The organism is Pseudoalteromonas sp. Of7M-16 (assembly GCF_022347805.1).
GTDB lineage: Bacteria > Pseudomonadota > Gammaproteobacteria > Enterobacterales > Alteromonadaceae > Pseudoalteromonas > Pseudoalteromonas luteoviolacea_F.
In genome coordinates this window covers 1-57,671 of record NZ_JAKRFY010000013.1, presented here as the reverse complement: position 1 = coordinate 57,671, position 57,671 = coordinate 1, and the positions used below count along the sequence as shown (strand labels likewise).

Annotated in this window: 41 protein-coding genes (1 of these 41 running past the window's edge); 20 read left to right on the top strand and 21 right to left on the bottom strand. The window is 40.3% G+C overall.

Annotated features, from left to right (window positions below; all coding sequences use genetic code 11):
* A protein-coding gene (locus MHN81_RS14460; RefSeq protein WP_239426046.1) for a GH92 family glycosyl hydrolase crosses the window boundary here: on the bottom strand, nucleotides 1–744 show its 5' portion. 1,779 nt of this gene lie to the left of the window's left edge; 744 of the gene's 2,523 nt are visible here — the first part of the coding sequence; its start codon is at nucleotides 742–744; the stop codon falls past the left edge of the window.
* A 599-nt stretch (nucleotides 745–1,343) separates the two neighbouring features.
* Here MHN81_RS14460 and MHN81_RS14455 point away from each other — a divergent pair.
* The 5 genes from MHN81_RS14455 to MHN81_RS14435 all read left to right on the top strand — a co-directional run bounded on the left by MHN81_RS14455 (nucleotide 1,344) and on the right by MHN81_RS14435 (nucleotide 7,668).
* Entirely contained in the window at nucleotides 1,344–1,910 is a 567-nt protein-coding gene (locus MHN81_RS14455; protein WP_023399167.1) for a hypothetical protein, read from the top strand.
* A gap of 306 nt (nucleotides 1,911–2,216) precedes the next feature.
* Nucleotides 2,217–2,891: a response regulator transcription factor gene (locus MHN81_RS14450; RefSeq protein WP_239426045.1), complete on the top strand. Its 675-nt coding sequence runs from the start codon at nucleotides 2,217–2,219 to the stop codon at nucleotides 2,889–2,891.
* A complete protein-coding gene (locus MHN81_RS14445; protein WP_239426044.1) occupies nucleotides 2,884–4,266 on the top strand; it encodes a HAMP domain-containing sensor histidine kinase in 1,383 nt (460 codons plus the stop codon). Before MHN81_RS14450 ends, MHN81_RS14445 begins: the two co-directional genes overlap by 8 nt.
* Nucleotides 4,267–4,375: 109 nt before the next feature.
* The gene (locus MHN81_RS14440; protein WP_239426043.1) at nucleotides 4,376–6,301 is read left to right on the top strand and encodes a DUF1800 family protein; all 1,926 of its coding nucleotides are present in this window, start codon (nucleotides 4,376–4,378) and stop codon (nucleotides 6,299–6,301) included.
* Between the two features lie 11 nt (nucleotides 6,302–6,312).
* Nucleotides 6,313–7,668: a DUF1501 domain-containing protein gene (locus MHN81_RS14435; RefSeq protein ID WP_023399171.1), complete on the top strand. Its 1,356-nt coding sequence runs from the start codon at nucleotides 6,313–6,315 to the stop codon at nucleotides 7,666–7,668.
* Between the two features lie 527 nt (nucleotides 7,669–8,195).
* Here MHN81_RS14435 and MHN81_RS14430 read toward each other — a convergent pair.
* Nucleotides 8,196–8,951 (bottom strand): VWA domain-containing protein, encoded by a 756-nt coding sequence (locus tag MHN81_RS14430; RefSeq protein ID WP_239426042.1) that lies wholly within the window; start codon nucleotides 8,949–8,951, stop codon nucleotides 8,196–8,198.
* Nucleotides 8,952–9,302: 351 nt separating this feature from the next.
* Here MHN81_RS14430 and MHN81_RS14425 point away from each other — a divergent pair, with 351 nt between their 5' ends.
* Nucleotides 9,303–11,291 carry a methyl-accepting chemotaxis protein gene (locus tag MHN81_RS14425; protein ID WP_023399173.1) on the top strand — a complete coding sequence of 663 codons (1,989 nt, stop codon included), beginning with the start codon at nucleotides 9,303–9,305 and terminating at the stop codon, nucleotides 11,289–11,291.
* 178 nt (nucleotides 11,292–11,469) lie between these two features.
* A complete protein-coding gene (locus MHN81_RS14420) occupies nucleotides 11,470–12,126 on the top strand; it encodes a DUF1826 domain-containing protein (protein ID WP_239426041.1) in 657 nt (218 codons plus the stop codon).
* Nucleotides 12,127–12,189: 63 nt separating this feature from the next.
* Here the strand turns inward: MHN81_RS14420 and MHN81_RS14415 are convergent, their stop codons facing one another.
* Nucleotides 12,190–13,179, bottom strand: coding sequence for a hypothetical protein (locus MHN81_RS14415; protein WP_239426040.1), 990 nt, complete (start codon nucleotides 13,177–13,179; stop codon nucleotides 12,190–12,192).
* Between the two features lie 542 nt (nucleotides 13,180–13,721).
* On the opposite strand from MHN81_RS14415, the gene MHN81_RS14410 reads away from it, so the two are divergent.
* Nucleotides 13,722–16,319, top strand: a complete 2,598-nt coding sequence (locus tag MHN81_RS14410) for an ExeM/NucH family extracellular endonuclease (RefSeq protein WP_239426039.1) — start codon at nucleotides 13,722–13,724, stop codon at nucleotides 16,317–16,319.
* A gap of 26 nt (nucleotides 16,320–16,345) precedes the next feature.
* On the opposite strand, the gene MHN81_RS14405 is transcribed toward MHN81_RS14410, so the two are convergent.
* Both MHN81_RS14405 and MHN81_RS14400 read right to left on the bottom strand, forming a co-directional pair.
* Nucleotides 16,346–17,875, bottom strand: a complete 1,530-nt coding sequence (locus MHN81_RS14405; protein ID WP_023399177.1) for a cytochrome c peroxidase — start codon at nucleotides 17,873–17,875, stop codon at nucleotides 16,346–16,348.
* Nucleotides 17,876–17,955: 80 nt separating this feature from the next.
* Complete coding sequence (locus MHN81_RS14400) at nucleotides 17,956–18,564, bottom strand: winged helix DNA-binding protein (protein ID WP_023399178.1); 609 nt, start codon at nucleotides 18,562–18,564, stop codon at nucleotides 17,956–17,958.
* A 65-nt stretch (nucleotides 18,565–18,629) separates the two neighbouring features.
* On the opposite strand from MHN81_RS14400, the gene MHN81_RS14395 reads away from it, so the two are divergent.
* The 4 genes from MHN81_RS14395 (at nucleotide 18,630) to MHN81_RS14380 (ending at nucleotide 22,507) form a co-directional block, all read left to right on the top strand.
* Nucleotides 18,630–19,223, top strand: a complete 594-nt coding sequence (locus tag MHN81_RS14395; RefSeq protein ID WP_023399179.1) for a carboxymuconolactone decarboxylase family protein — start codon at nucleotides 18,630–18,632, stop codon at nucleotides 19,221–19,223.
* A gap of 381 nt (nucleotides 19,224–19,604) precedes the next feature.
* Nucleotides 19,605–20,150: a MarR family transcriptional regulator gene (locus tag MHN81_RS14390; RefSeq protein WP_023399180.1), complete on the top strand. Its 546-nt coding sequence runs from the start codon at nucleotides 19,605–19,607 to the stop codon at nucleotides 20,148–20,150.
* A 16-nt stretch (nucleotides 20,151–20,166) separates the two neighbouring features.
* The gene (locus tag MHN81_RS14385) at nucleotides 20,167–21,513 is read left to right on the top strand and encodes a cytochrome ubiquinol oxidase subunit I (RefSeq protein ID WP_063383298.1); all 1,347 of its coding nucleotides are present in this window, start codon (nucleotides 20,167–20,169) and stop codon (nucleotides 21,511–21,513) included.
* Nucleotides 21,506–22,507 carry a cytochrome d ubiquinol oxidase subunit II gene (locus MHN81_RS14380; protein ID WP_023399183.1) on the top strand — a complete coding sequence of 334 codons (1,002 nt, stop codon included), beginning with the start codon at nucleotides 21,506–21,508 and terminating at the stop codon, nucleotides 22,505–22,507. Before MHN81_RS14385 ends, MHN81_RS14380 begins: the two co-directional genes overlap by 8 nt.
* 59 nt (nucleotides 22,508–22,566) lie before the next feature.
* Here MHN81_RS14380 and MHN81_RS14375 read toward each other — a convergent pair whose 3' ends face one another.
* The gene (locus MHN81_RS14375) at nucleotides 22,567–23,595 is read right to left on the bottom strand and encodes a lytic murein transglycosylase (RefSeq protein WP_036976022.1); all 1,029 of its coding nucleotides are present in this window, start codon (nucleotides 23,593–23,595) and stop codon (nucleotides 22,567–22,569) included.
* Nucleotides 23,576–23,857, bottom strand: a complete 282-nt coding sequence (locus tag MHN81_RS14370) for a YcgL domain-containing protein (protein ID WP_023399185.1) — start codon at nucleotides 23,855–23,857, stop codon at nucleotides 23,576–23,578. The genes MHN81_RS14375 and MHN81_RS14370 overlap by 20 nt, the downstream gene beginning before the upstream one ends.
* 146 nt (nucleotides 23,858–24,003) lie before the next feature.
* On the opposite strand from MHN81_RS14370, the gene minC reads away from it, so the two are divergent.
* The 5 genes from minC (at nucleotide 24,004) to MHN81_RS14345 (ending at nucleotide 29,177) form a co-directional block, all read left to right on the top strand.
* The gene (minC, locus tag MHN81_RS14365; RefSeq protein WP_239426038.1) at nucleotides 24,004–24,705 is read left to right on the top strand and encodes a septum site-determining protein MinC; all 702 of its coding nucleotides are present in this window, start codon (nucleotides 24,004–24,006) and stop codon (nucleotides 24,703–24,705) included.
* A gap of 5 nt (nucleotides 24,706–24,710) precedes the next feature.
* A complete protein-coding gene (minD, locus tag MHN81_RS14360; RefSeq protein ID WP_023399187.1) occupies nucleotides 24,711–25,520 on the top strand; it encodes a septum site-determining protein MinD in 810 nt (269 codons plus the stop codon).
* 1 nt (nucleotide 25,521) lies between these two features.
* A complete protein-coding gene (gene minE, locus MHN81_RS14355) occupies nucleotides 25,522–25,785 on the top strand; it encodes a cell division topological specificity factor MinE (RefSeq protein ID WP_023399188.1) in 264 nt (87 codons plus the stop codon).
* Nucleotides 25,786–26,883: 1,098 nt separating this feature from the next.
* Nucleotides 26,884–27,360, top strand: coding sequence for a PLAT/LH2 domain-containing protein (locus MHN81_RS14350; RefSeq protein ID WP_172642407.1), 477 nt, complete (start codon nucleotides 26,884–26,886; stop codon nucleotides 27,358–27,360).
* 173 nt (nucleotides 27,361–27,533) lie between these two features.
* Nucleotides 27,534–29,177 carry a hypothetical protein gene (locus tag MHN81_RS14345; RefSeq protein ID WP_239426037.1) on the top strand — a complete coding sequence of 548 codons (1,644 nt, stop codon included), beginning with the start codon at nucleotides 27,534–27,536 and terminating at the stop codon, nucleotides 29,175–29,177.
* A 142-nt stretch (nucleotides 29,178–29,319) separates the two neighbouring features.
* On the opposite strand, the gene MHN81_RS14340 is transcribed toward MHN81_RS14345, so the two are convergent.
* From MHN81_RS14340 to MHN81_RS14320, 5 genes are all read right to left on the bottom strand, one after another.
* Entirely contained in the window at nucleotides 29,320–30,222 is a 903-nt protein-coding gene (locus tag MHN81_RS14340; RefSeq protein WP_239426036.1) for a hypothetical protein, read from the bottom strand.
* A complete protein-coding gene (locus MHN81_RS14335; protein WP_239426035.1) occupies nucleotides 30,222–34,436 on the bottom strand; it encodes a DUF637 domain-containing protein in 4,215 nt (1,404 codons plus the stop codon). The genes MHN81_RS14340 and MHN81_RS14335 overlap by 1 nt, the downstream gene beginning before the upstream one ends.
* The gene (locus MHN81_RS14330; RefSeq protein WP_239426034.1) at nucleotides 34,433–37,498 is read right to left on the bottom strand and encodes a hypothetical protein; all 3,066 of its coding nucleotides are present in this window, start codon (nucleotides 37,496–37,498) and stop codon (nucleotides 34,433–34,435) included. The genes MHN81_RS14335 and MHN81_RS14330 overlap by 4 nt, the downstream gene beginning before the upstream one ends.
* 1,141 nt (nucleotides 37,499–38,639) lie before the next feature.
* Entirely contained in the window at nucleotides 38,640–39,143 is a 504-nt protein-coding gene (locus MHN81_RS14325) for a YcgN family cysteine cluster protein (RefSeq protein ID WP_239426033.1), read from the bottom strand.
* A gap of 81 nt (nucleotides 39,144–39,224) precedes the next feature.
* On the bottom strand, nucleotides 39,225–41,198 hold the full coding sequence (locus MHN81_RS14320; protein WP_239426032.1) for an ATP-binding protein: 1,974 nt from the start codon (nucleotides 41,196–41,198) through the stop codon (nucleotides 39,225–39,227).
* A gap of 332 nt (nucleotides 41,199–41,530) precedes the next feature.
* Between MHN81_RS14320 and MHN81_RS14315 the strand changes: the two genes are divergently transcribed.
* Nucleotides 41,531–42,670 (top strand): Na/Pi symporter, encoded by a 1,140-nt coding sequence (locus MHN81_RS14315; protein ID WP_023399196.1) that lies wholly within the window; start codon nucleotides 41,531–41,533, stop codon nucleotides 42,668–42,670.
* Nucleotides 42,671–42,788: 118 nt separating this feature from the next.
* Nucleotides 42,789–43,283 (top strand): hypothetical protein, encoded by a 495-nt coding sequence (locus tag MHN81_RS14310; protein ID WP_239426031.1) that lies wholly within the window; start codon nucleotides 42,789–42,791, stop codon nucleotides 43,281–43,283.
* Here MHN81_RS14310 and MHN81_RS14305 read toward each other — a convergent pair.
* The 9 genes from MHN81_RS14305 to MHN81_RS14265 form a co-directional block, all read right to left on the bottom strand.
* Nucleotides 43,272–44,459, bottom strand: coding sequence for an anhydro-N-acetylmuramic acid kinase (locus tag MHN81_RS14305; RefSeq protein WP_239426030.1), 1,188 nt, complete (start codon nucleotides 44,457–44,459; stop codon nucleotides 43,272–43,274). The two genes, MHN81_RS14310 and MHN81_RS14305, sit on opposite strands and share 12 nt — an antisense overlap.
* Nucleotides 44,460–44,461: 2 nt before the next feature.
* Nucleotides 44,462–44,875, bottom strand: coding sequence for a hypothetical protein (locus tag MHN81_RS14300; protein ID WP_023399199.1), 414 nt, complete (start codon nucleotides 44,873–44,875; stop codon nucleotides 44,462–44,464).
* A gap of 9 nt (nucleotides 44,876–44,884) precedes the next feature.
* A complete protein-coding gene (locus tag MHN81_RS14295; RefSeq protein ID WP_023399200.1) occupies nucleotides 44,885–45,643 on the bottom strand; it encodes a transporter substrate-binding domain-containing protein in 759 nt (252 codons plus the stop codon).
* Between the two features lie 149 nt (nucleotides 45,644–45,792).
* Nucleotides 45,793–48,252, bottom strand: a complete 2,460-nt coding sequence (locus tag MHN81_RS14290; RefSeq protein ID WP_239426029.1) for a glycosyl hydrolase family 18 protein — start codon at nucleotides 48,250–48,252, stop codon at nucleotides 45,793–45,795.
* 68 nt (nucleotides 48,253–48,320) lie between these two features.
* Nucleotides 48,321–49,754, bottom strand: coding sequence for a lytic polysaccharide monooxygenase (locus MHN81_RS14285; protein ID WP_239426028.1), 1,434 nt, complete (start codon nucleotides 49,752–49,754; stop codon nucleotides 48,321–48,323).
* Nucleotides 49,755–49,834: 80 nt separating this feature from the next.
* Nucleotides 49,835–52,963, bottom strand: a complete 3,129-nt coding sequence (locus tag MHN81_RS14280) for a glycosyl hydrolase family 18 protein (RefSeq protein ID WP_239426027.1) — start codon at nucleotides 52,961–52,963, stop codon at nucleotides 49,835–49,837.
* Nucleotides 52,964–53,462: 499 nt separating this feature from the next.
* Nucleotides 53,463–54,413: an ATP-binding protein gene (locus MHN81_RS14275; RefSeq protein WP_239426026.1), complete on the bottom strand. Its 951-nt coding sequence runs from the start codon at nucleotides 54,411–54,413 to the stop codon at nucleotides 53,463–53,465.
* A gap of 2 nt (nucleotides 54,414–54,415) precedes the next feature.
* Entirely contained in the window at nucleotides 54,416–54,955 is a 540-nt protein-coding gene (locus MHN81_RS14270; protein ID WP_023399205.1) for a heme NO-binding domain-containing protein, read from the bottom strand.
* Nucleotides 54,952–56,019: a response regulator gene (locus MHN81_RS14265; RefSeq protein ID WP_023399206.1), complete on the bottom strand. Its 1,068-nt coding sequence runs from the start codon at nucleotides 56,017–56,019 to the stop codon at nucleotides 54,952–54,954. Before MHN81_RS14265 ends, MHN81_RS14270 begins: the two co-directional genes overlap by 4 nt.
* A gap of 95 nt (nucleotides 56,020–56,114) precedes the next feature.
* Here MHN81_RS14265 and MHN81_RS14260 point away from each other — a divergent pair, with 95 nt between their 5' ends.
* Nucleotides 56,115–57,416: an HD domain-containing phosphohydrolase gene (locus MHN81_RS14260; RefSeq protein ID WP_023399207.1), complete on the top strand. Its 1,302-nt coding sequence runs from the start codon at nucleotides 56,115–56,117 to the stop codon at nucleotides 57,414–57,416.
* Nucleotides 57,417–57,671: the final 255 nt, after the last annotated feature.

Sequence of the window (57,671 nt, the reverse complement as noted above, 5' to 3'; positions counted from 1 at the left end):
ACCCGAAGTCACATAACCGGTAATTTCACCTCTCTGTGGGTCTACTTTCGCAAATGCGTCACCACTACCAAGTTGGGAATAGGATGTTCTAAATAGCAGTTTTGCGTTATCAGAGTGCTCAAACGTAAAATTTGCAATACCTGTGCGTGTGGTCGATGTGAGCTCTACGTTTACCCCATTGTCTAAACCAACTTGATAATAGCCAGGTATTGCGGTCTCGTTGTCGTGGCTAAAGGCTGCGCTGTAATATCCGTTTATCGGATCAGTAGCAGGTGAAAAAGTAATATCTTTCGTAAAAGGCATAACGGGTATATCACCTGATGCGCCAAGACAACCTGTTCCAGATAGACGAGTAAACGAAAAGCCTTTTACTCGGCTTGCTTGATAGTTGTATCCACCAGGCGATACCGGTACCCGTTTCTTTTCTTCAAGAATCTTTTTTGAAATGCCTTCAGATTCAGCCATTAAGTCTTCTGTATAAGCGTGTTCAGGGCCAAAATTAAACATACCAAATGGGAGTACAGCACCCGGTGTGACATTGCCTGCTTGACGATGATTAAATGGCCCCTTTGTACCTATTAACGGATTGACGTAACTGACGACATCAGAAACGTAATTGGCTTCGGGTGTACCTTGTATCTTAGGTTTGATCGCTTTTTCATTTGGCTTTTCACTACAGCCAATTAAAAAAGCGGAAGTGAATGACAAAACTGCCAAATTTTTAGCTGTTATTTTAAGGTTCATTACAAACTCTCTTTTAGAACGTTCCAATTTCGAAGTCGAAAATTGTGAAAATTTCTTTATACCATGCCACTAATTACACTGTTTGTACAATTTTAATGCGTATATTTAAAAGATTTAAGTGAGAAATTAACAAATTTTAAAATCGGAGCAAGCCTTGCCGGCTATTGAGTTGGGGAATTAGCCAATTACATCAAGTGCTCGTGGACAGGGAAAATGACCGAGGTCTACCGCTTTGTGCGATTTATACTCTACATGCTTAACGGTCTGCCCGGGCTATTATAGAGCTTATGCGTCTTTTTAACTGAGATTTACGATATCCCTTCAGCATATTTTCAACAAGCACTGCGTCTGCTTAATCTGCAATAATATAGTGAAAATGCAATACTTATTTTATAAAGTTTTATGCTGAAATTATTTATGAGTAAATTTATTTTCTTTGTTTGTCCCTATAAATTATTTCCTAAATTAGTGAGCTTTATCTTGTTACTTACATAAGTTTACATATGAGAACAAATGGGAACAGTAAGTTTTAATGGTGTTTTTTAATATTTTAAATGTTCTTTCTTGGGATAATTAAAATATAAATAAGGAAAATATAAATGAATGCTATTATAAAAATATCAACTATCTCTGCCCTTAGCGTGTTATTGTTAGGTTGCGGCGCCAATGCCTCTGAACACGGTGAACCAGACAAACCTGTTGCTACGAATCCATTGGTTGACCCCAATGTGGGTAGTGGAATCAAAAACAAAAGTGACCCTACTATGGTTACTTTGAGCTCAGGTGAACTCCCAGCAAATGGAATTGCAGGGAGTAAAAAACTTTATGTAATTCAAGATGAAATTGAATTTGTTGAAACCTGGTATAACTATTCGAATGAAGAATTACCCGATATTGACTTTGACAAGCGTTCAATCGTTTTATGGGAAAGAGGTGCGATAAACCTTAACCATTGTACTTCGTTGCCTAGGGTAACAGGGGTATCATTTGAACAGTTTGATGAGCGACTATCACTAACTTCAATTGATCTTACTAAAGTGTGTGATAGCGCGGAAATCTATTGTCCTTCCGAGTATATCGAAGGAAGCCCTTATAAACTGATTTCAATTCCAAAAACTCAAGAGTCTTTAGTTCAAGAAAACCTCACAGTTATTAAATGCGAATGATTTTTATCAATGGAGTCAAAATATAGTGGCTTCTTGAGGTAGTAAAAGCACCTGCGAGTATTTTAACCGTAGGTGCAATTTTCATTAGAGCTCAAGAGTAATATGATCAGGCTTTAATATAAACTGCATTTCAAAATACTAATTTGTGAGAACAATGCCGATTGGTTATGGTTTAACCAATACAATGAAACCAGCATCGGGTAAGGGTAATCTCAAGCAAGCTGTGACTTTAGTCATACAAATTTGTATCTTCGTTTTAGCAAAGATTGAGTTAAACTTAACTAAAATCAGCAATAGAACCAATTTATGAATGTACTGATCGTTGAAGATGATATGGATACCGCTTCGTTTATAAAAAAGGGATTGGTGCAGCAAGGTGAATCTGTTCAGCACGTCGCGTCTGCCAGTGAAGGTATGATAGTTGCGTCCTCTTCAGAATTTGATGTAATAATATTTGATCGCCTACTCCCTAATATGGATGGTCTAGATGCCGTTAAAGTCTTAAGAGCAAGTATTATTACTACGCCGATTATTATGTTGACGGCTTTGGGTGATACCGCTGATAGGGTCGCAGGACTAGATGCTGGAGCAGACGACTATTTAGTTAAACCATTTGATTTTTCAGAACTGTACGCGAGGCTTAAAGCACTCACTAGGCGAAAACCCATCTCACAATCTACTATGTCTCTTTCTTTGGGGGGTCTCGTCGTTGAAAGAACCAGCCGAAAAGTCACCCGAGATGGTCAGGTTATTGACCTAAATACAAAAGAATATCAGATTCTTGAATTTCTAATGCAGAGCCCTGGCCAATTGGTTACCAAAACGATGCTCCTTGAAAAGGTCTGGGGTTTCAATTTTGATCCTAAAACCAGCTTGGTCCAAACTCACGTAAGTAGGTTAAGAAATAAGGTCGACAAACCTTTCAACATCGAATTGATCAAGACGGTTCGAGGCTGCGGTTATATTATATCTAATGATTAAGTATATTAAAGATCCCGAACTTGTTTTCAAAGCAATTAAAATGAGCGCTGTTGCAACGATATTAGTTGTGTGTGCAATTTCTATCGTTTCGTTAATCGTGTTATCAGCAATAGATGCTAACCAGCAGACTGAATTAACTGAATACCTAGATGAAGTTAAGTTACGATACGAAGAAGATGGAATTGATAGCATTTTGGAAGAACTTGATTTGGAACCCCAAACTTTGTGGGATCGCAAAGAAAGTTTCGAAAGATTAAATGAGCACGATGCAATTTTTGCTTTGTTTATTGACGATGAATTGATACTTGGAACTGAACTGACGCTACCTGCTTCGCCTGACGTGCGTTGGCAGACACTGGACTTTGGTTCGAATCAAAGTTTCAAGCTACTGACGCTGACTATTCAATTAGATGAACAGCAACTCTTAAGCATTGCTCAACCAGTCAGTTACGAACATGAGTTTACATCCTCAGTTTTGGCGCGGTTTGGAATCATATTGTCATGTATTTTGGCGTTAAGCTGTTTTATATATTTCCTTATTGCTGGTGGAAATAGCAAGAAGGCCACACAGCAAATCGTTGCAAGACTATCTGAAATTGGGCAATCCCCAGATACAGTGCGTCTTAGCGTCGATAGTAAAATAGAGCTTCACAAAGATATAGTACACGCAACTAACGAAATGTTAGACCAAATAACTTTTTTACATGGCAGAGCAAAGACAATGTCTGTGGGGATCGCTCATGATTTAAAAACGCCATTGTCGCGAGTGGCAAATCGCCTGCAATGCATGCGACAAGATTTAGGAGACAACAACGCAATTGATGCGCACATTACTCGCGCAAGTGAGGATCTTAATGCTGTAATCACTACATTCAACAACTTAGTGCGACTTAATAGCATTGAGTCGGGAAAGCATAAGAATAACTTTATTCAAATTAACCTCTCAGAATTGATAACTGATCTCGCGCTTAGCTATCAACCTGTTTTTGAAGACAGCGGACGAGTACTCGAGTTATCTGCAGTCGATAATGTGTATTGCTTTGGCGATAGTGATTTATTGAACCAATTGATTTGCAACTTGTTTGAAAACGCTTTGGAATACAGTCATTCGACTGCAAATGTTTGGATTAGATTGCAAAGTCATACAGGTAGCGCATTGTTGCAAGTTGGCGATGATGGCCCCGGTATAAGTTTGCAAGACCAGCCGCATATTTTTGAGCGCTTTTATCGAGCGGACGTAAGTAGGTCAAAACCCGGCAATGGCCTAGGCTTGAGTATTGTCAAAGCAATTTGTGATGTGCATGACGCCCAGTTATGTTTATTGCCAGATCAAACAGGTGCCGTGTTCAATATTGAAGTGCCAATTTCAAACTAAATATTGCGATTCATACAATTTTGTATGATGAATGTATGTAAGGTGTAAAACACAAAAACCTAATTTAGCTGTAAACTAATAGTGTCTGATCTATGTTTAAGGCTAAATTATGCACATAAAAAAATATATACAAAGTATTGTATTAGCTTTATTTGTTGGCTTGATGTCCGGGTGTGGAAGCGGTGGCAGTGAGCAAAATAACGCATCTCAAAGCCAAGAGAATACAACCAATCAACCCAGCAGCAATACGCAAGATAATAACAATTCTATCAATAATGGGGGTGAAACGAACAACAGCGGTGATAGCAATACGGACAGCGGCAACAATAGCGATGAAGATGAAAACTCGGCAAATGAGGATGAAAACGAGCAAGAACCTTCAGGCGACGACACAACGTTTTCTTCTAAAATTGAAGTGTCCCGCTTTATTCAGCAAGCTACATTTGGTGTTCAGCCAAATCAATTAAACGAGTTAGAGAACACCAGCGCATCGGAGTGGTTTGTCAATCAATTGACTTTGCCTGCTAGCTTGGTTTTACCTGGGGTCGAAGCGGCAGCCCCAGCGGATCCAGAGGATGAGTTTAGCTTATTCTACATTGAACAAACTAGCTTTTCATTTTGGAGAAACGCGATTAGTGGAGAGGATCAGCTCAGGCAACGAATTGCATTTGCACTTTCAGAGATCTTAGTGGTTTCAAATGGAGGGGGTGAAGTACTGACTGATATACCAGAAGCGGTGGCTTTTTATCAAGATATTCTCATCACAAATGCATTTGGTAATTACAGAACGATTCTAGAACAAGTCACCTACTCTCCTGCTATGGGCCATTATTTAACATACATGGGCAGTGAAAAAGGTGATGCGAAGACCGGTAGGATGCCGGACGAAAATTATGCGCGAGAGTTATTGCAGTTGTTTACACTAGGCGTTGTGGCATTAAACAATGATGGTACAGAGAAGTTAAACGAAAGCGGAGAAAAAGTTGAGCTGTATAACAACACTGATATTACTGGATTGGCAAGAGTATTCACCGGCCTCAATTTGGACGAAGAAGATCCAGATGCCCCACTTGGCAAAAGATTTAGTATGCCCATGGCGGTATTTTCGGAGTCTCATTCAGAGAAAGAAAAATCGTTTTTAGAGCTAACTATTCCAGAAGGCACAGACGCAAAAACGTCAATTACCCAAGCTCTAGATCATATTTTTGCGCATCCAAACTTAGCACCATTTGTGACAAAGCAGCTCATACAGAGATTGGTAACGTCTAATCCAAGCTCTGATTATGTTGGGCGAGTTGTAACCGCCTTTGAGTCTGGGCTGTTTACGCTACCTGACGGTCAGCAGGTAGGTGCCCAGCAGCGAGGTGACCTGACAGCAACCGTGGCAGCTATTCTATTTGATCAAGAAGCGCGAACGCTATCGACACAAACAGGAGGGAAAATACGTGAGCCAATTTTGCGATTTACACAGTGGGCCCGCGCATTTGATGCAAAAAATGTAAACCCTCAATTTGTGAGCATCCTGTGGGAAACCGGTGCCAGTTCAGCGCTTGGCCAACACCCCTATCGCGCTCCTAGCGTATTCAATTATTTTCGTCCAGGTTACAAATCTCCCGGTAGTGTAAGTGCAGCACAAGGGCTCGTGGCTCCAGAATTACAAATTACCAACGCAAGTTCAATTCCTGGGTATGTAAATTTTATGACCTTCTTTATCACTGGGCAGCAACAGGACGCGGATCTTGAGGAGCTTAAAAATGAGTTAGAGGAGTTGGGAATTGAAGCTGATATTGCGCAAGCGCTGGAAAGCTTTGAACCAGACTACGCACCCTTACTCGCCATTGCTGATGAACCGAGCACGTTAGTTGATTATTTGGACTTGATATTGAGTGCACAACAGCTCAGTGAGCAGAGCCGAAAAAATATCTCAGATGTTTTAGCTACCGTTGAAGCTGATGAGGATGATGGCCTTTTACCTCGTGTACAACTTGGCATTTTAATGGTGATGTCATCACCTGATTACTTGGTACAAAAATAGGAGAATGGGCAATGAATAGACGTAATTTTATAAAATCAGCCAGTGCTGGAGTTGTTGCTTCTTCTATTTTAAATATGGGAAAAGTCTTAGCGAATACACAAGTTAATGATAGTGGAGAGTATAAAGCGCTTGTATGTGTCTTTTTGTACGGCGGAATGGATAATCACGACACAATCATTCCTTTTGATGGCGACAGTTACAACAAATGGGCACAAATAAGAGCGCCATTACTTAACCTATATACGACGAAGCGCGATTTGGGGAGCGTATTGCCAATTAATACTCCTTCTCGATTTGCCGGTCGCCAATTTGCGCTACCGCCAGAAATGCCAAATATCGCTAGCTTGTTTCAGCAAGGCAAGCTGTCAGTTGTAGGTAACGTCGGGCCTTTATTGGAAAATGTAACGGCAACGAGTATTCGCCAAGAAACAGCAAAACTGCCATCAAGATTGTTTTCCCATAATGATCAGCAAAGTACTTGGATGTCAGGCAAAGCTGAAGGTGCGCAGTTTGGTTGGGCCGGTCGATTAAATGATGCCTTAATTAACCAAGGAACCGTGCAAACGAACACATTTTCAGCAATCACAACATCCAGTGCAGAGCTACTTGTTACTGGCACAAATACAACTCCTTACCACGTTAATGATGGTCGTGCTGCAACCATAGATGCACTTGATTTTTTTGAAGGTAATGAGCAAGTGCAAGCGCATTTTAGTGCAATGGGAGAGCAGACTACTAACTATTTACAGCAAGATCTTGCTGCAAAAATTAATCAGTCTTTCGAAGCAAACCAGATGTTCAACCAAGCGATTTCTGGGCAGTCTGTTAACGTAGGTGAGTTTCCAAAATCGAGGTTAGGCAGGCAGTTGGAGTCTGTTGCTCGTACGCTGGCGGTAAGAGATCAGTTAAGTGCAAAGAGGCAAATCTTTGTGGTGACAATGGGTGGCTTTGATACGCACTCCGGCCAAGCTCAAAGTTTACCAAAGTTACAAAGTGCTTTGGATACGGCTTTGGCTGCTTTTAACGCGTCGATGGAAAGTATGGGGTTGAGCAATAATGTGACCTTATTCACTGCGTCAGACTTTGGAAGAACTTTGGCGATTAATGGTGACGGCACTGATCACGGTTGGGGGGCTCATCACTTTATAATGGGCGGCGCGATTAATGGAGGCACGATATTTGGCGACATTCCACAAGCGGAATTTGGTCATGAGCTAGACGCGGGCAGTGGTAGGTTGATCCCGACGATGGCCGTTGATCAATATGCCGCTTCGTTGGGCGCTTGGTTAGGGCTATCTGAAACCGAACTGGGACAAGTATTTCCGAATCTGTCGAAATTCTCTGACCGTCCTGCCCTATTCGTCTAAGGCTGATATTCTTGGTATTAAGCGGGTAAGTTGTTAGGAAGAGCTAAGCCCTCTTCCTAGACTTACTATACTTAAAACTGTGTGTTGAAATGGTCCAAGGCAATGGTTTTGACTTATAGTGGAAGTGTATTCCTGATTCTTATTATACTGTTAATTTGTTTGTGTTTTTTATACGGAAATCGTTATAAAGAGAAACTCAAAAAACGTAAAAGCAAGACTGACGAAGATAGAACTAATTAAGCCTCTCTCAGAATCTTACTTTCGTTACTTGAATGGGCTCTGTGCTCTACTAAGATACCCCATAGGAAATCAGGTAATCCCATTCTTGGTTAAATATTTGAGCATTAACTGCATTGGATCAGCAGGACTAAGCTAGGTTTAGATTTGCTATTCGGTGTGGTTATTATCGGGGCTGTGTTTTAGTTTTTGGTTATATAAAGTTATCTGGTTTCAGTCAATAACGCTTTTCCCTAGAAAAAGTTGAGAAAAGCGTTAGCTAGAAACAGAAATTGCAATAATGAAGCTGTTTACCATTCACCTGGATCGCCACCATCACTATCACTGACTTCTTCTACTGTCCCGCCTGTTTGTGCTGCCAACTGTTTGAGAAAATCAAAAGTGGGTACATTTGTAGTATAAGTATTAGGCGACATAGCATAAGCAGGTAGGTCGTTTGCAATGGCTGCATTTAGTTTGTCTGACATTGCTATGCTCTGTACTGTGCCTGTGTATATGGTCGCGTTAAATTGCACTTGTGGCAGTTCCATTAAGTACTTAGCAGTCACATTGGCTTGCCAATTGGCACCTCCGCAATGTGTGACAGGACTTGCGTTTTCGTCGCCATCACTTGAACCATAGACGCGAAGTAATGCACCTCTACTGGCTTCTACTGAAAAGTTGGTGCGTAATTCATCGGCACCATCACACATGGCTTCGGCAAGTGCAGTAGCGCCGCGACATCCCTCTCCATCAAGCTGTTGTAGAGCCATAAACGCACCTGTGAAGTCTACAAACCCATTGGTAATGGATTGGATTTGGCCGCCACTACTAAAGGTTTTAACATTCAACTTGTGGCCATTTATCGAGCTATCTAAAAAGAACTTAGTTGCTTTACTAATGGCTTGTTGTTTTGAGTAGGCACATCGAGATTGTTTGTCTGGTCGCAATGTCATCATAGAACCGCTTCTATCCAAAAACAAAATGCCATAAGACTCTGGTGCGCTTAGTGTAGAAAATGACACTGTAGTCAATGCGCCTAGTAGAATGCTTGCTAAAGTTTTCATATTTAAACTCCATATCCGTATAAGGTGTCGCCACAGTACTTTGTGGCTATCAGTGATCAGCTCTAAATAGACTTCTCTAATTCCAAACTGAGATTCAGCTTGGTCTGTGCTGATGATTGAAGCCTAGTGCGCTTGAGAATGGTTACTATTACACCCTGTTACAGCAACTTAGATAATCGGTACTTACGGTACAATGAGACAAACCTATTCTGTCGATATTTCGCTACAAGTGATTATTTACGTGAAGAAACTTATGACGAACTAGTTATTTTGACTATCTTTTATCTTAAGGAAAGATTTGTAGCCATCCGCTTGAGATTGGCAATTAGGTATACGCCTCGGAGAAATTGAATGAATTTGCTAAAACGCTTATCCATTTTACAACTGACGATTATTAGTTCTCTCGCACTTGTTATTTTCATCTTTATCCTACTATTCAAAATTGCATCGCAATACTGGCAAGACTACAACTCGACATTGCAGGACATAGAATATATTAAGCTTCTAGATGCTATTGAGAAAGTCGCACATCACCATGCTGTGGAACGCGGGCTGTCCGCGGGCTATTTAGGAAGTCCGACAGCAGACAAAAGACAACTCGTATCAGCGCAGAGGATAAAGGCTGATAATGCTGTGAAAGTAGTCAGAGATTTATATTCGGGACAATTCAAAGAAGATGAAAAAGTACAAAAATGGCTGCCATTCTTATTTAGAGAACTCCAAGGGAAATCCGCTGTCAGGCGCGAAGTGGACAACTTGAATAGTAAAAGTGCTTTTAAATATTATAGCCATCTGAATCAAGTAGCTATTGATACAGCTATCCGAATGCAAGCCTACATCAGCAATCGAGATTTAGCATCAAAGCTATCAATTGCATTTTTATTGGCAAAAAGTAAAGAGCGCAAAGGTCAGATCAGAGGGAAGATAAATGGGGTTTTGGCCAAAAAACAAGTTAGCTCAAAGCTGAGAGGTGAGCTCACATACTATCAAACACAACTTGGCGTGTTAAAAGAGCAGCTCGAAGCGATATTAGAAGGAGAGCAACTTGCGAAATACAATCAAGCGATGTCTGATACAACGGCGAAGGAGCTAGATAAAGTAATAAATTACCTATTAACAGAAGACAACCCAGATTTTAATACGCTTTTATCAAGCAATGAATGGTTCCCCAAAGCGACCAATCAGATTGTTGCAGTTAAAAAAATCTTAGATGGTCAGTGGGTTAAAACATTAAATCACAGCTCTTTGGTGAAAAGCGATTTGCTTAACCAAAGTATGTTTATTGGAATAGCTTTTATTTTAGCCATGAGCATAATTGCTGTGATCAACATGCACTTAGTGTCATCTTTAAAACATGAGTTAAATCACTTAACGGGTATTTTGGAAAAAGTTGCTAAAGAAGGTGATTTGACTTTGGATGTACGACTGAAAACCAGTGATGAATTGGGTCAAATATCTGAGTCTATTCACAATACCGTTTATGCTTTTAAAGACTTACTTGTTGGTTTATCCAAGTCTATAAAAGTTGGTACAGAGTTAGGTGTCGAAATGGACAAGGCGGCAAGTCATGTCAACGAAGAAGCGCAGCGAACTCAAAGTATGGCATCTAGCATAGCAACAGCAATAGAAGAAATGGCGGCAACCAGTGAAGAAATAGCTCGCTCAGCTTCAGACACTTTGGCTGCCAGCGATCAGCTTAACAACGAGTCTCAAAAACTGTTAGAAGACAACCAAAGAAATTTAGATGCAATGAACAGCCTGTCTGATCACATGGATACGGTCAACGAAATGGCAGCAAATATGGAAAAGCAAGTATCAGAAATAAACACGATATTGGACTCAATTCGCAGTGTTGCAGATCAAACAAATTTACTCGCTTTAAATGCCGCCATTGAAGCCGCTAGGGCCGGTGAACATGGCCGCGGATTCGCAGTTGTAGCAGACGAAGTACGTGGACTTGCAAACAACAGTAAAGAATCATCAGAACAGATTTCATCACTGTTGAGTAACTTAAATGAAATTAGCCAGAGCGTTGTCAATGCAATAAAAGAAAACACTCAACTAGCCAGCGAAATTATGAGTGAAATAGAAGAAACTCGACTCGTCTCCATGCAAGTGAGCGAACACAGTAATCACGTTGAACAGTTGACAACATCTGTTGCGACGGCGGCTCAACAGCAATCTACCGTGGCACAGGATATATCGACTAACACATCAGCTGTGCTTGATGCTGCAACTGACGAATTAGAGACGTCGATAGCCTTGAAAAAACTTTTTGAAGATATGAAGTTGAACAGTGATACCTTACAAAGAACCATGGATAACTTTAAGATTGACTGATGGTTCTTGGTGTTGGTTTAGCCTATTGAATTTGTCGTGGGGTCCTGACTGCGGCCCCCCTTTGAAGTATGATTGTTGATTGATATCAATTCGTATTCGCAATAAATTGCTGCAATCACTTCAATTCAGTCGTCGAAAGTGATAGTGTTGATACATTATCACATAACAATTGAGATTTATGAGCGTTAATTCTGAAGTTTGTGCTCAAACACAAAGCACAAAATATCTTATTGATGAGTCTGCTAGCGTCCTTTCAGAGATTTATGATCCAAACACCGCCTTAGCTTGTTATTGCACACCCTCTACTTGGGCTAAAAGCCGTGCAGCGGTTCATTATGTTAAAAAATCGCCAGATCACCCTTTTCAGTATCAAGGTGCAATTAATGAAGAACTGTCAGAGCAAGTTAAAAACCTGTTTGTTGATACAGCGCACGGTGATTTATTGATTGAACATATTGAATTAATGCTCCGCATGTTTGATGCCTTACTTGAGCCAAAAGAAATTGGTTTGAGGATCCTCCCTTGCACTTATGCAATGAGTCCGGCTTTTCATTCTCAAAACGGCATCGTGAGAATGCTCTCCACGTTAGGAGGGAGTGGAGAAAGATGGTTGGAGCATGGCTTTGTCGAATACTACCCTCTTGAAAAAGGTCAATTCACGCCAGCAGTTAAAGAGCCAAAAGACTGCAATGTAAATACATTATGTGATGGCGATATTGCGTTGGTAAAAGGTAAAAATTGGCTAGATCAAGAACACAATGCGGTTGTTTGCTCTTCTCCTCTATTTGACAATGACACTGCGAAACTTTGTGTCTATATAGATTACCTAAGTTAAAGTTATGGCGCCTGATTTATAATAAGAAAGAGAAGTTAGCCTTCTCTTTCTAGGCAGGCATAACTATTTTGCCTGACCTGTCCAGCTCCATCCTGGGTAGAACTTGCCGTTCACATTCGCATTGTTACCAATGATAATTGAATAGGGTTTGTCTACAGCCTTCCAGTTATATGCTGTTGAGTGTTCAAGTTCAAATACAACATTTCCCCATATTCCGTAAGGCCCAGCAATGGTCGACTCTTTGTAAGCTGCAAAGTGGGTTTGCCCTCCCATCATGATTTCGCCTACTCTACTTTTGTTGTTGATTTCCGCAGCACCTTTGCTCCAAACCATAAGTAAATTTATATTACTTTGATTGTCAGCTAAGAAATATCCATTTCCTGCGACCTGAACAGAACTAAAGTGATTTTTATCGTTCGATTTTGCTGAAGACGTGTCGAAAACTCTAAGCTCGATTTGGTCTGTCGCTTTTGTAAACTCGGCGTATGAGCTGCCGTAAACACCAACGGAATTTCCTGAGAAACTTTCAAAATACGCTGTACTATTGTCAGTGACCAAAAATTGTTGGAATGAGTCTTCGCTTGCTGATTTGGCATTAGTGGTAACGTGTTTCAGTTGCCCAACACTGTTGGCTTTAAGTTCAACCGCAGGCATATCATTTGGTACATCGATATTGATGTTCGAAAGTACAACCGAACCAGACTGAACCAACACCGCACTCTGTTGTACGTGCTCCTGATCTTGCTTAACTCGTATTGAGCCTGTTCTTCCAGCGTCATTGATAATTTCGAATCGACTATTCTTAATTTCAATTGGACCTGCGCATTCTCCTGAAACCACGAATTTCACTGTTTGCGCGAGGTAATTGAATGAAACAGCTCTTTGCAGTGCTTCTGGGTGGGCTTGGCAATCAAGATTGAGAGTGATGTTGGCCACTAATTCTTGTTGAGTATTTGTGTCAATAATGCCCTGTTCCTTGTGCGCATTTGCCGGCGCCGCGATCATCATTGGTAGTGATAGTAAGGCGAGTTTCATCAGATTTTTCGTTTCCATTAAATCTTCCTTTTTAGAAATTTCTTTACATGTTGTGATCTAATTAGCTGAGAGTAACTAATTGTTACTGAAAGAGCCTTTGTCATTACTGCCTTCTAAGCGTTGAAATTAAATACGCTGAGCCTCTCAAGACAATCTCGCTATTTCAGAGTTAGTCAATTTAATTGACTTTTAGACAGTAACTTAGTTTTGCGCTGGTGGTCAAAAAAACACCACGTAAAATGGAGTTCATATTGTTATAAGATATCAATAATTATTTTGTTCATTTGAAACGCGCTTGAATATTGTTTCTGTACCCACGGTCATAAGAATGAGATACTTCATTTGATGGACCTATAATGGGGTATTGCGGTTGATTTAAATTTATTAGACTAAAACTAAATAGTTAGAGCTGTGAAAATCCAACACTTTCCGATGTTCAAAAATAAATTAAAATTCAATAAAAAAGATACAAAAATATTACAATTGAAATATTTTTCATATAGAGTTACATCCCTTATTACTAAATAATTCATTAAAAACCAAAGTAAATGGAAATAACTATGTTCAAAAAATCTCTACTAGCTTCGGCAGTCGCGTGTTTAATGGCACCCGCTTATGCTGAGATCATGATTTCTGAATATGTCGAAGGAAGCAGTTATAACAAAGCAATCGAACTCTACAACAGCGGTGATTCAGAAGTTGATTTGAGTAGCTATCGCCTTGAGTTTTATTTTAACGGTAAGTCTACAGCGGGAACCAGCATTGCGCTTGAAGGCACATTGTTACCAAAAGCTACACACGTCGTAGTGCATGCTAGAGCGACAGAAGAGCTTAGACTCAAGGCGCAACAACAAAAAGACGGCAGTTGGTATAACGGTGATGATGCCGTTGTATTGTCAAATAGTAATGGCGCAGTAGATAGTATCGGACAAGTAGGCTTCGACCCCGGATCTGCTTGGACTGAGCAAGGCGTTTCCACAAAAGATAAGTCACTGGTACGCATTAGCACTGTTGTAACTGGGGATTCGGTTGTAGATGATGTTTTTTTACCATCTACAGAGTGGGAAGCGCTAGCAAAAGACGACTTTTCAAATATTGGCCTTCACAACGCCACAGATCCAACTGAGCCACCAGCACTCGTTTGTAATGAAAACAATGTTTTAATTCACGCAGTTCAAGGCGAATCTTTTGAAAGCCCTTTAGTTGGTCAACAAGTTGAAATTCAAGGGGTAGTAACAGCGTCTTTTGTCGAAGATGGGCAATTAAAAGGGTTTTTCATCCAAGAAGAAGCTTTTGAGCAGGATAACAACCCCCTGACTTCTGAAGGGATATTTGTTTCATATCAAGATGCGTCAATTGTAGAAGGGCAAGTCATTAAATTATCCGGTAGTGTCAGAGAGTCATACGGACAAACTCAAATTTCAAATGTGAGTAGCGCGATATCTTGTGGTACAGATTCGGTGGTGAGTGTAGACATTAGCTTGCCAGTAGAGTCAGGTTTGGAAGCGTATGAAGGTATGCTCGTGAACATAACCAACGATCTGTTTGTAAATGACACCTACGGCTTAAAGCGCTACGGAGAATTAAAGCTTGGCTCTGAGCGTTTGTATCAAGGTACTCAAGTGGCACTGCCTGGGGAAGCGGCCAATGCTATCGAGCGCCTGAATGTGAGCAAAGAAATTACTTTGGATGATGGCTCGACAGCGCAAAACCCGGAAGTTATACCTTACCCGACCCCTGAGCTGGATGCATACAATACGATTAGACTGGGTGATAAGGTGAGCGGCGTTGAAGGTGTAATTGGATATGGTTTTTCTCAATATCGAATTCATCCAATCACAGCGCCAAACTTCATCCAAGAAAATCCTCGTACCGATTCTCCTCAAGTAACACAAAAAGGTAACTTAAGAATTGCGAGTATGAATGTGCTGAACTTTTTCAATGGTGATGGCCTAGGCGGCGGCTTCCCAACATCACGTGGTGCAGACTCCTTCGAAGAGTTGCAACGCCAAAAAGCCAAGCTTATGACTGCATTGGTGACATTAGATGCAGATGTCATCGGGCTGTTAGAAGTTGAAAACGATGGTTTTAGTGAAAACAGCGCGATCGCTGAGTTGGCGAGCTCATTAAGCGAAGCAGACCCACAAAATACCTATGGCTACGTTAACTTTGGTGCTGATTCTGTAGGTACTGATGCAATAATGTCAGGGATAATCTATCGCAGTAATAAAGTAAAAGAAGTCGGTGTGCCCGCTTTCACAGATGCTGTTCCTTTTGATTACGGTAATCGTCCACCAGTGATGCAGAGCTTCGAGGACTTATCTACCACCGATGTATTTAACGTGGTAGTTGCTCACCTGCGCTCTAAAGGCAGTTGTAGTCGAGCAGAAGGTCTAGATCAGGATCAGAACGATGGACAAGGCTGTTGGAACCAAGCACGTGTAAATGCTGTCAACGAGTTACATGCTTGGTTAGCTGGTACACCAACTACCATTCAAGACGATGACACTGTGATATTGGGGGACTTTAATGCTTACAATATGGAAGACCCAATCAGACAGATGAGTGCAAATGGTTACTCAAATCTAAGGGATATTTTAAACGGGGACGTGAAGAGCTACTCTTACGTATTTAAAGGGCGCTTAGGCAGCCTAGATCATGCGTTTGCAAGTGATTCTATGACTGCAAAAGTTGTGGCTATCTCAGATTGGCACATTAATGCAGACGAGCCTGTTGCATTAGACTACAACGTAGAATACAAGTCAGACAAACATCAACAATCGCTATACGCCGACCATGCTTATCGTTCATCTGATCACGACCCGATTGTAATCGAGGTAAATACACAAGATCCTTATCCGGTAATAGAAGGCAAAATCGACAATATTTACGGCTGGTTTTGGTGGCAGCGAACTGTTGTTGAAGTGCCTGAAGGATATAGTAATTTAGAAGTCAGCATTGAGGGTAATGGAGAGGCAGACCTATATTTAAGACATGGCCAAAAACCGAAATTTTATAAGTTTGATTGCCGTCCATATTTATGGGGAAGTAACGAATCCTGTCAAATACAAAATGCGCAAGTGGGAACTTGGCATATTGGCCTCAGAGGCTTCTTGCCCTATCACAATGTAACTTTGAAATATAAAATTACCAAGTAATAAAAAAGGTGGCGTTGCCACCTTTTTTATGTACGTCCTAATAGTATGTTTTGGACCTTGAGCCTTAGATTATCTGGATCAGGTGTTCTTGGGCTTGGCTCAAACTTTCTGATACAACGCGGGTCTTTAGCGCACTTATCGGTGAGTGCTTTTAAAAATGCAACGAGATCAGCTTGTTGTCCCGTGTTCAATGGTGGAGCTACAAATGGCGACAATTGCAATAGATTTAATGCGGTTTGGCTATTTTCCAGCGCATTTTCATTGAGTGACTGGCAATGTTGGTCCTGAGTGAATTGTCGCAGGCTACAAGCACCACCTTTTTCAAAAAAGTCATTAATTGCATTTTGTGGATCTACATAATGTGCAACAACTTCTTCGAGAGTTTCGTAAGCGCCTGAATGTCCATACGGGGCTGTTAACTCGACATTTAGCAAGCCTGGTACTCTAAACGCAAACATATTCCTCTGCTCAGAATCAATTAAGAACCGCCCTTGATCTGAATTGTGCTCGTTTAAACCAATACCATACTGCGGAAATGCGAGGTTAAAAAAGCCATCATTGGTAAATCGAGTGCCACCATGGCAATTTACGCACCCTGCACCTCCATCACTGATTTGCGTAAAAAATAGTGATGCGCCGCGTTTTTGCGCTTGGGTCATCGCATTTTGGTTGCCGCGCAAATAGTCATGCCATGGGGAATTAACTAGGTTTATAGATGCTTGATATTGTCCAAGTGCCAACGCAATGCTGTCGAATGTAATTAAAGACTGCGAAGTGTCATTACTATTAAATGCCTTTTTGAACTCTCTGATCCATTCATTCTTGTCGAGATCGTTTGCCTGTTCGCCATAGTTACCTATACGTTGGGCGAGGTGTTCTCTAACTGATTGATTATCTAGTGCATTTGGAAATGCCTGACCGCGCATCTCCTCTCTGGATGTCACAGGAAAGCGTGATAGAGCTCCGACAAGGTCATTACCTACTCGCTCGTCAATATTACCAAAACCGGAGTCTGGTGTTGTTATTCCTGAAACCTCGTTTCCAGAGGTATCCGTCGTGGTTATACGTTGCACTCGCCCATCCCAAAATAAACTCGAATTAGCGAGTCCAACATTGAAAATAGTCGGCGAGTTTCTCGGAATATTGATCGTATCTGAGGTTAATCTAAGTGGGCCGATGATATCTGGATTGATGGCGTTGGTACCAATCGGTAACGACAGTCCATCAGCTCCACCGAGTCTCGGGTGGTGACAACTGGCGCATGCCACAGTCTTCTCAGCACCGAGCGCCTTGCTGAAGAAAAGCTTCATACCGAGTTGCGGCAATGGCTCTGATATATGCGGCAGCGCAGATAGATCAGGAATTGTCGAGCTTAGGTTTTGGTCAGCTACTATCTCCTGTAGTTGAATATCAACCGCCGTCTGAATTTGAACAAACGGCTTCCCATGTCCTTTTTTCGGTCTATGAGGTTCGTTGCTGGGTTTTGCTTGCAAATGAACACTGGATACGCTTAAAAATATTAACGCACCCAGGCTTATTCGGTTTTTATGTTTCATATTTTAGCCCCTTGATGATGTAATAACTAGCTTGTTCATCAAATGTGCAAAAAGTATGTTACCGAAACAGATTTATGTTGTTACGTATCTTTTTTGGTTGTGCGACTGTGCCATCGTACAATTTCTTTGTGGTCACGAGTTACTGAACCACCGAGAGATTCGCAATGTTGTACCTCTTTAGCGAGCACTGCTTCGGCATTAATCTCCAACTTCTGTAGCAGTTGTCTTAGCGTACTTTGCTCATCAGACGTTAACGTTTCGAGCAATTTTTCTTCTCGGTTTTGTAGATGATCTGTGACCTTTGCGTATATGGACTGCCCTTCTTCTGAAAGCTCGACAGGTTTACTGCGGGTTTGCTCTTGCCCTTGTACATATTGAGCCAGCCCCTTTTTAATCAGCGCTGCGATAGCCCGTGTTGTTGAATAAGGATCCAACCTCGTTTGGTATGCGATGTCTGATGCGGTTATTGGACTATATGAGCCGATATTAACCAGTATGCGCAGTTCCCTCGTATCCAAATCTGTCAGACTACGAATTATCGGATCTCTGGATATAGAAAGTAGGTTACTGACGACAGCAACTTGAAACGGGATATGGTTTTCTAGAGACAGTATTTGTCTATTGTCGCCTTGCGCGAAGCTTTCCAATCTGTTTTTTAATGCATTTTTATATGAAATATCACTAGACAACTAGTTTCTCCAGGAGTATGTTATGTTGCATATGCAACAAAAAATAAATTTAACAGGAGCTGATTATGCCTTTAGTTACCCCTTTATCTCAAGACCACGATCAGGAAGTAACTGAACTTGCGAAATTCTTTAATGAAACACTAGGCTTTTGCCCTAATAGTGTACTCACGATGCAAATTCGACCTGCAATTGCACGCGCATTCATTAACTTAAATAAAGCAGTCATGGAAAACCATGGGCGCGTGACATCTGAGCTTAAAAGGCTAGTTGGTTATATTACAAGTGCAAATACGGGTTGCCGCTATTGTGAAGCGCATACAATTTTGGCTGCACAGCGATATGGCGGAACAGACTCTAGATTGGCTCAAATTTGGCAATTTAGAGAGTCAGACGTATTTACAGATGGTGAAAAGGCAGCATTTGAGTTTGCACTGGCGGCCTCAAGTGTACCTAACGCTGTTGATGAACCTATTCAAACAGAACTGAGAAAATACTGGGACGATGGCGAAATTGTCGAGCTACTTGGTGTGATATCTCTATTTGGCTACCTTAATCGTTGGAACGACTCTATGGGTACTACATTAGAGTCAGGAGCAATTGATGCTGGCGAGACTTTATTAAAACAAAACAACTGGGAAGTTGGAAAACATCAGTCTTAAACCTACCTTTACATCTCAACTACCAAAGGCTTTTTCATATGATCAAGCCTTTTTATTTTCAAACTGCATAGTGCATTCATCGCCGTCGTAGAGCAATGTCAAAGGGTAACCATTTGGAGGCTATAACAAATTGGCTACTAAATGCGCAAATCAAGTGCCGAAGTTTCATTATTTATCGAAACTTTTAAAAGATTTTCATCAGGCAATATACAAATACGTGAAAAGCGACTAGATTACAGTCTGGCTTTAGGTACTAACTCGATTATCCAAGTTTATTGCATAAACTATTTGTGAAGTTTCAGAAAAAAATGAAACTTCAGTTGATCTGAGTCAATTACCTCTGTATATTTAACTTTCAATAATTACTGAACGTTTAGAATTATGAATTTATCACCAAAAATCGAAAACTTCGTGCTCCATTGCGGTGAAATGGGCAGTCGTTGGGGATTTAACAGAACCATTGGGCAAATGGTGGGGTTACTCGTTATCAATGAGCACCCGCTAACTGCGAATCAAATCGCAGAAGCCTTAAAGATTTCCCGAGGCAATGTCAGTATGGGGATCAAAGAGTTGCAATCATGGCAGCTAGTAAAAGTTCAACATATCCCCGGCGATAGAAAAGAATATTATGCGCCGAACGGTACAATATGGGACCTTGCTAACAAAGTGTTCGAAGAACGACGTAAGCGAGAAATAGACCCTACTCTGACGTTATTACGCGACCAAATACTTGATACAGCTAATACGCCAGAGGAAAAGTACGCTCAGGAGCAAATGCAATCCATCCATGACCTGTTAGAAACAGTAACAAAATGGTCGGCGGAATTGCAGAGGTTGACACCTGAACAATTGCAATCATTGATGAAACTTGGTTCATCGGTAAGTAAGGTGATCGACCTCAAGGACAAGTTATTGAAAAAGTCGTAAATAACAGAGGTGTGTCATGCTTGATACCTTATTGCTGTCGCGAATTCAGTTCGCGACAAATATAAGCTTCCATATACTTTTCCCGACCATATCCATAGCGCTCGCTTGGTTTTTGGTTTTTTTTAAAGTCAGATATGTTCAAACAAACCAGCCCGTTTGGCTCCGGGCTTATCGGTTTTGGGTGAAAATATTCGCGCTAACCTTTGCACTTGGTGTGGTAAGTGGTATCACCATGTCGTTCCAATTTGGCACTAACTGGCCTGGTTTTATGGAACGAATAGGCAATATTGCTGGCCCCTTGTTGGGATATGAAGTTCTGACTGCTTTCTTTATGGAAGCGACATTTCTGGGAGTTATGCTATTTGGTATGAAGCGTGTCAGCCCTGCTGTTCATACGTTTTCAACTATTGTAGTTGCTATTGGCACTTCAATATCTGCATTTTGGATTCTCTCTTTAAACAGCTGGATGCAAACACCAGTTGGTTATGAAATTATTGATGGTGTATTTTACCCAAAAGATTGGTTTGCCATCATTTTTAATCCGTCTTTTGGTTACCGTTTATCCCATATGTTACTTGCGTCCGGGATCACAGCGTCGTTTTTGGTTGCTGGAATAAGCGCTTATCGTCTACTGAAAGATGACCATAAACATGCACCAAAGTTAACCTTAAAAGTTGCTCTAACGGTCGCTGTTATTTTAACTCCGTTACAGGCGTTTGTAGGAGATCTTCACGGATTAAACACATTTGAACACCAGCCTCAAAAAGTCGCCGCAATGGAAGGTGTTTGGGAGACCGAAAAAGGCGCTCCACTTCTATTGTTCGCAATTCCCGATGAAGAGGCTCGAGCAAATCACTTCGAACTTGCTATTCCAAACCTCGCAAGTTTAATACTGACTCATGAATTGGATGGCGAAATTAAAGGCTTGAATGAGTTTAAAGGCGAGCACCCGCCCGTTAAGCCCGTTTTTTATGGTTTTAGAGTCATGGTTGGACTAGGTCTGCTAATGATCTTGATTTCAGTTGTAGCCAGATTTACCTTGTTTAAAACCGGAGAACTGCCTCGTTGGCAACTAAAAGCATTGGTTGTAATGACGTTTTCTGGTTGGATTGCAACACTCGCAGGTTGGTATGTTACCGAAATAGGCCGACAGCCATATATGGTCCAAGGTTTAGTAAAAATAGAAGAGTTGGTGACACAAGTTCCGTCAGAGCATGTGTTATATACCCTTATTGGTTATATTTGTATTTATGCACTATTACTCGCAGCCTACATCAAGACCTTATTTTATACTGCCGATAAGTCCGTTGAGGTCGAGGAATACGAGCTCAATCCACCAATGCGAGGAGAGCAACATGCTTAGTACAGAGTTTTTGGCGCAGTTTTATGGTGCCTTAATGGCATTGGCGATTTTGGTGTATGCAATACTCGACGGTTACGACCTCGGAGTTGGTATTTTGCTACCGCCTGATAACAAAGAACAAGCAGACACCATGATTGCATCAATTGGCCCTTTTTGGGATGCAAATGAAACATGGTTAGTTTTAGCTGTAGGCTTGGCATTAATTGCCTTCCCGTTGGCTCACTCAGTTATTTTGCAAGCGCTGTATCTACCGGTTGCACTTATGCTGCTAGGTTTGATCTTAAGAGGCGTTGCTTTTGACTTTAGGGCAAAAGCAAAAACAAAGTATCAGGATGCATGGGACATTAGTTTTAAGCTTGGGAGCGTCATAACGGCATTTTCGCAAGGGTTTATGCTTGGGTTATACGTGATGTCTTTTGATTCAAGCCTCGAAAGCTATGCGTTTGCAATACTTAGTGGTATTGGTGTTGTCTCGGCATATGGTTTAATTGGCTCTGCGTGGCTAGTAATGAAAACCACAGATAGTTTGCAAGCAAAAGCGGTTGCATGGTGTAGAAAATTCAATTTGGTTGCGTTACTAGGGGTGGTAGCTGTTTCAATTATAAATCCCCTTATCAATGACTTTGTTGCAGATAAATGGTTTGGCGATGAGCTATCGACGTTACTATTGCCAGTACCTTTTGCTTGTATTGCGCTATTTATCTATCAAGATAGGTTGTTGGCAAACTACAAAATGCAACAATCGATTGGTAGCAGTTGGAAACCATTCGCGATCACAACTTTAATATTTCTGCTGTGCTTTTTTGGCCTGTTATATAGTTTTTACCCCTACGTGGTTCCAAATCAATTGACAATTTATGAATCGTTAGCGGACGCTTCTGCTTTGACATTCATGATGTATGGTGTGGTGCTTGTGGTTCCAGCAATCATCGGCTACACAATTTTTTCTTACAGGGTGTTTTGGGGAAAAACAGAGGCACTTTCTTATTATTAATGTCGCTATATCAGCCCAGCTAAAAAGCAGCTTTCAAAGCTGCTTTTTTTCGAATAAATTTAAATCTTAGGATAGCCAATTCTATCGGAGAGGTATCCAACGCTTGTTACGAAGTAGTAGCTTCTGTTCCAATTCATTAATGCTTTGTAATTGTCATAGGCTAAATACATTCTGCCATTTATATCATCGGGCATAACAAGAGCTGCACTAATATTCACGTTGGGTAAGTCTGTACCATCTGTGCGTCTGATCCCAAGTGATTGCCAATCGGATAAAGAGCGTTCAGAGTTCTTGAAAAACTCTAGCCATTGGCTGTGATTTCGGGTGCCACGTTGTAGCACATAGTTTTCAGAAAACCCTTCAGGTAACTTGACTTGACGGCCCCAAGTCAAATTATTATTCCATCCAACACTCTTTAGGTAATTTGCAATAGAGGCAAAGGCATCTTCTTTAGTTGTCCAAATGTCCTTGCGGCCATCTTTGTTGTAGTCAACAGCGTAGGAGTTGAATGAGGTTGGCATAAATTGGGTTTGACCCATTGCCCCTGCCCATGAACCTTTAAACTTATCTAAGCCAATGTGACCATCGCGTAAAATGTCTAGCGCGGCCCAAAGTTGGCGTTTATATAGAGCTTCACGCCTACCGTCAAATGCGAGGGTGACAAGTGAACTTATAACTGGATATCCGCCTTGAACTCGCCCAAAACTACTTTCAAGGCCCCAAAGAGCGATAATAAAGCGCCCTTGCACACCAAAATCTCTTTCAATTTGATCTAGGAGTTGTTTGTTTTCTTTGTACAGCTTTCTTGCACGTTTGATTTTCCAATCAGGAACGCGTTTTGGCAAATATGTTTCAAGTGTCTCGACAATTTCTGGTTGGGTTTTGTCAGCTTTAATTACTTTCTTTTTGAATTTAGCTGTTGCAAACGCTGATTCTACTAAAGATTGTTCATAACCTTTTGCAATGGCTTCTGATTTTAGTTTTTGTACGTATTTATCAAAATCAGCTTCTGTGGTTGCACTCACAGAAGCCGAAAAACACAGAGATGTAAGTATTACTTTGAAAGTCTTAGTCACTCTTTGCTCCATTTCGTTTTTTAAATTCGTCTAGAAGGTTTTCTTCAGGTGGTGGAATTTGTAAGTAAAACCCTTGTTCAGTTAATTGTTCCTTAACAAGGCTCAAATCTGCAACACCAAGTTTTTCTCTTTTAGCAAGATCAACTAACATTACAAATAATGGGGTGCCAAAAGTGGTCATTAAAGGCTCTGGAACTTTGCTGAAATCGTCTCTTTTTTCAATAAAAAGGTAGGTGTCGGCTTTTTTACTACTTTTGTATACTGCACTTAGCATTATAACCCTATAAATTCTTGCTTATCTTAGAGCAGCACTATACCATGACATATACAATAATTGGAAAGTTTTGCTGCTCTCAAACGTACACAGTACGGGGTCAAAATAAGATTTAATAAAGAGTACGCAGTTATATTTGAGCGCTTATGTCTACACAATCTTTTGAACTTAAGGGGAACCTTTTCACTTTGTCGGTGTTACAACTTTTGAACGCTGACCTGAGTGTTGTAAAAGCACAGTTAAGTGAAAAAATTTCTCAAGCGCCTAAGTTTTTCAAAGGTGCACCTATTGTCATTAATCTAGCAGAAGTTCAAAGTGAACCTTTGGTACTCTCAGATTTAAAGTCTATCTTAAGTGAGTTGTCACTTAACCCAGTTGGAATTTGCAACGGCAGCGAGGAACAGAACGAAACGGCTAAGTCTATTGGTATGTCAGTTCTAAACTACACTAAAGATGTTGCGCCACCCGTTGCATCTAGCGCAAAAACAGAAGTCGTCGAAAAGCATGTCTATGTGCCGGCACAAGTTGTCAACGGTACGGTTAGGTCTGGTCAACAAATATATGCAAAAGATCGAGACTTAATCATCATCGGTGCAGTGAGTCACGGCGCTGAAGTCATTGCAGATGGGAATATTCATATCTATGGAACATTGCGCGGACGCGCTATTGCTGGAGCGCAAGGCAATGATTCGGCGAGTATTTACTGTCAAAAATTGGAAGCTGAACTAGTATCTGTAAATGGCAGTTACTGGATAAGCGATTCTCTGCAAGGAGAATTTTGGGGTAATCCATGTCAGATAACCCAAACAAACGAATCTTTAGAATTAACAGCATTGGTCAAAGGATAAATCTAATGGCAAAAATTATTGTCGTAACTTCCGGTAAAGGTGGCGTAGGTAAAACTACATCGAGTGCAGCAATTGGTACGGGGCTAGCACTGAAAGGCTATAAAACAGCCATCATCGATTTTGATATTGGCCTACGTAACCTCGATTTAATAATGGGTTGTGAGCGACGCGTTGTTTATGATTTTGTAAATGTAATCAACGGCGAAGCAAACTTAAACCAAGCGCTTATCAAAGATAAGCGCGTAGAAAAACTTTTCATTCTTCCTGCATCTCAAACTCGTGACAAGGACGCTTTGACTCGTGAAGGAGTTGAAAAAGTCCTAGAAGAACTAAAAGAAGAATTTGACTTTATCATTTGTGACTCCCCTGCTGGTATTGAAGCGGGTGCGATGATGGCGTTATATTTTGCAGATGAAGCAATCGTCACGACAAACCCTGAAGTCTCATCAGTAAGAGATTCAGACAGGATACTTGGTATATTACAAAGTAAGTCCAAGCGCGCAGAACAAGGTGAACAGCCAGTAAAAGAACACCTTTTATTGACTCGTTATAATCCGGAGCGAGTATCTACTGGTGAAATGTTGTCAGTGGAAGATGTTCAAGAAATATTGGCGATTGACTTACTTGGTGTAATTCCTGAGTCTAAATCAGTGTTAAATGCGTCTAACTCAGGACAACCAGTCATTTTAGACAGTGAATCTGATGCGGGCCAAGCATACAGCGATGCAATTGAAAGGCTGCTAGGTGAAATTATCGACTTTAGATTCCTTAATGTCGAAAAGAAAGGTTTACTGAAAAGAATATTCGGAGGTTAATTTGTCTCTATTAGATTATTTCCGTTCAGAGAAAAAGAACAGCGCTTCGCTAGCCAAAGAGCGGTTGCAGATAATTGTTGCACACGAGCGTTCTAAGCGCGGCACCCCTGATTACCTGCCACAGTTAAAACAGGATATTCTAGAGGTGATCAGTAAGTACGTTAAAGTGGATTCAGATGCAGTGAACGTTCAGTTTGAACAAAATGAAGACGATCTAGCTGTATTGGAATTAAACGTTACATTGCCAGAAGATGAGAGCAAGTAACTTAAGCCTTTTAACTAAGGTAGCTGGTTAAAGCAATCTTGCTTCTATAAGCGAATTTTAAGACCTGAATTCTGTTGAACTGTATTCAGGTCTTTTTATATTTACTATTTTTTGACACTGTCCGTGAAAATCCTAGGTTTTCATATTAGAACAAGCAGTGTATTAACCCCATTGTAATAAGCGACTATCTCATCTTTAGAAGCCCAGTATCGGCTTATCCTATGCTTCAAAAGTTTAATTTTTTAGCACTTTTTTTAAGAACTTAACCCCATTGCGTTTGATATGAATGCACTTCCTATTGTTGTTCATCGTGTATTATTTGTCGTCAGTTTTCTATAAAAACTCACCTATAGCTGAATTGAAAATAGCGTGTCTGATAACAGACTTAAAATTTAAGGTGATTTTTCTTTCTTAATTATAATCGCAAGGTCGTTCTTTAATGCTTCACTAAGTTTTTGAACGTGTAATCGCCCCCTTTTTTGAATAATAATTATAGATTTTAATCGGCTGGCATTTTACGTTCGTTTCAAAATACGTAATGTTGTTGATTCTCCATCCTGAATGACATCATCAGCTAACATGCTCTAGAGCCTAATGTGCGCCCTTTACATTAGGCCATTATGGGTTTTGTTGTAAAAGTTGAAGCTGCACATGAGTACTATTGAAGACGGTTGTAATTGATTTAAATTAAGGTTTTTCTAAAATAAAAATTTTAGTTAAAAATATATATTCCTACCTATTGGAATAAATGTGACTTAATTTTTATCTTTGTATTTAATTTAAATCATTAAATCATAGGTTTGCTCTACCTCTTTGTATTTAGCTTTACTTGTTTGTTCACCAAATTAAAATTGTTTTGATTTTTAATCAGTTTTCACTGGTTGCTTTGCTTGTCATATTTCTTTAATGTGTTTTTAATCACTTTTAGGTGGTTGGTTTTTATTTTAAATAATAAGGAAATTTAAAATGGTAAAACACATTGTTACATCAATTATACTTGCTGGATTATTTTCAACTACTAGTTCTTTTGCAAATGAGCAGGAAGAGCTTTTCCAGGGCACTAAAATCTCAGAGAGCATATCTTCATTTGAAGAAAGTATGTTAAGAAACGGAGTTATAGACGAAGAGGCTTACATCCAAGAATACGTATTGAAATTCGGTAATGGTGACGACGGGAAAGCATACGAAAGAGCGTCTTTCTGTCAGGGAAGAGAAGCTGAATATATCGTAAATGTTTATACTTCAGATATTTATAGAGCTGGTACAGACTCAAGAATACACATGCAAATAAACTGGGGCGCAGGCGCAAGCTCTAATTGGGCTCGTTTAGATGTTTCTGGAAGAGATGATTTTGAACAAGGCGCGGTAAATGATTTTTATGTCTTTCTCAGAAACAATGGCTCATTGGCTAATACTGCGCTGACAATAAAAAGCGATGGTTCTGGAGACAAGCATGGTTGGCACCTTGATAGAGTTACCATAGAAGATACGTGTACCGGTGAAGTAGCAACTGCTCGGTTTAATAGATGGATCTCTAAGTCTGTAGGATTAATCTCTACACGAAGAATGCGTTAAAAAAAGAAAGTACTAAAAACATGAATAACAGTTTGGTTATATAACAAGCTGTTATTCATTATTATAAAGTTTATTAGAATGAAACTTTCTTATCCCTTTTAGCTGTTATCTATTGGTATAAAATTTGTGATGTATTAAAATCATTTTTTAAACAAAAAATAAGATGTAAAATAATGGTAATAAACCAAACTGAATTTAAATTGCGCTTCATCAATATCCCGCTTTTTTTACTTTTTGTATTTTCTCTAGTATTTGGCTTTCGAGCTGTGGCGTCTAGCTTTGCTGCAATACCAGATCTAGCAACTACTCCACTTGGAAACAAGGTCGCCGTGTCTTGTCATAACTGTTATAACGGGCCGTGGAACCAGATTTATAATTTGGGGCAGGCAAATTCAAAAATTAATAAAGCATTAAGTAATGGTGCCAATTTAATTGAGCTTGATCTTGCATACAATACAAATAACTCTCCAAACATATGCGTTAGCCACGAAGGTGTTGAAGCCAATTTATGCAAGAGCCCACAGCCAAGTTTGGAAGGAATTTTAAGCAATTCGACACTAAAACGGTCTAAGGCGTCTTTATTTATTGAGATCACTAGGATCACAGCCGAAGACGAGCAAAACTTTACGACCGAATTTTTAGATACTCTGCTTAAATACCCTGAATATGCAGCTTCTCATCGCCCTATTTACTTTCGAGCATTTCAAAACAAGCTAGGTTATTTGACAAAAATTCAAAATGAACTAAACAACAACCACCGCTACGCGTCTATTCGAAACCATGTGCGTTTTTCAGTTCTATACATTGATAGAAACTGGGGAGGTGCAGGTTCAATTAAAGCACTGCAACAACAGATTAAAAAACAAATCGCTGACAATAATTTTCATATTGCAGAGTTTAATTTTCAAATGAAAGACCTATTGAGTGCAACTCGTTACTCAAAATCACTAGGATTGGATGTCGGTATTTTTACGATTCCGCAGCGCTTTGGTGATGCTATGACGGCTGCGCTTAGAAACGAAGTTGACCAAATTACCACTGAATATCGAGTTGATCTTACTCGAGACGTGATAGAAGAGAAAAACCAAATCGCATACTTGAATGCCGCAGACTGCCAATCTCAATCGGATAGTCAGGTGTCTTATTCTTACAATTATCTTGGCGGAAAGAATACAGTAAATGAATTAGTCAATATACCCGCTACGTCAAGCAGTTATGGTACGCCTGCGCTATGGTTTGACTCATCAGGTGAAGATAGATTTTCATGCTCACTCGACTTCAGAAGTAACCAGGGCTTATCATCTCGTGCTTTGTCACTTGGGAATAGGAGTAATGCGTTCGGTGAAGGGTTTTTAGTCACAGCGAATGTTAACTTTGATAAATTGAACACTCTGCCTGAGGGTACTATGGCGATTGTAAATAAAGCACAATCTGGTGGGTTTGCTTTAGAGTTGGCCAAACAAGGAAGCCAAGTAAAAGTAAGATTTGGTGTTCACATTAATGGCGCTTATCGATATAAAAGCTACGATGTAAACAATACAGGTATCCGAGGTGCCAATTCTGAGCTTAACTTAACCGATGCGTACTTTTTAGTAGGCGCTTACGATGGAAATGGTGGTGTTTATTTATGGATAGATAATCAGCAATCTGGACACATTACTAGCTATAACGGCACCGTAACGAGACATAATGAAGATATTCTGATTGGTGCAGATCCAGAGCCTTCTGCGGCAAAAGATGCGCGCTTTTTCTTTGATGGGTTGATTCAACAAGTGTCTGTCTTAGTTTGGGACGATCACAATACAGGCACTAATTAGTGTTTAAAAAGAGTCCAAAATATCATAGCAGCATTTAGGTTCTAGCTTGAGTCAATGCAAAATACTAGGCCCTACCATTTTGGTAGGGCCTAAGAATTGAAAAGAGCACGTGTACTTTCACGGTCCCTAACTTTTCATGTTATTAACACTTCAAGTTAGCATCAGGAAAGTACTGTTCTTTAAATTCGATAAGTTCTGCTTCAGTAATATCAATTAGATTGTATGCTACAAGCTCTTTTACCTTTGGTACTTTGTGCTGTGATAGCGTGTTAAGGCAATCTCTAGTCATATCAGAAATTTTAAATTCATCAATTGACCATTCACTTAACTGTTTGCAAATTTGCCCAAAATCTTCCGGGGGAACATTGAAAAGCTCAATACTAAGCGGTCCAGTCCCCATGTATTGCTCTAAACTAGGAAGATCTGCAAGACTAAACAGTTCATCATTATCATACCCGCATGCATCAAAAAGCTGGTAACCGTTCTTATAGATATTTAATGTGCTAATTGTATTATCAGGACCCGCAAAATACACATTAATCGCACCGCTGTCGTCGATGCTGGATAGCTGTTCAACAGCGGATATGCGGTATGAACTTAACTTATCTGGGGAGTTCCAAGAATAAGTGTGTTGTATATTACCTTTGCTAATAACTAAATCAGAATATGCGTTCGAGTCGCTAAAGTGTTGACAACACCCCTCCTCGGCTTTGCCATCAACATAACACTCAATATCACTGATTAGACTATTAGGCCCAGGTACAAAAACATAACCTGTATAGGGTTTACCCTGAAACTCTAAAACTCGATAGCTCTCCCAATATTCATCCAATAAATCATCAAGTATCCCCATGGACGGCGACTGTTGATATGGAAACTGGTGTTCTTCACTTGTTTCCCCTTCGGTATATGATTGAAAGCGAGTAACAACTCCCTTTTCGGAAAATAGTGCAATGCCCGAAAAGGGCACTCCACTATAATAAACGCGGTTGTCTTTAAGCAATAGAGCCTCAGACAACACGACCATAGGCGCATAATATGGCACTAGGGTGCCCCTTCTGTACTAGTTCTTCCTGTAAGTATTCTAAACCTATCAAGAATTCCAGTACAGTTTTGGCAAGCGTGAAACGATGTACCTGCGCCATCACCTTTTAATCGAACCGTGGCAATCCTAAATTGACTGGGGCTGACATGTGGATATTTGTGCAGTATAGCGTTTGCAGCTCTAACCTCAGCGTGCAGTGCAGGCGCAGCTGCGTGTGTTGATGAGATTAATGTTCCATGCTCTTGTGCATTTTTTAAATATCGCTTTATTTCAGCTTCCATAATTGGATGCAAGGGTTCGACGTCCGATTTATAGAACTGGTTTTTAATGTGATTTAAGTATTTCTCATGATCTGTAATAACCAAGGTTTGAGGTTTCGAACCATATTCAATACCGTTTTCTGGTTTCACTATTTTATTTAGCTTTGAAGGTTTTCCTGTGAAATTAAAGAAGGTCTTAGTCGTAGTATCTATTGACAAGCCGGGTACAAAAGCTTGGGCTATCGCTGTTCTATTTTTAACCTCAGGTGTATTGCCGTCACCATGCTTAAGTAAATATTCAGCTTCGTCAATTAGTTGTCGAACAAAGTTCTTCTCATCATTTTGCATGATCTTCCGAGCAAGATCTTCCCTAGTTGTGCGCTTTAGTGCGTTTTTAAGAGCAGCAGATCCAAGTTTAGCCAATAGTGGAGCAGAGGCGAAATTCTCCAAAGCTTCAAATAGAGGTAAGTGTTCAACATATCTATTCCAGCGATTCTGGAATATCTCTCTAATAGCTTCAATACCTTTAACACCATGCAAATTTGCGGCGTCAATCGTTAACTTCATTTCGACGAACGCATTCACAGCACCAGAAGTAGCCGCCATCTGACCGAACTCTTTCCAGTTAAAATGTATTATCTGACTATCGAGGTTATTTAAAGAGTTTGTAACGGACATACCATACTCTTCTACAAGTTCGGCCTGTTGTACAGGGGTACCTTTAGAAAGGAGTTCCATAACAGCAATATCATGCAGAAGTGCAGCCTCAGCCCCTGAAATTTCAGTATTAGCCAGCGTGCTATTATTAAATGCAGAAGGAAGTTTAACGCCATCCTTAAGCAAGTCACCAACCGTATAAGTTTCTAAAAATGCAGCTTGCAGTAGTTCGTATTCTTCTAGAGCGCCAAGGAGTACAACCGCCCTTCTATGCTCGAGGCTCATTGTTCTAAAAGTAGAACCTTGAGAAATAGCTTGTCCGTTGCTAGCAGCAGAGTTAATCGCACTAGCTGTGCCTTTTGCAACAAATGCAGAAAGTCCGGCGATTAGCCTAGTTATATCTGCACTCTGGGCTTGTAGTGTATTAAGTTCAGATATTGCCTCACGAAGTCGCGTCCAATTATAGAGCTCTGTTGGGCTGATTTTATTGTTTTCAAAGTAGTACTTGATTTCTTCTGCGGACATACCGGTCGCATCGACGCCGACATGCTTTTGCAACCAAGCAGCTACATCTTCACCTTCTTTAGTGAGCTTATCTACTTGTGGATCATATTGACTCGCGACAAATTTAGCCGCGACTGAACCAGAAGCGCCAGCAGCACAATCTTGCGATTTACTACCTGAAGTCGACTGAACTGAGGCTAAAAGACAACCCGTAGCAGCATGTGCAATATACTTCATTGCTTCATTGAAACTACTTTTCTCAATATTTTGCGTAATCCCCTTACCAACTTCATTTATAGCTTGAAGTTTGAGTGAATTAACGAACGCATTGCCTAAAGTATCAAGAGATTTTCCACTTATGAGCGTCTCAACCCCTGCTCTAACGGCTGAAGACACAACAACTTGAGCGGCTTGATTACCTATAGAAATCAATTCATCGGCGTTGGCTATAGCAGCGTCTGGCAAAATTTTATCAAAGAATTTAATGCCCTCTAGTTCTTGCAGAAGACCCGCAGTTACCATAGAGATAGCCAAAGATCGAAGGTTATCACTTTCGGTGATGGATTTGATAGCGCCATCTATCCCTTCACCGTTGGCGATACTCGTCGCAGCTTGAGTCGCAAGTGTTGCTGCGCCCGCTGAAAGTGCTGCGGCAGAAAAAGTGCCTTGGCCAACAGCCTGTGCAATGGCTCCTTCCGCTCCAATCCAGTTTGCGCCAGCAGGACCCATTGCAACCGATACCGCGATAGCAATAATCGCCATTGCAGCCGGACTTAAGTTGCTTGTTTTTTCGTGTTTGTGGACTTTCTCAAGTTTCGTATAAACCACATCAAGCAAGCTGTTGCACTGTTTAAAGTCGGGATCTGCTTCTATTGCCGCATAGGCATATTCAGAGAAACCGTCTGGTGTGATCGCCGAAGCCTGGGGAGGACAAGCGTATTTCGGATCATTGTATATATCAGCCATCCAAGAGAGGCTCTTGGTAGAGCTTAACCCATTTACGACATCGGTAATCGACTCGCCCTGGTATTGACCTAATTCTAAGGTAAGTCCAGCAGTGGCATTAACACGTACTCCGCCGATGATGTCATTGTATATAGCTGTATCAACAGTATCTTGCTTAGTTTCTGTCTTTATTTTCCAGAAACCTTTTTTCACTTTGTTGTAGAAGTAATGATCTTGCTGTTTCGCTAGAAGTAAATGCACTTTTCCGTTGTGAGCATCTATTTCAGCGCCTTGAGTTGACGTGATTTTGGTAGCTTTTAATGTGATGTCACCATATTCAGAACTGATTACGATACCCTTGCCTGCGTCTAACACAGAGCGGATTGCAATTGTCTCGAATTCTTGTTCAGTCTCAGTGGTTTTACCCCACTTCCTGTCCATGGTGCCAGAGTATTCGTCAAATTCATTGAGAATGTATATACCGTTGTCAGACAGAATTTCGATTACACCTTTATCTGCATGCAACTCAGAAGCAATTATTTCGATAATACCGGATGCATATAGACTAATATTATCTTTTGCAGTCAAAATAGACTGAATATAGTTAGTGCCGTCTTTTGTCTTGTGGCCACCTCTAATCTTAAAGCTCGCTGCGTTTTGTAGTTTGACTGCACCGATCAAGATATTACCGTCAGCTGAAAGTGTAATACTCCCACCATTGGCATTCGCAGTTGCGCCAGCAAACTCCATGTCGCCGTACGTTTTAATTGAAATGCTGCCACCAGCATTTATAGAGGCGATAGAGCCTAAATAGTCTGAGTAACCATGCACCGTTTTAAACCTATGTACAAAGGTCTTTTGGACATAATTGCCCGCGACTATGTCGACGTTCCGTTCAGAGTTTATCTGTCCATAGTTGTATAAAGTTCCTGTCGCTACACCTTGAACTTTACCTGAAGCATCAGGCAAAAAGCTCACACCCGCATAAATACGCGACGCGGAATTGTCGATGCTGATGCTTGATTTAGAGCCGATGACCAAGTCGTTGATAGTGGTAAATACAGTATCGCGCTGTAATTTAATATCGGCATTGGTGATCTGAGCTGATTTGAAAGTTGCATTAGATTTTCTAAACTCTACAGTATGTTGGCCGTCAGTATCACGGTCTTCTACGGTAGCTTTTTGTAGGTGAACAACTGGCACTAATACGTATTCACCTCCTATTGAGCGACGTTCTGGCCAGATAAAGTCGGCCTTCATCGTATCGGCGATACCCTCGGGCAACGTATCGCCAAACTGGTATTTGAAAGTACTCTTACTGGCAACAGTTTTTGCGTTAGCATATAACTGGCTGATTTGAGCCTGTTCGCTGGTAAACGTAGTTTTGTAATAAGTACGTCCTATCAGACGCTTGATTTGCGAACCGATAAGTTTGCGCTGAACAAAGCTATCGCCAACGAGTTTTTTTAGTGGATAGATGGTCCTTTCTTGAGGAACAAAAATAGTGATATCGCCAGCTATCGGGATCCAATCAATAGCGATTTCACTAGGTACACGATGCAAGTAGCTTGACTGTAATACAGAGTGAAACTCTTCTATTGTCTGGTTTGCGTAATTCCCTGGTGGTTTTGGAATATACTTCGAGCGTTCATACAAATATGTTTGTATCGCAGAGCGAGCAAACAATTGCTCAGCAGATAATTCCTGCTGAAAGAGTCCATTTGATGCACTTGTCATCGCCGCAGCAACACTAGGAATAGTAAGCTGCAACATCATAAATAAAGTTAAAACGTAGCTAGTGGCTCTGTGCCATAAAGAACGCTTCATTGTATCCATAGGCGCATTCATTTTAAATTGCCTCCTTGTTCATTACTACCTAACGAAGCAGATGACTGGATTGGTAGTGTGTGAATAGAGCAGCCTTCACACGGTGGTGGCTCAATTGGACCTCCGCCGCCTCCGCCACCGTTGCCGCCACCGACGTAATCAACAGTTTTGGTCTTGTTCGCACTGTAACTTCCGCAGAGCTTATTGCCATTGTATTGCGTACAAGCACGTACTCTATATCGGATTGTACCGTCACCGCGTTTTGAGAAAGTTCGGTTTAGGCCTGTGGAGGTTGCACTGCCAAGTGACGAATCAATTTCATAAGTAGTATTTGGAACCAATACTGGCGACCAGCTGAAGGTAACTGCCCCCGTGTTTTGGTTGTAGCCAATGTCTCTTATAACTGGTGTTTTTGGCTTAGCGTTTTTAAATGTAGAGTAAAGCACTGTTTTAGAGTGGAGGTGACTTGGGTTATAGCTAACAACGTCTGTCACAAATTGAGTGCGCGCTAAATCGTGAAAGAAACGGTTATAGTAACGGAAAGTGATTTCAATATTACCGCTGCTATTTTGAGCTATATCGTATCGGCTATTTGGAAATGAATTGCCCCAGTACCCATTAACTGTTCTTAAATCTGGTTCACTTGGATTGTGATAAAATCTCTGTTGTACAGAACCCGCGCCATTGAAATTACCTTGATATATGGCGATCATTTCTTTAATTTGTGCGTCGGTCTGTTCTGTTCCCGGTACGATCCCATCTTTCGCAGCCTCTGCTGCTATATTTGTGACCCCCGCTGAGTGGTCAGATGGAAAACAGCGCTTATCATAGAAATCTTCTCCATCTAATAACAAGCGGCATTTATAGATAGTGATGACCAAAATGTCGCCGTGATCATATTTGTCTACACGACTGTTGTAGAAGAACATTTTGCCGAATTTAGTGGTTAATAAGTTTCCAGCGTTAACAAAAGCGTCCTGCTCTTTCTTTGTGTATGCTTCAATATAGTCGTCGATACTTTTTTGTAAGAAATCTTCCACTTTAACTTGAGTTTCAACTAATATTTCTGAGCTCAACCCGTCAACATCATCTAAGAAAGAGGTGAATGTAGTTTGTGTGTAGTTGTCTTGGTAATTATCATTGCCACAACCTGTGACAATACATTTTACAGAAGTACCTGCATTGGTTTCTGAAGAAGCCACAATTGCTATTGACGCAAAATTAGTGTTATAGAAATTTGAGCGGCCATGAATTTGCATAAAGCTCATTAAGTTATTAAACACAGTTGATGACGTGCTAGTTAAAGGTGAATAATCAAATCTGCCAAAGCTATATAGAATAGCCATAGGAGATAACGCGTCTACGTGAGTTTCTAACTCGGTCCCATGTGTAATGTGTTTTTCTTCAGTACTATTTTGTTCTTTGCGAGCAAAAATATAACCCTTAGTGTCTACTCTATATCGCTCGTTCTGCATTACAGGGGTATTTATTGTGAAGGTTCCTGGGTTGTCCAAACCTAATATAGAGCTACTGTTTAGCAAATACTTACTCGCGTAAATATTAATAGAGTTTTGCGCCGTGATGCTCACACGTCGTGATTTGGCATAGTTCAGTTCTACTTTATCATCCCATATCTCGACTGAGCGGCGAACTCTATAGTACGGGTTGATGTTCTCAACTTGAGCCGCATTTATTGACAATTCAGAAGCAGAGATATGTGCTGAAAGTTCACTGACTGCAGACGATGGTGTGTTGTATCCGTTGCTGTTGTAAATACCGTAATCTGCGGCGTCTGATAGGTCACTTTGAATTGTTAGGTCGGATTTTTTAGCAATACTAGGCGCGACTTCTTGACGTGAACCATTGATGAAATAGCTGGTATCAAGCGTGACAACATTACCTAATATACGACCACCTAAGTGATTGAAAATAGCATCTTCAGCATATACCTTTAATGAGGTTGCATTGAGTGCCCGGCGGTTATCAAGTATTTTTGAGCCTACCTCTAGGTTCCCTGCGACTTCAATATAGCCGGTATTTTTTAACGTGCCTTTAATTGATATTTCTGAATTATGACTGGCAATCATTCCAGTGTTCTCAAAATGCTCACCACTGAGAATATTTGCACCAGTATCAGATAATAATGTGCCCGCATTAGTGACTTTGCCATGGTTACTTTTTTTACTTGTGGTAACAATATCTATGTTGCCCGTAGGTACGAAGAAATCATCACCGACATGTCCCGATGCCATTAAGTCAGATTGTGTTGATAATTTTGTGCCTTTTGTAATTGTGATAGGTCGTGCACTGACAATTGCAATACCTGCACCGTGAATATTGCCACTGAAAGAGTTTACTGAGCTGACAGTTTCATCGGCATCTACAACTTCATGATTATTGTAATTGACTGTGAGTGGTCCTGTAAAAAAGCTAAACCCTCCATTAACGCCAATTAACCCTGAATCGCTGACAACGTGATTGCTACCCTGTTTCTGTGCTCTAAAAACAGATTGAATATTGCCTGCTGTGCTAATTGTTCTTGCATGTGTTTCAATGGATACGGCATCAGGGGCACTCAAGTTATTTAACGAAACTTTTCCGCCTGATGTATTTGTTAAGTTGCCTACACTACTCATACTTGAAGATAGTCCAGTGGAGTTAGTGGACGCAGCTAGTGTGATCCGTGGGTATCCGGTAAATGAGCAACTAGTACATGAAATGGACCCATTTGCTGAGCCAACAATGAACATGATATTTGCAGAAATATCGCCTGATACAAAAGAAAGCGCACTGTTCAAGCTAATTGTGTCTGCATGTATAACAATTGTTTTTAGCTGATTTTTTGGCGTTATTCCTGGTAATGAGTTGTGATCAAGCATTAACAAGGGACGCGTGATGTTGAAATTTTTCAGGCGATTGTATGATATGCCGTGACTGTTTGGTTCTGTCACGATAAATTTATCGACATCCCCACTTAAATAGTTGGGAGAAGTTTTTGTATTTGTCAGTGTTATCGTGGAAGCGGATGAAATCCACGACTGACTGAGAATCAAAAACAATAAAACGGATTTTAGTAGTTTCATTTGACCTCGTACTATATTAGTTATTATTAATTCGTTTCTACTGAGTATTTCAAGCAGTGTCTCAGTAAAAAGGAGTTGTTAATGGATCAAGGCTTATATATAAGCTCATAGTTGGCATGTGGGTTTTAATACATGAATACAATTTTAAGCCTTGTTAAAATGGATATAACGTTTGGTAACACAGCTAATTTCCGAAATCCATACGATTCAAATCATACAAGTTAAATTGTTTTTAACTTTCTTATATTCACTTTAGAAAGCTTTATTCCTAATTACTTACAGCCAGGTTGATCAATTAACTTTGAAATGGTATTACATCAAAGTACCCCAAAACAATGTTAAATGTTAATTAGGTTGCTTTTTATGTGAAAAAATTAATCATTTAATAAAGTGCGTGTTAACCTAAAGAAAATTAATAATTTTATATACTATCCTTGCAACTCTAATTAAAAGATATTTTGTTCTTTAGTTGTACTTTGCTAAAAGCGACTATTTTCGGGTAGGGGTGAAGCTGTTAATACTGGAGGGGCTAAAACTCAATGTTGTCTGTTGTCTGTTGAAAATTTTTAGCACTTTGTCTTGTAAAGAACTTTAACATAATGATTTTAATGAGGTTTAATCTGGGAAAGAGATGTTTTTAACTTGAGCTTGTCTGTTATAAGTAAGACACTTAATAGTGTCGGATGTTGACTTGTGTGAGCATTTTTTTAATCCGATATTGTAGTGGTCATAATATTAGGCCATATTGCATTATCATGAATTTGTTTAGATTACGCATAATGTCTATTGGGTGTGGTTAAAAAAATCAGTCAATGTAATATGGGGTTATGAAGTTTTCAGCAAGATACTTTTAATACTCACTGTAATCAAAAGTGAAAATCGTAAATGCTAAATGTTTATTTCAATATTGTAAAACCTATGTTTGAGATACCTTCACTTTATGGTTTGTTTTTGTTGAATTTTTAAGAGAAAAATAGGCGGTTAAACAGAGGATATAATATTGAAAAAATTGATTTGGTACTTGGAAAAAATGAAGTCGAGGTTGATTGAAGAGCGTGTTTTTCACTGAACACAGCGAGGTTGCGTGCTCAGTGAGCTAGATAAACAAACTAGCGACTAACAAATAAAAAAGTTATACGGTTTAATCACAATCGTGCTCAGGCCATTCTACGATATGCTCTTCGAACGCTTCTTCTAAATCTATTTCTGTTTCTTTTACAACTTTATTTTGAATGCTGACGCCGAGATCATGCATTAGCTGTTTGGAGCCGTTATTCCTGAGTGGGTGCCATGATGCAAGGCCTCTGCCCTCATAAAGTCTTCTATAGCTACATGATTGGGGCATGAAGAAAATATCTTTTAGGTTGTCTTTTGTTAATTGAACACAAGTAGGCACCAATGTCTGTCGCTCGCTATAACGTGTACATCCACCTGTTTTGACATCGCTATACTGACAAATGACGTTGGTGTATAACAGTTCCTCACCGTCTCTGAGTACGTCAGTGCTTTCAAAATGCTCTTCTTCTTCATCACTGTTAATAAATGAGTGAAGACAACACTTTCCACACCCATCGCAAATTGACTCCCACTCTTGGGGGGACATATCAGCTAAAGACTTAGCTTCCCAAAACTGTATACTGCTCATATTTAACGCCCAAAAAATTGAACGACGGATTCTACTGTATAGTTAGTTATAGCGCAAAGAGTAAAATGCGCTAAGACTCTCCTACTGAGATACTGCGATCGTAGCTTTTGAATCCATTGGTAATGAGATTTCAATACACAGGCCACCAAGTAGACTGTTATGAGATTCAATTTTTCCATTATGGGATTCAACTATTTTTTTACACACTGCCAATCCCATGCCTTTACCACCCATAAGCGTGCTTCTCGACACCTCTTCTCTAAATAAGGGTTGAAACAACTGCTGATGTGCTTCATAGGATAGCGGCATACCTGAATCTTCGATTCGAATTATTAAGTCGTCATTGTGTACATGAGTATTAAGAGATATTTCTACCCCTTCTCCGCCAAATCGCAATGCATTTTTAACGACTTCGCATACGGCATTTTGTATCGTTTGCTTGTCTAGCGTAATTGAAACCGTATCACTTAATTTGTTGGAAATTGAAAATTTGGACGTTTTGGGGTCTCCCTCACTGAGACAGGTTTGAAATACTTCATTGACATAGACTTTGGCATTGGTTGGTTCTTTGTTTAGCAAAGACGCAATATCTTTGTCGTCTGTCACCAGCATCAATTGATCAATGAAAGTGTTTAGCTCATCGATTTTAGTCATTAACTTATTGTAAGAATCTTGAACGTTTTCGACGATGTTGTATTGTAGCGACTCTACCTGAATCTTCATGACTGTTAATGGCGTTCTTAGCTCGTGGGAAAGATCCGTGAACAGTTTTTCTTCTTTTTCTTTAAGCTTGACCTCTTTGTCGTTGACTTCTTTATGCTTTGTATTGACGGTTTGGTTTAGAGCGTGAACCTGATGCTGCAACTGACTAAGAAGTCGAGATTGCAAAGACTTATGTTGAAGTGCAAGGGCAACTGTAAATAGCAACACTTCGATTAAGTAACCAATTTTTATAAAGGATGTAATATCGAAAACATCGATCAAGTTGCCGTAGCTGGCACCAACTATTGTGAAAATGTTTAGAAACAATAAGTGATTAATCAAACTAAAGGTGAAGGTTCTCATACCTGGGCCTTTCTGTTTCGCACTCCAAGTAACGGTATAAACGAAAACAGGTATGACAACGGTGCTTAGAATGAGATTGAAATAGACACTGTTAATGATCAGTGCTGTTGGTACTAACATCGCGTATAAGCATATGAAAGCGCAATAGACTTTATTCAGCGTTGGATGGTAGTGTTTAAGTTGTAAGAAGCCTCTCACAAATAATAGATGAAAGAGTGGCACGGTGGCCATTAAGAAAATTGAAAACTGCCCAGAAAACGCATTATGGTCAGGCCAAAAGTATTGAAAGCTAAAGCCCGCTGTATCCACCACGATTAAAAAGAATAAAAATGTCCAAGCTGCGTAGTACACGTTTGTACTATTTCGATTGAAAAACAAATTAACCAATACAATGAGTAATATTGCTGCTATTACACCGGTAAGACTGGCATTGGTAATTAAGCTTTTGTGGGACTCCTTAAGAAAGTTTTCAGGTGTGTGGACTCTTATATTGGCAGGCGCATTGGCAAAAGTCTGATATTCAATGAGGTATATATTTTCGCCAAAATCCAGATCTAGGGGGATATACATCTGAGGGTCTTGGATCGGCCTTTTGCTGAATGGGTCTGATTCATCAAGGTTTAATAAATCTTGCCAACCGTAAAGGGTTTTTTTATAGACTGATAGTTTTGCCAGGCGCGGAAAGCCAAACGACATCATCCATTTTTTTTGGTCACTCGAATTGTCTAGTTTTATGTATGCCCATTTAGAATATATTCCCATTTTGGGCTTTTTGTTTATCTCGTTGAGTGGTCTAAAGTTGTTTGTGTGATGTTCAAAGTCAAAAGCGCTGCGAAATTTACCGTCATAATCGAAAAAAAACATAGCTTCTTGATTTAATGGTAAGACTTGAGTGCCTTTGGTAACACTGCTCGATTTCATATCTGAAAGTGGGCTAGCTTGTATGGTTGTACAAAAAAAACACAGCATTATCAGCAAAAAACAGCGCATTACTTATTCTCTTTACCTTTTTCAACAATGCTAACCCTCAATCATGTAGCAAATATGGAGGCTGAGAATGATTGTTGTTTAGCTAAACTTCTAATGTAAATGATTGTAACACAACAAAATCTCATAAAAATACGTTAAAACAGTTATATAGCAAATTCAGTTGCTTCATTTATCGCGAATTGTTTGATGATGGACATTAATTGGTAATCGTTTCTAGGTACAATTATCGTGACTGAAATATTTCTGTCATATTTCTTTGTTTAAATGCGTCCTGAAACAAAAACGTCATCAAAATGCCATAAAAAATGGCATTGACAAAATGAGATAAATCAATGAGTGAATATAGCCAAAAGTCATTACCATCAAAGTTACTAACCTGGGGTGCAATAGCATTTCTTGTTTATTTAGTGCTAGTCGCAGTAGGTACAGTCAGTGGTGGTTTTAAACTTGCTTCCGGCGGTTCTGAAGGTGCGAAAGAAATTTTCGCTTTTGCTACTAACCCATTTGTTGCGCTTTTATTAGGTGCACTTGCTACAGCCCTTGTCCAATCTTCTTCTACTGTTACGTCTGTAATAGTTGGTCTAGTTGCGGGTGGTTTACCACTACAAATTGCCATTCCGATGATAATGGGTGCGAACATTGGTACTACGATCACAAATACACTTGTATCAATCGGTCATATTCGCTCAAAAGAAGAGTTTCAGCGTGCATTTGCAGCTTCAACAGTACACGACTTCTTTAACTTATTCGCGGTTGCCATTTTCTTACCACTAGAAATCATGTTTGGTTTGTTAGAAAAATTTTCTGCAAGTTTGGCGCACCTTTTTGTTGGCGATGCGGACTTATCAATCAAGAGTTATAACTTTATTAAGCCTCTAGTTAAACCTGCTGTTGGTATTGTTAAAGATGGTGTAAGTTTCCTTGACGGCAAAGCCGCAGGTATCGCAATGGTTGTTATCGGTATTGCGTTAATCTTATTCGCTGTAACAACACTTGGAAAGCTTCTTAAGCAAGCATTGGTAGGTAAAGCAAAAGACTTGTTACATGGTGCAATTGGCCGTGGTCCGGTTGCTGGGATCAGCTCAGGTGCAGTAGTTACTGTTATGGTTCAGTCTTCATCAACAACAACAAGCTTGATGATCCCTCTTGCAGGTAGCGGTGTTTTCACTACACGCCAAATTTACCCTTTCACTTTAGGTGCTAATATCGGCACGACGATTACTGCATTGCTCGCAGCAACGTCTATTACTGGCCCTGCAGGTGAAGTAGCTCTAACAGTTGCGCTTGTACACGTCATGTTTAATGTGTTTGCTGTAGGTCTTATCTACGGTCTACCACTACTACGTGAAATTCCAATTAAGTGTGCTGAGAAGCTAGCTGAAGTTGGCGCTAAGAACAAAACTGCTGCATTTGGATACGTACTTGGTTCTTTCTTTGTAGTACCAGGACTAATTATGCTAGCAGTTCGTTAAGCTTCACGAGCTCACTTAAGCCTCGGCTGGACTTTTGCAAAGTCGCCGAGGCTTTGTTCATACTATTGCAATAAAGCATTGTCACAATATCACTGTTTTAATTTTTCAGTACTCACAAATGCCAAATACTAGAACCATTCAATTTGAACTTTATACACATACAGACCCGCTGTTTCCTATCGGTAAGGCGTCTGCGCTAGATGAAATCGTATTTGATACGCAAGGTGATGAACTTGTTCTTGATTGTTTGTTACCTAGTGACGCTGTCAGCGGCAACAAGTTAATTATTACAGCGACGCATTTAGATGCTAGGTATGTAAACTTTAGTGGCACTTTACAATTGGATGATATGGATATTATGCGAGGTTCCGTTGAGTTGATCTTGCAAGGGAGTGGGCAAGCTGGAAGTTACATGACACAGCTCAGTTTACTAGGTGAAACTGGTGGCGTTAAAAATATAGTAGACGCTCAAGTAGAGCTTTCGCATCCACTGTATGGAAAAGACACTTCAGAGCAGTCGACAAAAAGTAATCAGCCGTTTTTCAAAACTTTATCTGCAAAGCTATCTGAATTGAAAAACGACGTTTTGAATGGCTTGGCACTACAAAGGTAAAGATATTTTGCCCATAGTTAAGTTGGAATTGTCTGGTTTCTTCCGAGCTCCACCCATAACTGCTTCATTTGCTAACACCGCAAATAATACGGCCTCCTTAGATTCTGCGCAAATGCCGTTTTGATCCATAATAGTGATATTAATGTCCGATACCAGCATGTTTTTGATACTTGCTATCAAAAAGGTATTGTAGGCCCCACCGCCACTTATCAGTATTTCTAACTCCGCATCTATGTCGAGTAGTTCAATGTGTTTTACAATACATAACGCAGTAAATTTGTTTAATGTGGCCAGAACATCCTGATGGTCAAGTTGACTTAGGCTCAAAGAATCCAACATACTTTCGAGCAATGTTAAGTTAAATAGCTCGGGACCTGTTGTTTTTGGCATTGGTTGGCTTACGAACTCTAACTCTAAAAGTTCTTGAAGTAATTGTTCACTTACCTGACCAGAGGCTGCAAAGCATCCATTTTCATCGTAATCTAGGTTAAGGTGTTTGCGAACATATTGATCCATAATGGTGTTACCTGGACCAATATCTGAACAGATCAGATCGTTACCTAAGCTGTCTTTTTTAATCAAAGTGAAGTTAGCGATGCCACCGATATTTAATAATAAAGTGTGCCGTTTATCATTAGCAAATAGACAGTAGTCTCCATACTGGGCCAAAGGTGCACCTTCATAGCCTGCGGCAATATGTTTTTGCCTGAAATCCGATAACGTAATTATTCCTGTATTTACCGCTATATGATCGCCGTCACCTATTTGCAAAGTTGCGTTGTTAAAGTCACTGTATTGATGGAAGCTGCTTGGGCAATGATAGATTGTCTGTCCGTGACTTGCTATTAAATCAATGCTCTGTTGGTCGATGTGCCAACGTTGTAGTTGTTCGTTGATGTATCTCGCATGCAGTTCCCCTATCCAAGGGTTAAGTAACGTAAGGTACTTTAGGTCGACTTGCTCCTTTGCAAACACATTCAAGATTTTTGATTTAGTTGCTTCGTCGTATGCAATAGTCGCGAAATGAGAAACCTTACAAAAAGTATCCCTACCTTGACCTGAAATTTTACATACTGCGATATCCAAACCGTCTAATGATGTTCCGCTCATTAGCCCAATGATAGTACGTTCTGACTTTTTAGATAAGTTGTATAGTTTATCAATGTAGGGGTTCATAGTTACTGCTTCAGATTATTAGAAGTTAATACCGATATAATGGGGTAAATATTGTAGCCTAGCTCTATGGTGATGTTTATGCTTGCACCGCCATTAACCGTAAGTTTTTTGGGCAATGAGCTAAGTCTTGTGACATCACCATTAGCATACATGACAACTATTTGTTCGGGCTCGAGTATTCTTCGCCCTGAGGAAAGGTTTTCAATGCTAACAAGTACCGCTCGGTTACCCTCTTCGTTTGACATTGCGATAGTACTTTTAATCTTAAAATCGCTCTTTTGCGGTCTTGTTTTATCTTCTCGATAAAACTCGTATACATTTATGGGTGGCAAATAGCTGTCAATTCTATAAGGCTTCTCTTCAGCTGAAGATGATAAGGAAATTATTAGAAGACTCAATGCGGTTAAATATTTCAAATATACCTCCTAGCGAAATCCCTCGGGTTGCGCTGCTTTTAGAATTTTGTTTATTTTCGGCTCTAATGTACGAATTGCATTATTTACCGCTTGTATTTCTTTTTTAGAGAAGTTTGTACGGCTAAGCATAAAGTGTATAGCATTATCATTGACGATATATGAGTGTAGCCTTAACCCATCGTATCCTAGCCTGTTGATATAGTAGTAACCGCTATATTCATCTTCAATTAGAAAGTCAATTCGCTTTTTATTCACAAGTTCCATTCTTCTCGAAGCACTAGACACTTCAACTAAACGCTGCCGATACCAAGAAATTTGTAAGATTTGCTTCAGCTCTTCACCGTAATATGCTCCTGGGTTTGTGACAAAAGTAAATTCATCGGCAAACAGCTCGGTCAAACTTTTAATTGGCGGTAAGTCTAATCTTGTAAACAGGCGCATTCGTTCTCTTCTATAAGGTACAGTAAAATGCGCATTTTGCGCTCTTTCAATGTTAAAACTGGCTGAGGGAAGAACGTCGACAAATCCTTTATATAGCTCCACCAGCCCTCTGGCTGAACTCGGCAAACGTAAAAACTGTATGCATATTTTTGCTTCTGCAAATACCAATTTCGTGATTGCGATATCTACACCGCTCGGTACATCATCTTTATATGTGATGTAGGGAGGCCAATTTCCGCCAATTCCGATTTTTTTTTCTGACTTACAGTTTGGGGCTGAATGTGCGAAATTTGTAATAAAAATTAGTGTAAGTATTAGTCGTTTCACATTCTTTTTCTGGGTGGAATTATAAATTTATTATGATTTATTTGTAGAAAAAAACAAAGGTGCAGAGCACCTTTGTTTTTCATGGATTGGCCTATCCCTAGGTCAATTGACAGCATCGCCACCAATGTCAATCCGATAATGAAGACTCGTTAAAGTGCTTTCCAAACTTGCGCTTTTCCTGGCTCTTCACCTCTAGTCCACCATTTGGCTTGATATAATGCACCATTGTGTGAAACTTTATCTCCGCCAACATAGACTGTGTTTGCATCCCATGGTGCTGCGCCTACATCTACATTTTTGATAGTGACATCGAATGAAGATGAAGTCGTATAAGTACCATCTGATACATCAACAGTCACAGTTACCGTAGTATCTTGTGCTACTTCGCCAGCGGTTAGGGATACAGCAGAACCTTGACCTACAACAGTTAAGCTAGCAGGAACATTCCAAGTATAAGTAAGTGGGTCATTGTTTGGATCTGTTGCTACAGCAGCTACATTCACCGATTTTGTTTCTTCAACTGTTACATTGCTGATTGGCTGAACAACTGGTGCGCCAGCTGGAACATCAGCTTTTACAAGCACTGACACTGTTTTTTCAGTTGCTGCATTTTGGTCGTCAGTCACAACAATCTTCAATTGATATGTAGTATCAGTCGTTACTGTTGGAGCTGTAATACCTACAGTCGCAGTGCTTGCACCTGTTAATGTTAGTCCTTGAGCAGACCAAGCATAAGTTAACGCTTGTCCTTCAGGGTCAGTTGCATTAACAGTTAGGTTTGCCATTTGACCTGAGTTCAATGTTAGGTTTGCATCAACATTTACTACCGGCGCTCTGTTTACAGGCATACCACCAGTTAACCCGTCGTACATAGCGTTTAGAATGTCACCGTTATCCGCATCGATTTCCCATGCGAACAAGCCGCCTAAGTTATGAAGGTTTACGTATTGGCCTTTTGCACGAACTGAGCGAGGGCTATCGTAAGTAAGCAGTTTTCCTTTAGACTTGTTCCAAACCCAAGCTGCTTCCGCTTGTTCATCGTAACCAACTGTGAACCCATTAGCTCCATTTCCACCGCCGACTAGGTTTTTAGCAATGGCTTTATAGTCCATGATACCGGCTTCCCATACACCTTCACTGGTTGAGCCTGAGTATTTTCCATTACCAGGTGCAGTCATTGGGTTACCTGGGATTGTAGTATTTGAATCTAAAACGCCATCCCAGCCACGTCCGTACATAGCCGCGCCAACAACGATCTTCTTAGAGTTTACACCTTGTGCCAATAATGCCTTAACTGCGTTATCAAGTGTGTAAGCAGGACCTTTTCTAGGTTCGCCATTGTCATCTAAGCCAGTACCTTCACATTCGCCTTGACTAAGGTGTGAACCACAGTAAATAGCTGTTTGGTGTCCGGTTACGTTATTCCAGCCACCGAAAAAGTCATACGTCATGGCGAAGATATAGTCCATGTATTGTTGAGCTACTTGGTAGTCTACATCTTCTATTTTGTCATAACCTGAACCAATTGCAGAAGTCAGCTCGTATTTACGGCCCGTTTCAGCTTCTAACTCATCTAACATGACTCTTAGTTCTTGCATTAACGCGATATATGCAGGACCGTCATTGACTGGATCACCTAGACCAGGGTTAGGACCGTCACCACCTGGGAATTCCCAGTCAATATCTACACCGTCATAGAACTTCCAAGTTTTAAGGAACTGCTTCATAGAAGCTACAAATGTGTCCCTATTCGCTTTGGTCGTAAAGCCATGGAATGGGTCTGAAAGTGTCCAGCCACCCACTGATGGTAGAATTTTAAGGTCAGGATAACGCTGCTTAAGTGCCATCAATTGTGCATACGTACCACGGATAGGGTCGTTGTTGTCTGTGCCAGGAAGTGTCTTCTGAACCGCTGCCCAAGGGTCATGAATTACCACTTCGTAATCTTGTGAATCAGCACATGCTTTTTGCAGTGCGCGCCAGCTATTTCCATTCTCAATTTCTTTTAGCGATTCATTGGCGCCACAAATTGGAATGAAGCCATATAGTAAGTGAGACAGATTGTGAGCAGGGATATTCGATACATCGAAATCGCGACCATATATACCCCACTCTACAAAGTAAGCGCCTGTAACCATACCCGGGATAGTACCGTTATTAGCATTATTCGGATCTACGTCCATTGTTAATGGCTGTAAGTGCCCGCCATCAGTGTCTGCAATTACAATTGGTTTTCCGGCACTTTTTGCACAACCAGTCGCATCACAGAGTTCTAAATACAGTGTATGACGACCTGATTTAGTATAAGGGAAGGTAACTGTTCCACCCTTGGTACCAGCTGCCAGTGAGCCCTGATTTACAACTTGGTTATCAAAATAAACTTTGTAACTATCGCCGCCAGTACCACTCCATGAGTTCCACTTAATGTTTACTGTGACTACGTCCTTAGCTTGAACAATCTGTTTGTAAGAACCATTTCCCTCTAGATTTACATCTACAAAAGAGTAAGTCTGTGGTTCCCAACTGATCTGTGGTGCTGAAGGCGCTGCCATGAGTCCAGTAGACATTAGAGCCAGTCCTATAGCTGCAGTTAAATTATTAATTTTCATTACTATCTCAACCTTATTTTACATGTTATATCCAAACCCCAATAAATTGGAGTGACCTTTACATCTGTTTAAATCTTTTTCCAAACTTGTGTGGTGCCGGGCTCTTCGCCTCTGTTCCACCATTTAGCTTCGTAATCAACGCCATTGTGACTCACTTTGTCCCCAGCAACATAAGTTTTGGATTTACTCCAAGGCTTTAGCGCACTGACGACATCTTTAACCGTAATGTCTGCTGAGGTTGTTGACGAAAGCTCTCCATCCGACACGGTGATATTTATCGTATAGTTTGTATCTGCTGCGACATCCGACGCTTTGAGTGTTATAGTTGCGCCAGTTCCTGTATATGTCAGGCCATTTGGGACATCCCAGGTGTATGTCAAATCCATGGTGTGTTCGTCAAACGCATGAACATGAAGCTGTGTTTCAGTGAGTTCATTCATAACGATAGGGTCTGGTTTGTGCACAGTCGGTGGCGTATTTGGCTGCTTAACTTGGATTGTTAAGTTATATGTATGTGCTGCATCAGCTACATATACTTCATTACTCAGTAAGTTGTTTTGGTCGAAGTTTATATTGCCAGCTGTATCTTTAACGCCAACTTGTACATCAGTTGCGTAATTTGTATTGAGTGTAGTTGCTAATTCTGTTTGCCAATTTAGAGCATTTGTCGTTGTTATTTTTAGAGATTGTTTAACTATTTCTTGCCCATTTGCATCAAAAACACGTGCCCATACCGTGTCCCCAGCATTGGCATCTTGTCCTTGTTTGATGAAATAGCCTGCGGAATACCAATTTACTGGTTGCGTGTCCGACACGATATTTATATCAGAGCAATTGTAGAACCCTTCTCCCGCTACGTCGTTACGTTGCCAACGAGTGTACAGTACTGCTCTTCCACTTCTATCTTGTGGAATGTTTACAGTCATTTCGTAGAATTTTTTACCGTCAGGGTCAGTTACAAAATTGATATTGCCAACTTCGGTAATTAGATCTAAATCAGCCCAGTTTAAAAGGTCTGTAGTTGGGTTGTAGGTAGGTTTAGTTAGGTAAAACTTCCAAAAACTTGGATTGTGAGGAGTTGTTGCACGAAATCGTACGGCGACATCTCCATTTGCATTTGGTTTTATGTCAGTTGTTTGCCAATCTGCGTGCGGTAGGTTCATTCCTCGTTTTTCATTTGAACCAGCAGCACAAAGTGTTCCGTTTGGCACAGCAGCTTCTACGGCTGCTTGATTATTGTAGTCAGCGATAAGAGACGCGAATTCATGTTCTTGAACAAACTGTACATAACCTGATTCTAAAAAGGCCGCTCTACAAGCAAGGTTCGGAATATTCGAGCCGTCATCTGGCCACCAATAACCGCCCTGGGCTTCACATATGGATTGTCTAGCTTTTGGATGATCCATAAAGCCGTGCGCAGCAACATTGACAGATTGTAATGACAAATATGCTGTGCATGCGACAGAAACAGAGGTTAATACCTTTCCTTTGATTGTTTTCATTTCGCTCACCTTATTGACTACATGTTGTTTTTGTTAAGTACTCAAATGGAAGGTGGAGGTCGCCCTCCACCGGCTTTTAGTTAAAGCGAACAGACTTTTTGGTAGTCTGAACTCGTAGATGGTTGTTTATTACTCCACCATTTCGCTTTGTAAACACCTTTACCATCGATGATTAAATCACCAGCACCAGCGTGGGTTTGACGCGGGAATGTTGGGTAAACTACGATGTCTGCAATAGGCGTACCTTCACAGTGAGTAATTGGACCACCATTACCATCACCTGGCTTTGCTGCAGGTAGCGTAGGATGTTCAAATTTAAAGGCATAACGCTTACCGTCTTTTTCTGCTGTAAAGTTAACAGGACCTGTAACTGGCATGTAATACATCACCTGCGCATTGACGGTTTCTCCAGGTGCAAAAGACTTAGGAGTATTGCCCCACTCGTCTACAAAAGTAATGGAGAATCTGTGGAAGTCATTGTCAAAACCACCGATATTGTTACCTGCTGCGTTGGAGTTGTTTACGTCTACTGCCATTTTAAGTTTTTCTTGGGCGTTCCAATTAGACTTAAGTATTGCAGATGTCGACACTGGCACATCAAACGATATTTTCGCGCCAGAGAGGTCAATATTCGAATTGTTGGTAAATGCAAATGTTGGTGCTATTGGGTAATTGTCGTCGCCTACTGGGAAGTTTTTAGCTTCAAAAGAAACGTCAACCTGTTCAGTTGGTACTTGGAATGCAATATCACCGCGATGAATATCATATTGCGAGCCTGACTGCTTAAACTTGTCATACGCAAGTGTTGTCATGCTTGAACCCATGAAGTATTCACCTTTAGCCGCGTCATAGTCGAAGTCGCCTGCCAGCTCCCAGAACATGATGCCGCCTAAACCTTGATTAATGACGTAATCAACTTTTGTACCCATTGATTCTTCGTCTTCAATTGAAATAAAGACATTTTTCTGAGCATTCCATAGCCATGGCGCAACTGCGACTGAGTCATAGTGGCGAGCATATGTACCAGTTAATTGGTCCGAAGGATCTGTGTCCGGCGTTAAGCCGTATGCAGCAAGATAGCTAGGAACGACTCCATTTTGTAAATTCTTAGCGTGCCATAGCGGATTCGAACCCGCTGGAACTTCTAAGCCTACGTCGTTCTTGTCATGCCAAAGGTTGTCAATGCCGATAGCACCGTTACCACATTTGTTCTTTTCACCAGAACCTGTGCCTGGAGGACAGTCGGCTTGATTTGGTAGCGGAGCCTGTCCCCATAGACCGTTAGTCCCGCCTTGAACATTTTGGAATCCACGTGTGTAGTAAGGAATACCAATGTTAATACGTCCAGCTGACAAACCACCTTGGAAGTATTTAACAGCCCAATCAGTGTTTAAGTAACCAATGCCTTCGAACTCTTTAGTGCCGTATACATCCCACGCTTTAAGCTCAGAGTCTTCGCCCGTATCGTATAAAGCTGCATTGTGACCAACGTGCGAGTTCCACGCACCGTGTAAGTCATAAGACATAATGTTTACGTAATCTAAGTACTTAGTGGTCTGGAAAGTCTCCATGCCGCGCAACAAATAACCTGATGATGGTGACGCGATTGTTAACATGTAATGCACGCCATCTTGCTGACCTGCTTTGTCTAGCTCTTCACGAAGACGCTTCATTAGCACTTGATAAGAAGCATTTAACCCAGCTCTTCTTGCATTCGAAATTGGGAAATCATCTGGGTGGCCAGAGTCTTTCATAGAAGAAGGGTATTCATAGTCTATATCAACACCGTCAAAGCCATACTTGCGAATAAACTCCACAGAACTGGCTACGAAAGTCTCGATGCCTGCGTTGTTTACTGTACCGTCTGCATTGGTCGTCATTGTGTAGAAACCGCCGCTGTTGACGCGCTTACCGTCAGGGCCAAAGAAGCCACCAGTTTCAGCCCAACCGCCAACACTAATTAGTGTTTTGACATCAGGGTATTGTTTTTTGTATTTATTGAGTAGGTTGAAATGACCTTTGTACGGCAGCGTCGGGTCCAATTCAGCTCCAGCGACTCCAGGCCATTCCATATTGGTGGCAGGGTTTCCTGCTGCATTAGGATCGCCGATTGACACTTTGTTTCCTGCATCGACATGAGCGAAGGCGTAGTTTATGTGTGTGATTTTATCCCAAGGAATGTCGTTAACTAAGTAAGATGGTTGACCATTAGCGCCATTTCTCCAGCTCGTGAAGTAACCGATCACGCGACGTGGATGATCAGGACCCATTAGCTCACGGCCATTCGCGTCGTAAATCGTACAGTAAGGCGTATTGACACCTGGAGTTTGATACAGTCCGTCTGGTTTACATGCATCTCTATCACCAGGTACCTGAGCACCAACTTGAAGCTGCGTAGAGACACTAGTAACAGCGCTGTCATTATCAGTCACAGATAAAGTAAAATTATAAGTACCATCTGCTTCTGCTACCCAGGTATGTTCTGTAGCCGTACCGTTTGTAGTTAACACCTCTGTACCGTTAACTGCAAAGCTTAGTTTTGTTAACGTACCGTCGGTATCGCTGCCTGAAAGTGAGAAAACAACTTGACTGCCAACAACTAGCTCTACCGGTTTAGACTTTATATCCAGTGTAGCAACAGGCGCTTCATTGACTGGCGTCGCTGTTTTAACTGTCAGTAAGTTTGTTAAAACGTTTGAAGCTTCGTTTTTGTCGTCAAATGCTTTAGCGCTTATTTGGTATTGACCAGGCTGTCCAGCTGTCCAATTTGCATCAAACACATCAGCTGTACCTGTTGAATCAGTCGCGACTAACGTGTTGTCTACATAGAATTCAACGCGGTTAACGTTTCCGTCAACGTCAACTGCATTTACACTTATGGCAACGCTGTCATTTTGATTAAATTCAGATCCGGAAACTGGCTTTAACTGACTGATTACCGGTGGTTTATTTACTCCTGATCCACTACAGTCACCAAGTTTTTTCCATTCCTGATTTGGCCCTGAATGTGAAGCAGGTTCTGAACGTGTCCACCATTTAGCTTCATAGGCAGTGTTATTTTGTACCACTTGATTACCGCCGACGTAAGTAGAGCCACTTTGCCAGTCAGCTAAACCAGTACAATCATAAGCGTGGGCATATGTTGTGCTAATTGCAATTGCTATTGAGCTCAACTTGAGCGCATTTATAATATGATTTCTCATTTTCATTTTATCACCAACCTTTACATTAATTGTGATTAACATTTGTTAAATAAAGCTAACATAGAAATTAAACACGTCAATGTTGCAGTGGTTAAATAATGAGCATCTTTTTCCAGTTGTTAATACTTATGTACTGCTTTTAAAGTGGCTATATGAAATAAACTAATTTTTGTACTGAAAACCAACGTATGAATCCAATTCATCTCTTTTTTAGGTAAAATTTTATACTATTGCATATATAACAGTTGGTTAATTAATATCTGTGTCTGAAGTGGGTCTAAATGTAAACTTTCGCATTAAAAAAAGTTATGCGAAAGTTTACGTGCACGTAAATTTAAAATGGTTATAATATATGATTATTGGTTATATAAATTAATGATTAAATCTTCGTGAAATTGATTTTGCGCAGGGACTTTTAAATTATTTGATGGAAGCTTAAGTGAAACAGATTAGACTTATGTCTAATGTTTTACAATAAATAGGCTTTTGTAGACAGAGGCTTAGGTTAAAAAGCCAGAGGTAATTCGAGGCTTAGTGTGACACCAGAATCAGGATTGTTGCTGATTGATACTGTACCAAGGTGATTTGAAATGATGCCATATACAACAGCCAAGCCCATTCCCGTGCTCTCTCCCAATGGTTTAGTTGTATAAAAAGGATCGAATACACGATTTGCATCAGCTTCTTCTAAGCCTGTTCCGTTATCCTTTATTTTAATAACGACCATTTTATCAGACTTAAAGGCGGATATTTGAATATGGCCACGAAACGACGAGTCAGCGTTTCTTGCTTCAGCGCATGATTGTGCCGCATTAACTAGAGTGTTGAGCAAAACCTGAGTTAAATTGGGTTTACTTCCTTTTAGTAATAGGTTCTTTTCGCAATCTATATCAAGTTGTAGGAGCTTTAGTTTGTTCTCTAACAATTGCGTAGCGTGTGTAATAATCTCAGAAGCCTCAAATTCAATTGAGCTGTCGGCTTTTGGTTTGGCAAAGTCGAGTAAGTTTTTTACTATAAGGCTGATCCGATCACAGCCTTCTTTGCAATCTTCAGAAATATCGCTAAGGTCCTCTATTAATTCAGCAATGTCGGTTGCTTGTTGTAGCTTATGAAAACGCTCAAAAAATTCATCGCGGGAAACTTTTTCATCTATATAGTTGCTTGTAAGAGACAAAAATTCGTTTATATCTTTCGAGTAGACTGCTAGGGTGTCTATGTTACAAGTAAGATACGCAAGAGGGTTATTTATTTCATGTGCGACGCCAGCTGAAAGAGTACCTAAGGTCGCCATTTTTTCTGATTGTACTACCGCGATTTGTTGACGTTCTAACAGCTCTATTTTTTTCTCGAGCTCTACATTTAGTGCATATAATTTACTTGTTTTTTCTTCTAGCAACTCTTCTAATTCATCTCGAGCTTGCTTCTCTCGCATATATGCTTTGTAATAATTTTGCATAACTACCCGTGTTTGATAATGAAAGTACACATTGAGTCACCATGATGACTACAAGTTGTTTGTTGTATATCGACACTTTCATTAAAATGCTGAGCACAACCATAAATCAAACCTTCAGCGCAAAAACACAGCTGCCGAGGTGAATTATAAATTAGCTTGATAGTTTCTGAGTCCACTACAGTCGCATCGATCATTGGCAGATTTGGTTCATCATACAGCTTTTGAACTTCACTGTGGATCACTTTATCAATGGAAAGTATAAGCTGCTCAAAGCTATGAAACTCTTTAACAATAGAGGTGTGTTTTTTTGCTAAAAATGAAAACAGGTAAGTGCCAAATGCTTTTAATGTCTCTGGCATGTTCAAATTTAGAGCTTTTGAGACACTGGTTGCTAATGCCACCAACTCTTCGTCAGGATAAGACTGTGCACTAATATAGACTCTATCAGTGGGGCAATGTTGCTCTAAAAGCTGCTCCCATAAATCCATTCCTTTTGTCTCGATTACAAGTTCTTCCAAACAACGAAAAATCACACCTTTCATAATATACCCTCTTTGATTATATCTTCGCGCTTCGAACCGTCCAAATACATAGTCAAAGAGTGGATATCGGATGTATCAGATTCGAAAATGTCTAAAATGTTTTGAGATTTACTATTGTCGAGACAATTTAGAGCGGCTCTAGTGATAAAGTCGTTCTCCGACAAGTTAGACGAATTTAGTATATTACGTCTCCTTTCAACGATGAACGGTTCGACCCCCCATATAACAGCAAAACGATCCAATAATTGCATTTCGTATGTTTTCATCGAGAGCTCGCGAAGATACTCGCGGAACACATGATTTAAAACATAGCTTAAAATTATTTGAAAGATGATCTCGGCTTCCTGTTGCTTGACGGTGTTACGAATTGCAAACTTATAAGAGCGCGCAGCCCATTCATAGTAGTGTTGAAATGCTTCCTTAATTTTGTTAATTCCAACTGTGTCGATCAATTGATCTGTTATGGCTTCAAGAATTTGGATTAGATTATGAGTAACCTCGAGACATTTGCTGCTAAGCATAGAGCTTTCGGCACTGGCGCAAACAGCCTGATTTAGCCTATCTAGTTGGTGGTTTTCAGTAGGTGTGCCAACTCTAATGTCTGAATGCGTTTTCTCATCTGGTATAGGAACGTAAGGCATAAGACCTAACTGAATTAGCTCTTCTTCTTGAAAGTGAACAGTGGCAATTTCGTCTAACAAACTACCCAAATGTTTAATATCATCGATTGAAAACGGCTTTGGGAGAAATATATTAGCAGGTATCTGTTTAGAGTTAGTTTGTAAATTCTCTAAATCACCTGACATCAACACTCGAGTCGTTTTTGGGCTATGCTGTTGCACAATTTGTAGAACTTCCAAGCCATTTAAAACAGGCATTTGAAAGTCAGTGATAAACAAATTGAATTCAATCTCAGAGCTAGTTAAATAATGGTCGACCAATGTGGCATCGTTTAGCGTTACAACGTTGTCTACTCCAAGTGCGCGAGATAGAGATTTCGATAGTGCCCGGAGGATCAATTTGTCATCATCTAATATCAACACATTCGTCGATTTTATTTTCATCAAAGTGTGCCTATTTTGTTGTTTCTTATTAAAGTTTAGTCTAATTTTAAAACTTATAACAAATCAATAATGGTGAGTAGGAGCGCATTTTATAAATGAATGATGATCCGATAGTCGTACTTTGTCTTGATGACGAAGAAAGTGTGTTGAAATCACTGGGTAGGTTATTAAGACAAAATGGAATAAAAGCTGAGCTTTTTCAATCTGGAAATGAAGCGCTCGATCGTGTTCGTGAAATTGATTTTGATGTCATAATTTCCGATATGAGAATGCCAAATATGGATGGGGCTGAGTTTTTAACTCATGCTAAAGCTATCTCCCCGGATGCTAGGAGAATACTACTTACGGGTTACTCCGATATACAAGATACCATTAATGCGATCAATAGTGGCGGGATACATGGTTACCTGCAAAAACCTTGGAACAATGAGCAACTGGTTCGGGAGATAAATAAGGCTGCTGAACTTACAAAACTAAAAAAACAAAATGATGCGCTTCAAAAACAAATTCAATCTCAAAATGAAGAGCTGAAAGAGCTAAATACAAACTTAGAAAGCCTAGTTGAAAAAAGGACTTCTCAAATTAGGCAAGTACTTAAACAGCTAGAAGCAGCGAATGAAAACGAGAAAAAAGAACATAGAAGCACCGTTGAGCTACTTTATAATTTTATAAACGCGAATCCCCATTTAGACGCTGACAAAGCGAAGAATATAGCTAAATTGTGCTATCAAGTAGCAAAAGGCTTATCACTAAGCGCTGAAATCGCCGATATGGTGCGTATGTCTGGTTACCTTTCACAAGTCGGTTTATTGGCAATGGACCCTAGTTTGTACGCGAAACCATTTCACGAACTAGACAGTGAAAAAAAGAAGTTATTTTTAACTCACCCATCTACAGCACAACTAATGCTTATGCCAGCCCAGCATTTAAGCGATGTTGCCGAAGCTATTTATAGTCAATTCGAAAAGTACAATGGGCAAGGCGTACCTAAAGGCTTAAAAGGTAAAGAGATCCCCATCGGTGCCCAGGTACTAGCAGTTGCAAGAGATTACATGGAACACATGTATCAAAGTCAAAGGCCTATGGCTGAGCGCAAAGAAAATGCTTTAGAGATAATCAAAATGTACAGTGGCAGTTTTTATCACCCTAAAGTAGTTGATTCTCTACTTAGCGTGTTGTCTAAAGATCAGGAAGAAACTGATAAAGTTGGCAGTATGAGTATATTGACAGCGCAGCAACTTAAACCAGGTATGGAGCTCGGCCTAGCTATGCACAATGCTCAAGGTATTATGCTATTACCTAAAGGCCATGTTTTTTCAGAAAATTCTATATCTAAACTACAACAATTAGAGTTACAAAAACCTAACCCTTTTCGCATCATGGTTGTTGATAATTAGTGTTTTTAGTTATGTTAAATTAGTTGTTATGACTATTTAGTAGCAATAAGCATGTAGTAAGACGTTCTGAATGTGAAGAACACATCATACAAAATGTTTGATTTATACAAGCATGCATTTAAGTAACATTACAGAGTTAAGCTGACAAACGAGCTGAGTGTTGAAGTGTTGAAGTGTTGAAGTGTTGAAGTGTTGAAGTGTTGAAGTGTTGAAGTGTTGAAGTGTTGAAGTGTTGAAGTGTTGAAGTGTTGAAGT

What these genes read in the sequence shown, in the direction of transcription:
- MHN81_RS14445 (WP_239426044.1), top strand. Translation starts at nt 2,884, where the DNA reads ATGATTAAGTATATTAAAGATCCCGAACTTGTTTTCAAAGCAATTAAA.
- MHN81_RS14375 (WP_036976022.1), bottom strand. Translation starts at nt 23,595, where the DNA reads ATGGAGCAAAGAGTGACTAAGACTTTCAAAGTAATACTTACATCTCTG.
- MHN81_RS14435 (WP_023399171.1), top strand. Translation starts at nt 6,313, where the DNA reads ATGAATAGACGTAATTTTATAAAATCAGCCAGTGCTGGAGTTGTTGCT.
- minD (WP_023399187.1), top strand. Translation starts at nt 24,711, where the DNA reads ATGGCAAAAATTATTGTCGTAACTTCCGGTAAAGGTGGCGTAGGTAAA.
- MHN81_RS14325 (WP_239426033.1), bottom strand. Translation starts at nt 39,143, where the DNA reads ATGAGCAGTATACAGTTTTGGGAAGCTAAGTCTTTAGCTGATATGTCC.
- MHN81_RS14350 (WP_172642407.1), top strand. Translation starts at nt 26,884, where the DNA reads ATGTTAAGAAACGGAGTTATAGACGAAGAGGCTTACATCCAAGAATAC.
- MHN81_RS14330 (WP_239426034.1), bottom strand. Translation starts at nt 37,498, where the DNA reads ATGAAACTACTAAAATCCGTTTTATTGTTTTTGATTCTCAGTCAGTCG.
- MHN81_RS14315 (WP_023399196.1), top strand. Translation starts at nt 41,531, where the DNA reads ATGAGTGAATATAGCCAAAAGTCATTACCATCAAAGTTACTAACCTGG.
- MHN81_RS14395 (WP_023399179.1), top strand. Translation starts at nt 18,630, where the DNA reads ATGCCTTTAGTTACCCCTTTATCTCAAGACCACGATCAGGAAGTAACT.
- MHN81_RS14425 (WP_023399173.1), top strand. Translation starts at nt 9,303, where the DNA reads ATGAATTTGCTAAAACGCTTATCCATTTTACAACTGACGATTATTAGT.
- MHN81_RS14370 (WP_023399185.1), bottom strand. Translation starts at nt 23,857, where the DNA reads ATGCTAAGTGCAGTATACAAAAGTAGTAAAAAAGCCGACACCTACCTT.
- MHN81_RS14270 (WP_023399205.1), bottom strand. Translation starts at nt 54,955, where the DNA reads ATGAAAGGTGTGATTTTTCGTTGTTTGGAAGAACTTGTAATCGAGACA.
- MHN81_RS14320 (WP_239426032.1), bottom strand. Translation starts at nt 41,198, where the DNA reads ATGCGCTGTTTTTTGCTGATAATGCTGTGTTTTTTTTGTACAACCATA.
- MHN81_RS14405 (WP_023399177.1), bottom strand. Translation starts at nt 17,875, where the DNA reads ATGAAACATAAAAACCGAATAAGCCTGGGTGCGTTAATATTTTTAAGC.
- MHN81_RS14265 (WP_023399206.1), bottom strand. Translation starts at nt 56,019, where the DNA reads ATGAAAATAAAATCGACGAATGTGTTGATATTAGATGATGACAAATTG.
- MHN81_RS14345 (WP_239426037.1), top strand. Translation starts at nt 27,534, where the DNA reads ATGGTAATAAACCAAACTGAATTTAAATTGCGCTTCATCAATATCCCG.
- MHN81_RS14385 (WP_063383298.1), top strand. Translation starts at nt 20,167, where the DNA reads ATGCTTGATACCTTATTGCTGTCGCGAATTCAGTTCGCGACAAATATA.
- MHN81_RS14285 (WP_239426028.1), bottom strand. Translation starts at nt 49,754, where the DNA reads ATGAAAACAATCAAAGGAAAGGTATTAACCTCTGTTTCTGTCGCATGC.
- MHN81_RS14450 (WP_239426045.1), top strand. Translation starts at nt 2,217, where the DNA reads ATGAATGTACTGATCGTTGAAGATGATATGGATACCGCTTCGTTTATA.
- MHN81_RS14455 (WP_023399167.1), top strand. Translation starts at nt 1,344, where the DNA reads ATGAATGCTATTATAAAAATATCAACTATCTCTGCCCTTAGCGTGTTA.
- MHN81_RS14440 (WP_239426043.1), top strand. Translation starts at nt 4,376, where the DNA reads ATGCACATAAAAAAATATATACAAAGTATTGTATTAGCTTTATTTGTT.
- MHN81_RS14305 (WP_239426030.1), bottom strand. Translation starts at nt 44,459, where the DNA reads ATGAACCCCTACATTGATAAACTATACAACTTATCTAAAAAGTCAGAA.
- MHN81_RS14420 (WP_239426041.1), top strand. Translation starts at nt 11,470, where the DNA reads ATGAGCGTTAATTCTGAAGTTTGTGCTCAAACACAAAGCACAAAATAT.
- MHN81_RS14280 (WP_239426027.1), bottom strand. Translation starts at nt 52,963, where the DNA reads ATGAAAATGAGAAATCATATTATAAATGCGCTCAAGTTGAGCTCAATA.
- MHN81_RS14310 (WP_239426031.1), top strand. Translation starts at nt 42,789, where the DNA reads ATGCCAAATACTAGAACCATTCAATTTGAACTTTATACACATACAGAC.
- MHN81_RS14290 (WP_239426029.1), bottom strand. Translation starts at nt 48,252, where the DNA reads ATGAAAATTAATAATTTAACTGCAGCTATAGGACTGGCTCTAATGTCT.
- MHN81_RS14380 (WP_023399183.1), top strand. Translation starts at nt 21,506, where the DNA reads ATGCTTAGTACAGAGTTTTTGGCGCAGTTTTATGGTGCCTTAATGGCA.
- minC (WP_239426038.1), top strand. Translation starts at nt 24,004, where the DNA reads ATGTCTACACAATCTTTTGAACTTAAGGGGAACCTTTTCACTTTGTCG.
- MHN81_RS14390 (WP_023399180.1), top strand. Translation starts at nt 19,605, where the DNA reads ATGAATTTATCACCAAAAATCGAAAACTTCGTGCTCCATTGCGGTGAA.
- MHN81_RS14260 (WP_023399207.1), top strand. Translation starts at nt 56,115, where the DNA reads ATGAATGATGATCCGATAGTCGTACTTTGTCTTGATGACGAAGAAAGT.
- MHN81_RS14415 (WP_239426040.1), bottom strand. Translation starts at nt 13,179, where the DNA reads ATGGAAACGAAAAATCTGATGAAACTCGCCTTACTATCACTACCAATG.
- MHN81_RS14430 (WP_239426042.1), bottom strand. Translation starts at nt 8,951, where the DNA reads ATGAAAACTTTAGCAAGCATTCTACTAGGCGCATTGACTACAGTGTCA.
- MHN81_RS14275 (WP_239426026.1), bottom strand. Translation starts at nt 54,413, where the DNA reads ATGCAAAATTATTACAAAGCATATATGCGAGAGAAGCAAGCTCGAGAT.
- MHN81_RS14410 (WP_239426039.1), top strand. Translation starts at nt 13,722, where the DNA reads ATGTTCAAAAAATCTCTACTAGCTTCGGCAGTCGCGTGTTTAATGGCA.
- MHN81_RS14335 (WP_239426035.1), bottom strand. Translation starts at nt 34,436, where the DNA reads ATGAATGCGCCTATGGATACAATGAAGCGTTCTTTATGGCACAGAGCC.